Origin of the sequence: Pseudomonas sp. ok266, assembly GCF_900110195.1 — a bacterium.
Lineage (GTDB): Bacteria > Pseudomonadota > Gammaproteobacteria > Pseudomonadales > Pseudomonadaceae > Aquipseudomonas > Aquipseudomonas neuropathica.
This window is the reverse complement of sequence record NZ_FOCU01000003.1, coordinates 400,192-457,234: the sequence shown is the minus strand read 5'-3', so window position 1 is coordinate 457,234 and position 57,043 is coordinate 400,192. Positions and strand designations below refer to the sequence as shown.

The following is a 57,043-nucleotide window of genomic DNA, read 5'->3' as shown; positions in this document are numbered from 1 at the left end:
GGAGAGGGGACTGACCGAGGTGTGTTGCGCTATACATCGACCTGAGAGATTGAGGCGATTGTGGATTCGGCGCAGTACTTTCATTTCGGTGCATCTCTTGAATATCTCCCGATCGGCTCCCTCTCCCCCGGGAGAGGGCTGGGCGGGCGGCGTTCCGATGAGGGGCGAGGATTTTCGCCTCCTCACGAATCCCAAGCCGGACAACAAAAAGCCCCGCACTGAATCTCAGTGCGGGGCTTTTTCGTACAGCGGCTGCGCTATTACTGCGCGGCAATGCTGTAACCATCAAACGCAGTCTGCTGTTGCAGTGCGGTGATGATGTTCTTGCGGTTTACCGCCTGCTCGGTACCCGCGTTGTCGACGAAGACTTCGCTTTCCAGCTCCGCTTCTTCGCCTTCACCGACGAAGGTGAAACCGAGGAACTCCAGCGCTGCACGGTCTACGTTCAGACGCGAGCGTGGCGTGCGCAGCGGCAGGGTCACGCTGATGCCGTCCTTGCTGATGGTGAAGATTTCGACTTCTTTCTTCTTCGCAGCCTTGCTCTTGCCGCCGCTCGGGTTGCTGATCGCCTGATGGGTCTGGTTCAGCACTTTGAGGGCCAGGCCATAAACGATTTCCTGGAACGCCGGATCATCCTTGAAGCTGGACAGAATGCGGCCGATCGAGAACTTGCTGCTGAGGTCTTCGAGAGCGGCGAGGTCGGCCGCTTCGGCATCTTTCAGCGCCTTGAGTTCGCCCATCAGCTCGTAGGCCTTGTCGTCATCGAAGCTGTCGTGAGCCTGACGGATCGCCGCACGCAGCTCGCGGATCTGGTCGCTTTCGCGGGTCGACTGGAACGCGTCCAGGACCATCTCGCTGATGATTTTGGCTTGTGGCAGGTGTTGTGAAAGATTGATGGAGTTTTCGTATTCCGCTTTGGACGATTCGGTGACTACGGATTCAGCGGTGTTGAAATCGGACATTGAAATTTCACTACTTTTTAACTTGAGTGGAGATGAGAAAGCCGCGGGCTTTTTCAGGCCGACTAATTTAGGGGAGCGGGGCGGCGTTGTCACGGAGCAACGGGCCGGCGGTCTCAACTATTTGCCGGGGCAGTTCAAATTCATTGAACGCATCATCCACTGTTCGGCGGTTTGCTGATCCGTCGGTAGCGAGAAGCGGAACGTCGCGCCGCGCTCGCTGACCTCCAGCAATTGAATGTCTCGCCCATGCAATTGCAGGATGCGGTGCACGATACGCAGGCCCAATCCCCCGTCACGCCGTGCGCCACCGATATTGAACGGGCGCAGGAACAGGCCTTCGCGCAACTCGGGAGCGATGCCGGGGCCGGTGTCACTGACCGTCACGTCGACCAAAGCCCCTTGGGGTTTCAGATCGAACTCGATCTCGCCGCCCTGAGGTGTATGCCGTAAAGCATTGTCCACCAGATTGGTCAGCACTCGTTCGATCAGCCCGAGGTCGGCGCAGACCGTTGGCAGGTTCGGCACAAAGTGAGCCTTGAGTTCGACCTGCCGCGCTTCCGCCGTCAGTTCGAATTTCTGGAAGATATCCTGCACCAGATCGATAAGCGAAAAACGCTCCAGCACCGGTTGTACAAAGCCGTGTTCCAGTCGCACCAGTTCCAGCAGCGATTGCGCCAGACCGCCGACCTTGCGGCTCTGATCCAGAGCGATGCCGAGATAGCGGCGGCGTTCTTCGGCCGACAGCGTGGCGTCTTTCAATTGCAGGGTTTCCAGATAACCGTGCAACGAAGCCAGCGGCGTGCGCAAGTCATGGGAAATATTCGCTACCAACTCGCGGCGCTCCTGATCCTGTCGCGTAAGCGAGCGCCATTGTTCGCCGAGGCGATTTTGCATTTGCCGGAACGCTGCATCGAGCAGGGCGATTTCGTCCGGATCGGCGGTTTTATCCACAGGTGTCGTGAGGCGCTGAGGTGACGGCGCCCCGTCAATGTCGAAGCGGCTGACGGTTTCGGTCAACCTGCGCAGTGGCCGGGTGATCAGATTGAATGCTGTCAGGCCGGCGATCAGGCACAACAAAGCGACCAGTCCGATTGAAAGCAATGCGGTGTTGAGTGCGGCGCTGGTGGCGCCTCGCTCGGCATAGCGATCATGAGCTTCGCTCAGCAGGACTACGTACAGATAGCCGGCGGCTTTGCCATTGACCTGCAATGGCGCGGCGCTGAACACCTTGCGCCCATCAACACTGCGCGGGTCATCGCCGAGGATCGGCAACGGCCCGTCATTGAGCAGTTGGCGAATCGGCACCAGATCGATCTGCTGGCGGCGTATCCGCCCTTCGGGCGCAGCACTTCCGACAATCCGTCCCTCGGTGTCGAGCAGGTACACCTCGACACTCGGGTTGACCAACATCAACTGGCTGAACAGTTCGCGCACGGCACCGGGCATCAGACCGTTGCTGTCCATCAGCACCGTGTCGTGGGCGATGTGTTGTGCCAGATCTCGTGACAGGCCTTGTACCACTTCCAGCTCATGCATGTGACTTGAGCGCACCTGCAGCCATGCCGATGTGCCGCAGCACACCAACAGCAGCACGGCGAATACCACGGACAGGCGCTGCGTCAGGGTCAGTTTCATGGCTGCTCGGTACCGAATTTATAGCCACGACCCCACACGGTGAGGATGCGAGAGGGCTGGGCCGGGTCTTTTTCGATCTTCGCCCGCAGGCGATTGATGTGGGTGTTGACCGTGTGTTCGTAACCTTCGTGGCTGTAACCCCAGACCGCGTTGAGCAGGTCCATGCGCGAGAAAACCTTGCCCGGTTGGCGGGCGAAGAAATACAACAGGTCGAACTCCCGTGGCGTGAGGTCCATACGCTGAGCGTCGAGGCTGACTTCGCGGGTGATCGGATCGATGGTCAGGCCATCGAGGCTCAAACTGCCGGCGTCCATCTTCAGATTGCGTGCCATGGCATCGACACGACGCAGCAGGGCTTTGACCCGAGCCACCAGTTCGAGCATCGAAAACGGCTTGGCAAGGTAATCGTCGGCGCCCAGTTCCAGACCAAGGATGCGGTGCAATTCGCTGGAGCGGGCGCTGGTGATGATGATCGGTGTGTAACGCGCCATCGCCCGGGCACGGCGGCAGATTTCCAGACCGTCGACCCCCGGCAGCATCAGGTCGAGGATGAGTGCATCCCAGTGACCTTGCTGCAGCAGGCGCATGCCCTCGTCGCCGTCGGCGCTGTGTGTGACCTCGAATTGTTCGTCCCGCAGATGCAGGCAAATCAGGTCGGCGATGTGTTGGTCATCCTCGACCACAAGGATGCGTTTGGTCTGTTCCATGAAGCTCAATCCTTCGGCGCGATAAGCGCATTGTGCGGGTTTTCCTCCGGGCGAGTTATCACGAATTCGTTAACTCCCCGTGAGGATTTGGCGATCAATCCAAGCCTAGGCTGTGTTCCATGAAGGGCATCTGGAATTTTTGGAGACGGCCATGTTTTCACGGCGGCAGATTCTGTTAGCGGGCGGCGGGCTGGGCGTTGCTGTCCTGGTCGCGGGTGTATTGCCAAAATTGTCGACTGCTACTGCAGTGATCAGCGAGGCCCATGCGGACGAGGCGTTCGAAGTGACGCACAGCGACAGTGAATGGCACTCGATCCTGAGCGATGAGCAATACCAGATCCTGCGTGAGGAAGGCACCGAACGGGCCTACACCAGCGCGCTTAACAACGAACACCGCACTGGCACGTTTGCCTGCGCCGGCTGCGATCTGGCGCTGTTTTCATCCTCGACCAAATTCGACAGTCGCACCGGCTGGCCGAGTTTCTGGGCACCACTGGAACACGCGGTGGCGACACGTCAGGACCGCTCGTTCGGCATGTCCCGCGACGAAGTTCACTGTCGCCGCTGCGGCGGTCATCTGGGTCATGTTTTCGATGACGGTCCCAAGCCCACCGGCCTGCGCTACTGCATGAACGGCCTGGCGATGACCTTCCAAGCCGTGGCGGCTTGAGTCATGACCCGCTCGCGATCTTCACTTCAGACAGGACGAATTTATGTGGCTCTTGGTTCTCGCTTATCTCGGTGGTGTGCTGACGATCGTCAGCCCGTGCATCCTGCCGGTGCTGCCTTTTGTCTTCGCTCGCACCGGTCAGCCGTTTATCAAAAGTGGCTTGCCGCTGCTGGCGGGGATGGCGGTGACCTTTGCGCTCGTCGCCTCATTGGCAGCGGTGGGCGGCGGTTGGGTGGTGCAAGTCAATCAGTACGGGCGCTGGCTCGCGTTGCTGTTCGTTGCCCTGTTCGGGCTGACCTTGCTGCTGCCGCGTGTAGCCGAGCGTCTGACCCGGCCGCTGGTGTCGGCCGGCAGTCGTCTGTCGGAGGCCGCCGGGCAGGACAATCGCCCGCGTCCCGGCGCTTCGTTTCTGATCGGGGTCGCGACGGGGTTGCTGTGGGCACCTTGCGCCGGGCCGATCCTGGGGCTGATTCTGACCGGCGCCGCGTTGCAAGGGGCAAGCATCGCCACCACGCTGTTGTTGCTCGCCTACGCGGCGGGTGCCGCCACCTCGTTGGCCGCGGCGCTGCTGCTCGGCGGTAAGGTTTTTGTGCTGATGAAGCGCTCGATCGGTACCGGTGAATGGATTCGTCGTGGTCTCGGCGCCTTGATGTTGGCCGGCGTCGCGGCCATTGCACTGGGGCTCGATACCGGGGCTCTGGCACGGTTATCGACGGCGTCTACCGGAGGTCTGGAACAGGCGTTGGTCGGCAAGCTTTCGACCCGTTCTGCCCGCGCAAACGGCACGATGATGACGCAGGTTCCCGCTGAGGAAGGCGCTGCGAACGGCAGCATGATGGCCGCTGGCGGTGCGATGAAAATGGCCGCGAAGGCGCCGGGGACTTTACCGGTCGAGGGTCAGTTGCCGCCGCTTGATGGCGCCGTGCAATGGCTCAATTCACCGCCGCTGGATGTTCAGGCATTGAAAGGCAAAGTGGTACTGGTGGATTTCTGGACCTACTCCTGCATCAACTGTCTGCGCACTTTGCCGTACGTCAAAGCCTGGGCTGAGAAATATCGCGATCAAGGTCTCGTAGTAATCGGTGTACACGCACCGGAGTTCGCCTTCGAACGTGATGTGGGCAACGTCACCAAAGCCATGAAAGAACTGGGTATCAACTACCCGGTCGCCATCGATAACGACTACAGGATCTGGCGTGCTTTCAACAACGAATATTGGCCGGCACATTACTTTGCCGACGCTCAGGGACGGATTCGTTACCACCATTTTGGCGAAGGGGACTACGCCGAGTCGGAACGCGTCATACAACAGTTGCTGCGTGAAGCAGGTGCGAAAACCGTGGCCGATGGTTTGATCGACACAGATGCCAAGGGCGTGCAACTGGCGCCGGACATGAATGAAGTGCAGTCGCCGGAAACCTATGTCGGCTACCAACGTGCGGAACATTTCGTACCGGAAACCGGCCTCGTGCCTGACAAGGTCGCATCCTATAACCCGCCAGCCAATCTGACCCTGAATGACTGGAGCCTCGCCGGCCAATGGTCGGTGAGTGCTGAGCGTGCCACGGCCAGTGCGCCGGCCAGTCGCATCGTTTATCGCTTCCATGCCCGCGACTTGCATCTGGTGCTCGGCCCGGCAGCGGACGGCAAACCTGTGCGCTTCAAGGTGATGATCGATGGCCAGACTCCGGGCAAGGCCCATGGCGTCGATGTCGCTCCTGACGGCACTGGCCGTGTGACCGAACAGCGCTTGTATCAACTGGTGCGGCAAAACGACGGCGTGCAGGACCGAACCTTCACCATCGAATTTCTCGACCCGGGCGTATCAGCTTACGCCTTTACCTTCGGTTGATCAGGAGTCCTTGAAATGAAAATCACATGGCGTCGCGTGTTGTTGGGAGTTGCAGTGGCCGGAGTGATTGGCCAGGTTTCGGCGTTCTCCTTTGGAGGCGAGGATGCTGTGCTGATTCCGCCACCAACTCTTGATGAAGTGACCCAGGCACACAGCGAAACCGCAGTGTTCGCCGGTGGTTGCTTCTGGGGTGTGCAGGGTGTTTTCCAGCATGTCAAAGGCGTGCAGAAAGCCGTCTCGGGTTACGCCGGCGGCGCGGCCGGCACGGCGGAATATGAGCGTGTCAGCGAAGGCGATACCGGCCACGCAGAATCCGTGCAGGTCACCTTCGACCCGACTCAGGTGAGCTATGGCAGCCTGTTGCAGATCTACTTCTCGGTGGCCCATAACCCGACAGAACTCAATCGCCAAGGCCCGGACAGTGGCACGCAATATCGCTCGGCACTGTTCCCGGTCAACGCCGAGCAGCAGAAGGTCGCGCAGGCCTACATCGCCCAACTGGATGCAGCTCATGCCTACAGCAAACCCATCGTCACCAAACTGGAAAGCTACAACGGCTTCTATCCGGCAGAGGACTACCACCAGGATTTCCTGACCGAGCATCCGAGCTATCCCTACATCGTGATCAACGACATGCCGAAGGTGGCGAATCTGAAGCAGGTGTTCGCGCAGCGTTACCAGGAAAAACCGGTGTTGGTGAAAGACGGGTCTTGATCAAGGCTCGTTATTTGAGCCTCGGTCGCTCCATGGCAATCACTGACGTCTCGAAACCCAGGCTGGCAAAAAATGCCTCGGCTCCTTCTCGCCCGGCACGCAGTACCCAGGTGATGTCGGGGTTATCGCCCATGACATGTTTAACCAGTCTGCGGCCAATGCCTGCGCGCCGATGCTGGCCATCGACCACGACCATCGAAAGATAGCCGTTGCACAAACCATCGCTGATGCCTCGGGCGAAGCCGACGACCTGGGTGTCGTGCAGGGCAATCACCGTGCGTTGAGAGTTTTTGATGAGTTGCGCGAAATGTTTGCTGGAACCGGTTCGGTGAGCCCAGCCGTTTTGGCCGAGGAACAGTCGTAACGGCTCCACTTCGTCAGGCCGCAGGTCGCGTACGGTCAGATTGTTATTCATCTACGGTTCGACTCCTTGTCGGTTGTCGCTCGATATCATTATCTGCCCCACGTCTGCATCGCAAATTCGACGAAGCGGCGCAGCTTCGGCAAACGATAGCGATCCGGCGCATAAAGCAAATGCAGGGGGCGGCTTGGAGGTTGATAGTCGGGAACGACGGTCACCAGTTTGCCGTCGCGCAGATCCTGTTCCACCAGCGCATCGGGCAGCATCACGATGCCCATGCCGGTGCGTGCGGCCTGGTGCAACCCGGCGGAAGTGTTCATCAGCATCGGCCCGCTGACGTCGACGAGAATTTCTCCCTCCGGGCCGCTGAGGCGCCAGCGTTTTTCCACCGATTGCCAATCGTCGCCGGCAGGGTAGGCGAACGACAGGCAGTCGTGTTGTTGCAAATCTTCAGGGGTTTGCGGCATGCCGCGCCGGGCCACGTATTGCGGGGAGGCACAGACAGTCAGTGTGTAATCGATCAGAGGACGGGCGATCAGGTTTGATTCTTCGAAATGGCCCAGCCGAAAGGCTACGTCGAGGCCGCTTTCCAGCAAGTCTGGACGACTGTTGGTCAGCACCACATCCATTTTGACCTGCGGATATTGCAGGGAAAAATCACTGAGCGCCGGTGCCAGGCGTTCTACGCCAAAGGTCAGTGGCGCGGTAATGCGCAACAAGCCACGGGGCTCATCGAGTGCTTGTTCCGCCAGGCGTTCGGAGTCAGCCACCAGTCCCAAGACATCCAGACAACGCTGGTAGTAAACACTGCCGAATTCGGTAAGACGCTGGCGTCGAGTCGTGCGCTGCAACAGTTGCACACCGAGCCGCTGCTCCAGCGCGCGCAGGTGATTGCCAACCATGGTCGTCGACATGTCGCACTGCAACGCGGCCGCCGTCATGCTCCCGGCTTCGACGACTTTGACGTACACGCTCATCGACTGGAACAGGTCCATTATCAAGCTCAGCTTTTAAATGAATGAAGTTTTGCCGAGTTTATCCAGTTTCGGTGGTTAACCATACTGCCAGCACACCGACCTGCACTGGAGTTTGAAGTCATGACCGCCGCCCTGATGAACACCTACCAACCGCTGGCCCTGAGTTTCACTAAAGGCCTGGGCACTCGCCTGTGGGATCAGGCCGGTCGCGAATATCTGGATGCGGTTGCCGGTGTGGCGGTGACCAACGTCGGCCACTCGCACCCGCGGATCGTTTCGGCGATCAGCGAGCAGGCCGGGTTGCTGCTGCACACGTCGAATCTGTACAGCATCGACTGGCAGCAACAATTGGCCAAACGGCTGACCGAGCTGTCGGGGATGGAGCGTGCGTTCTTCAATAACTCTGGCGCCGAGGCTAATGAAACGGCGCTGAAACTGGCGCGTTTATACGGCTGGCGCAAAGGCATCGAACAGCCGCTGGTGGTGGTCATGGCCAACGCGTTCCATGGCCGCACACTTGGCACCTTGTCGGCCAGCGATGGCCCGGCGGTGCGCCTGGGTTTCAACGAATTGCCGGGGGATTTCGTCAAAGTGCCATTTGGTGATCTCGCAGCGCTGGAGCAGATGCAGCAAAAGCACGGCGAGCGCATCGTGGCGATTCTGGTTGAACCGATTCAGGGCGAAAGCGGTGTGCAGCTCGCGCCGCCGGGTTACCTGAAAGCGTTACGCGAGCTGTGCAATCGCCATGCGTGGCTACTGATACTTGATGAAATCCAGACTGGCATCGGCCGTACCGGCCGCTGGTTTGCGTTCCAACATGAAGGCATCGTCCCGGATGTCATGACATTGGCCAAAGGACTGGGCAACGGTGTGCCGATCGGCGCGTGCCTGGCCCGGGGCTGGGCGGCGGATCTGTTTACGCCCGGGAGCCATGGAAGCACTTTCGGCGGCAATCCGCTGGCGTGCCGGGTCGGTTGCACGGTGCTGGACATCATCGAAGAACAGGGCCTGCTGGAAAACGCCAGGATTCAGGGGGAACGGCTATTAACTCGCCTGCGCGCAGAGCTCGCGGACAATCCCAACGTGCTGGCGATTCGCGGGCAGGGCTTGATGATCGGGATCGAGCTGAAACAACCGGTGCGTGATCTAACGCTGATCGCGGCGCGGGATCACGGGCTGTTGATCAACGTCACGCGGGGCAAAACGATACGGCTGCTGCCACCGTTGACGATTGATGAGCGGGAGGTGGAGATGATTGTCCGAGGTGTGGGATGTGTCGTTCAGTCGTGACGATTTTCACTCTTCGATCAAATGTCTGACTTTGGCTTTTCCTGCGCGCATTTCGCCGATCGATTTGATCAACCGGTCGGCGTTTGCGGATGAGCTCATCAAGTAGGCTGTTTCTTCGAGTGTGCTGTTTTCGCTAAGAGGCATCATCACGACAGGCTCAGATTCTTGTCGGGATTGCGAAGTTAGGTCTCGATCCTCGCTGGATGCCAAGAACGTATGGAGGTGAGTACAGGATGACAAGGCGACACCTACTAGTGGCTGTTTCGCAGAAAGGCTTACTGCGAGCACCTTCAGTATCACTTGAGAACGCTGGAGACGTTTCTGAGAAGGTTGTAATCCTTGTCCACTGTCTCGGGCAGTGAGAAACCGCCGCGTTGTCGGCATTCGGCATTCCCGGTGTAGGAAAAAACTATGGCTAGTCCGGATAATCCGCCAGATCCGGCGCCAGCATCCGCGTCTTCGCCTTGCCATTCGAATTGTGCTGAATGATCTCGCGCGGCTGCCCCTGTTCATTGAAAAACACCTGACCGATCCCCGCCGAATTCCATAAGCGTTCACCTGCCTCAGCATGTTCCGGCGTATACGGCACGATGCGCATGCGTCGGCGTTTGGTGAACCAGTTCAGCGGTGAGCGTGGCGAGTAGAGCCAGCGGTTGAGGCGGTCGAACCATTCCAGCAGGGTTTTCGGAAACTCGTTTTTGATCCCGCTGCTGGTGATCTGCCAGATTCGCGGCCCGGCCTTGCGGTGTCGGATAAGCACTTCGTAGACGAAGGAATAATGCACATCGCCCGACAGCACCACGTAGTTACCCGGTGTGCGCGAGTGGCGGAAAATGTTCAGTATTACCTGCGCGGCACCGCGATGGGCCATCCAGTTTTCCGCGTCGACCAGCAGCGGATAACCGCACCAACTGAAAACCTTCTGCACGGTTTCAATCAGCTTCACGCCGAAGATCGGCGCCGGGGAAACGATGATCGCTGACGGGTGATCGAGCAGTTCCTGTTGCAGTTCGCTCAGCGCCTCCCAATCGAGCAGGCCCGAGGGTTGCTTGAGCGCCATCTCACTGCGCCAGCGGCGGGTACGGGTGTCGATGACTACCAGCGCCGGACTGCTCGGCAGGACGAAATGCCATTGCTGAAAGCGCAGCAAATCATCGATCAGAGTATCTTGCACCGGGCTGTCGAGATACTGGTCATCACCGCTGGCGCTCAGTCCCAGTGTTTTCTCCAAGACATCCTTGAAGGCATCGGGATTGTTGCCCCAGCCCTGACACAACATATAGGCGATCAACGCGTTGCCGATGATGCGTTTGGAGAACGGATGGCCGTAGGCCGTTTCCTCCCATTGCGCAGACAGGTTCCAGTCATCGGTGATGTCGTGATCGTCGAAAATCATCAGGCTCGGCAGATGCGCCAGCGCGCGGGCGACCTTGCCCAATCCAGCCTTGAAGGCATCGATGCGAGTCTGTTCGAGGGTATAGCGCTTGAGGCGTTCGGGCGTCAGTTCAGGCGCTTGCGGATTGATCAGCGACCAGGCCGTCGGCGACCACACCAGCAAGTACATCGCCATGACTTCGGCGAAGGTCACCAGGTGATTGTCAGCGCTGCTGCTGGTGAAAATCGGCTTACGCGCACCGCCGAAAAATCGCTCGCGCAATGTCTCGTTGCTCTCCAGCGCCGGTAACAATTCCGCACGGTGGTAGTAACTGGCCGGGTGTTCGTAGAGCTTGGCGCTGTCGCTGACTACCGCGCCTTCGAGGTGTTCGTCGAACAGGCCGAGCCTTTCGATCAGGGCATGAATCGCCCGCAGCATCGGGCCGGCCACATCGTCGGCGTAGACCTGGTCGCCGCTCATCATCAACAGGGCCGGACGTTGTTGCGCGTCGGTTTCCGTCGCCAGCAATTGGTCGACGCACAGCAAACCATCCGCCGTCGGGTGATGCGGTTTGCGGCAGGAGCCGTGTAGCAGTTGATCGATCCGTGAGCGCAGAACGAAGTTCGGGCTGGTCGCATCGCCGTACAGCAGATGCGGCGCCCAGTCGGCGATGCCCTCAGCGTTGTCGATCAGCAGGTCATAGGCGATCCGCGTGTCGCAGGGCAGGGCGCTATCGAGAGCAACATCGATGAGATGAACAAAGGCCTCGCGGCCTACGGGAATGATCGTGCATTTCCCGGCATCGAGTGGAATGTCTCCTACACCTTGCAGGCGTAAGGTCAGCGCCAGTGGCCGTGTGCCGACCAGCCACATGACCACGCGCGTTGGCTCAAGCCGTCGCAGCAGCGGGCCGGCCAGGACAGGAGGCAGCGGGATCAGGTCAGCGGGTGTCGAAGACATCGAGGGCAAAGCTCAAGGCGCACAGGCCGGCGATGATAGCGCAGGCGGCGCCTTGAACCCTTAAATCAGCCTTAAGAGTCGGCTTTTTGCAGTTTCAGCGCCAACAAACGCCATTGAGCAGGCAGCGCGTCAACTCGCGGCTGCTCTTGCACCGAGCAATCGAAACGGTAGGTGACATCGTCGCCGTTCATGTTGCGCGCGGTGACGGTGTTGTTGAAGGTGTAGACCTGATCCTTGAAGCGGTGGCTGACCAAGGCTTTGCTGTCAGCAAAACGCGCCGACGCGGGAAAGCGCAACGTGCTGGTCACAAACGGGCTGCACATGACATACGCAATCATCGACTTGTCGGCCTGGGCGTCGCCGCGCAATTTCTTGTTCAGCGCTGCCAGGGCCATGCGACCGTCATAGTCGCTTTGATCCAGCACGGTCTGTAACCCGATCGATTTCGGCGCCCGGCTGGCGTAGTTCGGCAGCAATGCGGAATCGGGAGGAGAGGGCGTGTCGTCCGGCTCGATGGCAGCAAAAGCCGGCGCATCTTTCAGTTCGGCGGCGGGTGTGACTGCCTCGGCTTCAGGCAATAAAGAGCTCGGCTCGGTGACCTGCGTGTTTTCGGCCTGCGGCGCTTCGTAGTCATGCGACGAAGGAAACAACGACAACGTGATCGACAGCACCACCATCGCCACAATGAAGCCGCCCGCAGCACCCACGATGTTGCCGTAGAAAATATTCCAGCTGCCGCGGTTCTTGACCACCCAGCGCCACATGAACCCCCACACCGCGACAAACGCCAGAAAACGCAGAAACTCCATTTGATCCTTTCCTTAAACCTTCAAAACCTGAAATCAACGCACGCCCAAGGTGAACGCTGACGATGGGCGGCAAGATAACAAAACAGACGTGTAATGCCAGTGGCGATAGCCGTGCTCAGTGAAAATTGAGCGCGAAAAACGCCAGCGTCGTCACACCCCCAGCCAAGCCACAGATACCAGCGAAAAGTTGCCGGGCCAACGGATGCTCTGGCCGAGGGCGCCTGACCAGCCACATCCAGACGCCCGCCAGCACGCCGAACGTGGTGATCATTTGCAACACGCTACTGGCAAGATTTTCCGGTGAAGGAGAAACGTGCGCCGGGAAAAGGCTCGAACAGATCACCGAAAAAATCATCGCTACGATGAAGCCGCTGGCGGCACCCGCCAGGTTGGCGAGGATCAGGTTCCAGGCACCACGAGTCTGCACGACCCAAGCCCAAACGGCTGCCCAGACGAAAAAGTACAACACGGCCATCAAGGTGTTTCTCCCTCTGAAAATTGACTCCATCGAGGCGCTGGCGACCTCGTTACTGGCAGTGGACGGCAAGATAGCAAAATAGTAGCTTCGCGCCATCGCTCTTCTCTGTAATGGACTACCTATGCCTGTCAGAACTCATTTTTTGCGCCTGTTCTGCGCAATCACAATTGCCATCGCAATAACCCCCGCATTCGCCGCCGTGCAAGAACACCCGGAAAACAGCTGGAAGTATTACGCCGGCAACTGCCAGCGCGTGCTGGAAAAAATGGCCGACGTACAAAGCGGTCGGACCACGGCCTACGACGTGATGTTTGCCCTGGAAAGCAACCTGCAGATCATGAATGAACACCGCTCCAACCTGACGCCCAATCACTTGGGCTCGCGAGAATTCGCCGAATGCGAAAACTTTGCGGGCCAGGCTGAATCAATCATTGCCCAAGGCAAAGCCGAGTTCGCCGCGAAAATGCAAGGCGCTGCGGAGGAAGGCCGAATTGCCCACCAGAACTCCCCCGCCTACCAACGCGCCCGCGCCCTCGGCTACAGCGACGTCGGCGACATCTCCTTCCTGAAACTGCACGAAGACACCGACGGCGAAGCACGCTTGAAAACCATGCTGATCACCGTCGACGAAATCTGCGGCCAGTACTTCCGCGCCACGCAATACGTGAAGCCGTATGTGATCTATACGGTTCGGCCTTCTGACGGCGGTTGTGGTGAGGTGAAACGCGTAGCGGTGGTTGGCGGCCGATCAGTGGAGAAGGGCGATTACATTGATGAGAAGGGCGAATTTCAGTATCTGGGCTGGAAAAAGCTTGTTGGCGCCGATGGCTTCCCGACGGATATCCGCGTGCTGAAAGCCCGTCGTTGAACCAAAGAAATACCGGGATGTTTTCTTGAAGATGAGGATGGACAAATGATCGACTTCAACAACAAAGGCTTCTTCAAACTCAAGCAGAACGATGAGTACGCCGAACGCGTAAGCGCGCTGCTGCTGGATGGCGAAGAAGTGATCGACTCTTACAAGGCCATGCGTGACGGCGTGGTGTTTACCAACAAACGTATCATCGCGGTCAACGTTCAGGGGATTACCGGCAGCAAGAAGGATTTCACGTCCTTGCCGTACAAGAACATCGTCGCCTACTCCGTGGAAACCTCGGGCACCTTCGATCTGGATTCGGAGCTGGAGATTTACTTCTCGTCACTGGGGAAGGTGAAGTTCGAATTCACCGGGAAGACGTCGATGGTGGAGATTTCCAAGTACATCTCGAAGCATCTGCTGTAATGGCAGGACCGATCACAAAATGTCTTTCAAATAACCCTTGAGCGCAAGGAGCGGCTGATCCAGCTGCTCCAGCGAACGCGCCTCGCTGAACTCAGCGGACAACTTGTGCAGCTCGCGCCCCAGCGGTTTCTCGACACCGCCCAAGGCATCCATCGCCAGCCCCAGGCATTCATTCATCTTGAACTGAATGGTCTCGACATCCCCACGCCGCACCAATAGTTCGAAAATGTCTTTCTGGTAATCACCCATGATCATGTCATCCCGCAGGATCGGGCTCAGGCCTTCTTCCTCATAAGCAATCTTGAGGGAGAAAAGGGCGACTGTTTCCAGTGACGTTTCCATGGGTGGGTCCTTGGGGGTTCGGTTGACCAAGAAGTGGTGGATCAAAAGATCGCAACCTTCGGCGGTTCCTACAACAGCAGCCACTTTCCGACAGACGAAAAAAAAGGCCTTGCTAAGCAAGACCTTTCTTAATTTTGGTGCCCCGAGGGAGACTCGAACTCCCACTCCTTTCGAAAACGGATTTTGAATCCGCCGCGTCTACCAATTCCGCCATCAGGGCTCAATGGCGGCGAAGTATAGAGATGAGATTACCGTCGGTCAATCAGGTACATAGAGAATTTTCGATATTTCCGCTAGACTTTCCGGCCCTGCTAGACGAACCCCATCATGCGCGTTGCTGACTTTACTTTCGAGCTCCCTGATTCGCTGATCGCCCGCCACCCTTTGGCCGAGCGTCGCGGTAGTCGCCTGCTGACCCTTGACGGGCCGAGCGGCGCCCTCGCACACCGTCAATTCACTGATTTGCTTGAGCATTTGCGCCCGGGCGATTTGATGGTGTTCAACAATACCCGGGTGATTCCGGCGCGGCTGTTCGGGCAGAAAGCGTCCGGCGGCAAGCTGGAAATCCTCGTTGAGCGGGTGCTCGATACGCACCGCGTGCTGGCCCATGTGCGTTCCAGCAAGTCGCCGAAGCCGGGTTCGAAGATCCTTATCGACGGCGGTGGCGAAGCCGAAATGCTCGCGCGTCACGATGCGTTGTTCGAGCTGGGCTTCGCTGAAGAAGTGTTGCCGCTGCTCGATCGCGTCGGGCACATGCCATTGCCTCCTTATATAGACCGCCCGGACGAAGGCTCGGATCGCGAGCGTTATCAGACCGTGTACGCCGATCGTCTGGGCGCGGTGGCGGCGCCGACCGCCGGGCTGCATTTCGATCAGTCGCTGATGGACGCGATTGCCTCCAAGGGCGTCGAGACCGCATTCGTCACGCTGCACGTGGGCGCGGGGACGTTCCAGCCGGTGCGCGTCGAGAAGCTTGAAGATCACCACATGCACACCGAGTGGCTGGAAGTCGACCAGGACGTGGTCGATGCAGTCGCGGCGTGCCGTGCGCGCGGTGGTCGAGTGATTGCGGTCGGCACCACCAGCGTGCGTTCGCTGGAGAGCGCCGCGCGCGATGGCGTGCTCAAGCCGTTCAGTGGTGACACCGATATCTTTATCTTCCCGGGCCGGCCGTTCCATGTGGTCGACGCCTTGGTGACCAATTTCCATTTGCCGGAATCGACGCTGTTGATGCTGGTTTCGGCATTTGCCGGTTATCCCGAGACCATGGCCGCCTACAAGGCCGCCGTCGACAACGGTTACCGCTTTTTCAGCTACGGTGATGCGATGTTCATCACCCGTAATCCCGCACCTACTGCCCCTAAAGAAACCGGCCCAGAGGAAACAGAATGAGTCGCGAATGTCGCATGTCCTTTGAACTTCTGGCCACCGATGGCAAGGCCCGGCGTGGTCGCCTGACCTTCCCGCGTGGCACCGTCGAGACCCCAGCGTTCATGCCGGTGGGCACCTACGGCACGGTCAAGGGCATGTTGCCGCGTGACATCGTTGCCACTGGCGCAGAAATCATTCTCGGCAACACCTTCCACCTGTGGCTGCGCCCTGGCACCCAAGTGATCAAGGAACACGGCGACCTACACGATTTCATGCAGTGGAAAGGCCCGATCCTCACCGACTCCGGTGGCTTCCAGGTGTTCAGCCTCGGCGCGATGCGCAAGATCAAGGAGGAGGGCGTTACCTTCGCCTCTCCGGTCGACGGCGCCAAGGTGTTCATGGGCCCGGAAGAGTCGATGCAGGTGCAGCGCGATCTCGGCTCCGACATCGTGATGATTTTCGACGAATGCACGCCGTACCCGGCTGACGAAGACGTCGCTCGCGTGTCGATGGAATTGTCGCTGCGCTGGGCTCAGCGTTCGAAAAATGCCCACGGTGAAAACACCGCGGCGCTGTTCGGCATCGTGCAGGGCGGCATGCACCAGGATCTACGCATGCGCTCGCTGGAAGGCCTCGACAAGATCGGCTTCGATGGTCTGGCCATCGGCGGTCTGTCGGTGGGCGAGCCGAAGCACGAGATGATCAAAGTCCTGGATTATCTGCCGGGCATGATGCCGGCTGACAAACCTCGTTACCTTATGGGCGTTGGCAAACCGGAAGATCTGGTTGAGGGTGTGCGCCGCGGTGTGGACATGTTCGATTGCGTGATGCCAACCCGTAATGCCCGCAATGGGCATCTGTTCATTGATACCGGCGTGCTGAAGATCCGTAACGCGTTCCATCGCCATGATGAAACGCCGCTGGATCCGACCTGCGATTGCTATACCTGCCAGAACTTCTCCCGCGCTTATCTGCATCACCTGGACAAGTGCGGCGAAATGCTGGGAAGCATGCTCAATACCATCCATAACTTGCGCCATTATCAGGTGCTGATGGCTGGTTTGCGCGAGGCTATTCAACAGGGTACATTGGCCGCCTTTGTCGATGCCTTCTACGCCAAACGCGGGCTCCCCGTTCCGCCTTTGGACTGAGTTTTCTGACCCCAAGATTCAACATTTGCAACTGGAGTGCTAAATGAGCTTTTTTATCTCTAACGCCATGGCTGACGCGGCTGCACCGGCTGCTGCCGGCCCAATGGGCGGCGGTTTCGAGTGGATTTTCCTGGTCGGCTTCCTGGTCATCTTCTACCTGATGATCTGGCGTCCACAGGCCAAGCGCGCCAAAGAGCAGAAGAACCTGCTGAGCAGCCTGCAGAAAGGTGACGAAGTTGTGACCACTGGCGGCATCGCCGGCAAGATCACTAAAGTTGCCGATGACTTCGTGGTTCTGGAAGTTTCCGACACCGTGGAAATGAAGTTCCAGAAAGGCGCCATCGCCGCCACGCTGCCAAAAGGCACGCTGAAAGCGATCTGAAGCAACAACTTCTACTCAATCGACGGGGCGCGCAAGGCGCCCCGCGTTCATAACGGGCGGCGTGATGCTGAACAAATATCCTCTGTGGAAATACATTCTGATCCTGGCGGTGCTGGCGGTCGGTCTGATTTATTCCGCTCCCAATCTTTATCCTGATGACCCGGCCATTCAGGTCAGCGGTGCAAGCACTGCGCTGCAAGTCAATCAGGCTGATCTGGACCGTGTGAGCACTGCGCTCAAGGAATCCGGGATCAACGTCAAGGCAGCCACGCTGGCGGCAAACGGCAAGGGCGGTCTGATCCGTCTGAGCAAAGCTGAAGATCAGCTGCCGGCCAAAGACGTTGTGCGCAAGGCATTGGGTGATGACTACGTCGTCGCGCTGAACCTGGCACAGACCACCCCGCAATGGCTGCGCAACCTGGGCGCGCACCCGATGAAACTGGGTCTGGACTTGTCCGGTGGTGTGCACTTCCTGCTGGAAGTGGACATGGATAAAGCCCTCGATGCACGCCTGAAAGTTTACGAAGGCGACGTCAAGAGCCTGCTGCGCAAAGAGAAGCTGCGCTATCGCAGCCTGCCGCAACTGGGCGGTGCCATTCAGTTGGGCTTCAGCGATGAAGACTCCCGCGAACAGGCCCGTGCACTGATCCGCAAGAACTTCAACGATTTCGACATTGTTCCGGCCGACCTCAACGGTCAACCGGTGCTGCGTCTGGCGATGACCCCGGCCAAGCTGGCGGAAATCCGTGAATACTCCATCAAGCAGAACTTGACCACGGTACGTAACCGCGTCAACGAGCTGGGTGTTGCCGAACCAATCGTTCAGCGCCAGGGCGCCAACCGCATCGTGGTTGAGCTGCCGGGCGTGCAGGACACTGCCGAAGCCAAGCGTATTCTCGGCAAGACGGCCAACCTTGAGTTCCGTCTGGCTGCAGAGCCGGGTGCTTCGAAAGCCACTTCGGAAACCTTCGAGTTCCGCGAAGGCAAGCGTCCGCCAGCACAGATCGAACGTGGTCTGATCATCACCGGTGACCAGGTTACCGATGCCAAGGCTGGTTTTGGTGAGCACGGCACACCAGAAGTGAACATCCGTCTGGATGGTCATGGTGGTGAGCTGATGAGTCGCGCCACCCGTTCGAACGTTGGTCGCAGCATGGCGGTGATCTTCATCGAACAGCGTCCGGTCACCACTTACACCAAGCAAGTGGTGAATGGCGTCGAGAAAGACGTTGCCGTTCAAACGTTCAAAGAAGAGAAGAAGATCATCAGCCTGGCGACCATTCAGTCGCCGCTGGGTGCTCAGTTCCGCATCACTGGCCTGAACGGTCAGGGCGAATCGTCCGAACTGGCGCTGTTGCTGCGTGCCGGTGGTCTGGCTGCACCGATGTACTTCGCTGAAGAGCGCACCATCGGCCCGAGCCTGGGTGCGGACAACATCACCAAAGGTATCGATGCGTCGCTGTGGGGCATGCTGTTCGTGTCGCTGTTCATCATCGCCATCTACCGCTTCTTCGGCATCATCGCCACCGTCGCACTGGCGGTGAACATGGTGCTGCTGCTGGCCTTGATGTCGCTGCTGGGTGCAACGCTGACCCTGCCGGGTATCGCCGGTATCGTGCTGACCATGGGTATGGCGGTCGACGCCAACGTGCTGATCTTCTCGCGGATCCGTGAAGAGATCGCCGCCGGCATGACCGTGCAGCGTGCAATCAACGAAGGCTTCGGCCGGGCATTCACCGCGATTCTCGACGCCAACCTGACCACGTTGCTGGTCGGCGGGATTCTCTTTGCCATGGGCACCGGCCCGGTCAAAGGCTTCGCAGTGACCATGTCCCTCGGGATCTTTACCTCGATGTTCACGGCCATCATGGTGACCCGCGCAATGGTCAACCTGATCTTTGGCGGACGTGACTTCAAGAAGTTGTGGATTTAAGGGGCTGCCATGTTACGTACAATCAACTTCATGGGCGTTCGCAACTTCGCGTTCGGCGTCACAGTGTTTCTCACGTTGCTGGCTATTTTCAGCGTCGCTACCAAGGGCATGAACTGGGGCCTGGACTTCACCGGCGGTACGCTCATCGAGCTGACCTACGAGCGTCCGGCCGATGTCACCAAGGTGCGTGAAGAGCTGGTGACTTCGGGTTACCACGAGGCCATCGTGCAGAGCTTTGGTGCAACCACCGATCTGCTGGTGCGTATGCCGGGTGAAGATCCGCAGTTGGGGCATCAGGTCGCGGAAGCGCTGCAGAAGCTCGGCGGTGACAACCCGGCGACGGTCAAGCGCGTCGAGTTCGTTGGCCCGCAGGTCGGTGAAGAGCTGCGTGACCAAGGCGGCCTCGGCATGCTGCTGGCGCTCGGCGGCATCCTGATCTACCTGGCTTTCCGCTTTCAGTGGAAATTCGCGGTCGGCGCCATCGTTTCGCTGATCCACGACGTGATCGTGACCATCGGTATCCTGTCGTTCTTCCAGATCACCTTCGACCTGACGGTGCTGGCGGCGGTACTGGCGATCATCGGTTACTCGCTGAACGACACCATCGTGGTATTCGACCGGGTTCGTGAGAACTTTCGCGTGCTGCGCAAGGCTTCGCTGATCGAGAACATCAATATCTCGACCACTCAGACCCTGCTGCGGACCATGGCGACGTCGATCTCCACCTTGCTGGCGATCGCGGCACTGCTGTTCTTCGGTGGCGACAATCTGTTCGGTTTCTCGATTGCCCTGTTCATCGGTGTTCTGGCGGGTACTTACTCGTCGATCTACATCGCTAACGTGGTGCTGATCTGGCTGAACCTGAGCACTGAGGATCTGATTCCTCCGGCCAACACTGAAAAGGAAATCGACGACCGTCCATAACGGTCATCGTTTTCCCGGCTGTCAGCCCAAGAAAGGCGCGAGTTGAACTCGCGCCTTTTTTTATGCTCCAAGGCTGGGAGAAGCGCGGGCGTGTCCCGCATGTGATGGTCAGGAGGTTCATGTGAACAAGTCGTTGCTGGTTGGTGCGGTATTGGGTGCTGTCGGTGTAACTGCCGGGGGTGCTGTTGCCACCTACAGCCTGGTTAAAAGCGGCCCTGAGTATGCGCAAGTGTTGGCCGTCGAGCCGGTTAAAACACAGATCAAGACTCCACGTGAAGTGTGCAAGGACGTGACAGTGACGCGTCAGGCACCGGTAAAAGATCAGCACCAGATTGCCGGTACCGTTGTGGGTGCGCTGGCAGGTGGTTTGCTGGGTAATCAGATTGGCGGCGGCACCGGCAAGAAAATTGCCACGGTGGCCGGTGCGGTCGGTGGCGGTTATGCGGGTAACAAGGTGCAGGAAGGCATGCAAGAGCGTGACACCTACACCACCACGCAAACCCGCTGCAACACGGTCAACGACATCAGCGACAAGGTCGTCGGTTACGACGTGCGTTACTCGCTCGATGGCAAGGAAGGTAAAGTGCGGATGGATCGCGATCCGGGCAACCAGATTCCGGTCGACAAGGAAGGCAAGCTGATTCTGTCGCAGAATGAGCCAGGTCAGTAACAGGCCGACTGTTTAGAAAGAAGCACCCTGCGGGGTGCTTTTTTTGTGCCCGCCATTTCTGGCACGCCCCGGATCTCCTGTGGGAGCGAGCTTGCTCGCGAATTCGGTCTGGCATTCAGCATCTATGCAGGCTGTTCCACCGCTTTCGCGAGCAAGCTCGCTCCCACAAGGATTTGTTTCGGCCTGAATACAGGCATAAAAAAAGCACCCCGAAGGGTGCTTTTTTCCTTTCGCGTGAAGCTTAGCGCTTCAGCGAAGTCGGCAGGTGCGGCTGGATCGCCGTCAGTACTGCCTTGAAGCATTTTGTGTTGCCGGCAACGATGTGGCCTTTTTCAAGGAAGTCGTGACCGCCGGTGAAGTCGCTCACCAGGCCGCCGGCTTCTTGAATCAGCAGGGCGCCTGCAGCCATGTCCCACTCGGACAGGCCCGACTCCCAGAATGCGTCGAAACGACCGGCAGCGACGTAAGCCAGATCCAGGCTTGCCGACCCGGCGCGGCGGATGCCGGCAGTCTGGCCAACCAGAGCGCGGAACATGCCCAGGTAGTTGTCGAGATTATCCATCTGGTCATCACGGAACGGGAAGCCGGTACCCAGCAGGGCGCCGTCAAGGCTGGTGCGACCGCTGACGCGCAGGCGACGACCGTTCAGTTGGGCGCCGCGACCACGGCTGGCGGTGAATTCTTCCTGGCGAACCGGGTCCAGAACCACTGCGTGTTCCAGGCGACCACGGTACTTACAGGCAATGCTGACAGCGAAGTGAGGAATGCCGCGCAGGAAGTTGGTGGTGCCGTCCAGTGGGTCGATGATCCACAGGTACTCTTCGCCTTCGATGCCGGTGCCGGCGTGCAGGCCGGTTTCTTCACCCTGGATCGAGTGATTCGGGTAAGCCTTGCGCAGCGCGTCGATGATTTTCTGTTCAGCGGCGCGATCGACCTCGGATACATAATCCTTGGCGTCTTTTTCGTCGACCTTGATGGTATCCAGGCGCTCGATGGAGCGGAAGATCAGTTCACTGGCGCTGCGGGCGGCGCGCAGCGCGATATTCAGCATGGGCTGCATGGATGTGTCACCTAAGGTTGTTAAAGAAAGCCGCGCATTCTATCAGAACTTTTCTTCAGGTGAAGGACGCTGTTCGCTTTCATAGCTTAACGGTAGGCTGTTCTGTAAGATTTGCACCCCTTTCCTGTGTCCGAGAGCGCCTCCCTTGCTGCAGAACATTCGTGTCGTCCTGGTCAATACCAGCCACCCCGGCAACATCGGCGGGGCCGCGCGCGCCATGAAAAACATGGGTCTGTCGCGATTGGTGCTGGTCGAACCGCGGGTCTTCCCGCACCACGAAGCCGATGCTCGTGCTTCCGGTGCCGGTGACATCCTTGAAAATGCGCAAGTCGTCGCCACCTTGGAAGATGCCTTGGTCGGCTGCAATCTGGTGCTTGGCACCAGCGCCCGTGACCGCCGGATTCCCTGGCCACTGCTGGATCCGCGCGAGTGCGGCACCAAAGTGGTTGAAGAAGCCGGGCAGGGCGCCGAAATCGCTCTGGTATTCGGTCGTGAAGATTCCGGTCTGACCAACGAAGAGCTGCAGCGATGTCACTTTCACGTGCACATCCCGTCCGACCCTGCGTTCAGCTCGCTGAACCTCGGCGCGGCGGTGCAGGTGTTGAGCTATGAGGTGCGCATGGCCTGGCTGGCCGCCCAAGGTCAGCCGAGCAAGATCGAGAAGGAAGAAGTGGCTTCGGTGAAAAGCGCCGAGCTGGCGACCATGGATGAGCTGGAGCGCTTTTATGAGCATCTGGAGCAGACGCTGGTCGCCATCGAATTCCTCGATCCGGAAAAGCCGCGGCACTTGATGGCGCGCCTGCGCCGGTTGTACGGACGCAGCTCGGTCAGCCGGGCGGAAATGAATATTTTGCGTGGCATCCTCACGGAAACCCAAAAAGCGGCCCGTGGTGAGCTTCTTAAGCGGAAGGACTAAATGATGTTTGAGCGTTTGCGTGAAGATATCCAGAGCGTATTCCATCGAGACCCGGCGGCGCGTAACGCTTTTGAAGTCCTGACCTGCTACCCCGGCATGCATGCGATCTGGATTCATCGATTGGCCGGCATGCTGTGGCGCAACGAACTGAAATGGCTGGCGCGGCTGGTGTCGAACTTCGGTCGCTGGCTGACCGGGATCGAGATTCATCCGGGGGCCAAGGTCGGTCGTCGTTTCTTTATCGACCATGGCATGGGTATCGTCATTGGTGAAACCGCCGAGATTGGCGATGACGTGACTATTTATCAGGGCGTGACCCTCGGCGGCACTAGCTGGAATAAGGGCAAACGCCACCCGACGCTGGGTGATGGTGTGGTCGTGGGCGCGGGCGCCAAGGTGCTCGGCCCGTTCACCGTCGGCGCTGGTGCCAAGGTTGGTTCCAACGCCGTGGTGACCAAAGAAGTACCGCCGGGCGCCACGGTTGTCGGTATTCCCGGGCGCATCATCGTCAAGTCCGATGAAGAGCAGGATGCCAAGCGCAAGGCCATGGCCGAGAAGATCGGTTTCGATGCCTACGGCGTCAGCGAAGACATGCCCGACCCGGTGGCGCGTGCCATTGGTCAGTTGCTCGATCACCTGCAAGCGGTGGACGGGCGGCTGGAGGGGATGTGCGGCGCGCTGAAGGATCTGGGTAGCAATTACTGTGCGAAAGATCTGCCTGAGCTGCGTGAAGAAGACTTTGCCTGTGTGAAGGGTAAGGATCAGAGTCAGGCCAGCTAAACCGCGCCGATTCCTTCGCGAGCAGGCTCGCTCCCGCAGGGAATAGCGTTCCAGTGTGGGAGCGAGCCTGCTCGCGAAGAACGATAACGCGGTACTGCTGGCTGCAAGCCGCCAGCCTTTGCTATGATGCGCGCGCTCTTTTGCGGGTAATCCTGACTAAAGTACTAGGTCTTAAAGTTGACTTAAATACTCGGGAATTGCATACTCGCCCCATTCTGAACTCCGTGGTAACTGTCCATGCGACTGACTACAAAAGGCCGATACGCCGTGACCGCCATGCTTGACCTGGCGTTGCACGCGCAGCACGGGCCCGTGTCCCTGGCCGATATCTCCGAGCGCCAAGGCATCTCCCTGTCCTACCTCGAACAGCTGTTCGCCAAGCTGCGCCGCAGTAACCTGGTTTCCAGTGTTCGCGGCCCGGGTGGTGGCTACCAGTTGTCCCGCGAGATGCAGGGCATCCAGGTCGCCCAGGTGATCGATGCAGTAAACGAATCGGTCGATGCCACCAAATGCCAGGGCCAGGGCGATTGCCATTCCGGCGACACCTGCCTGACCCATCATCTGTGGTGCGATTTGAGCCTGCAGATTCACGAATTTCTAAGTGGTATCAGCTTGGCTGATCTTGTGACTCGCCGTGAGGTGCAAGAAGTAGCCCAGCGTCAGGACCAGCGCCGTTGCAACAGCAAGGCGCCACGCCTGGACAAGATTGAAGCGTCCGCCGTCGAATGACAGCCAGAGAGCTAGCGGCACGCCAGCCCTGATTTAGGAGATAGTCCATGAAATTGCCGATTTACCTTGATTACTCTGCGACCACCCCGGTTGATCCGCGTGTTGCGCAAAAAATGAGTGAATGCCTGCTGGTCGACGGAAACTTCGGTAACCCGGCGTCCCGTTCCCATGTGTTCGGCTGGAAGGCTGAAGAGTCCGTTGAAAACGCCCGTCGTCAGGTGGCCGATCTGGTCAACGCTGATCCGCGCGAAATCGTCTGGACTTCCGGTGCTACCGAGTCCGACAACCTGGCAATCAAGGGCGCGGCACATTTCTACGGCTCCAAGGGCAAGCACCTGATCACCTCCAAGATCGAGCACAAGGCTGTCCTGGACACCATGCGCCAACTGGAGCGTGAAGGTTTCGAGGTTACTTACCTCGAGCCGACCGAAGACGGTCTGATCACCCCGGCCATGATTGAAGCTGCACTGCGCGAAGACACCATTTTGGTCTCCGTAATGCACGTGAATAACGAAATCGGCACCGTTAACGACATCGCCGCGATCGGCGAAATGCTCCGCGCCAAGGGCGTTCTGTTCCACGTCGACGCCGCTCAGTCCACTGGCAAAGTCGAGATCGACCTGCAGAAACTGAAAGTCGACATGATGTCGTTCTCCGCCCACAAAACCTACGGCCCTAAAGGCATCGGCGCGCTGTACGTCAGCCGCAAGCCGCGTGTGCGCATTGAAGCGACCATGCATGGCGGCGGTCACGAGCGCGGCATGCGTTCCGGCACCCTGGCGACCCACCAGATCGTCGGTATGGGTGAAGCGTTCCGCGTAGCCAAAGAAGACATGGCTGCTGAAAACGTCCGTATCAAAGCCTTGAGCGACCGCTTCTACAAGCAGGTCGAGCATCTGGAAGAGCTGTACGTCAACGGCAGCCTGACCGCCCGCGTTCCGCACAACCTGAACCTGAGCTTCAACTACGTTGAAGGCGAGTCGCTGATCATGGCGCTCAAGGATCTGGCGGTATCGTCTGGTTCGGCCTGCACCTCGGCGTCGCTGGAGCCTTCGTACGTGCTGCGCGCCCTGGGCCGCAACGACGAACTGGCACACAGCTCGATCCGCTTCACCTTCGGCCGTTTCACCACCGAAGAAGAAATCGACTACGCCGCGCAGAAAGTCTGCGAGGCCGTTACCAAGCTGCGCGCTCTGTCGCCGCTGTGGGACATGTACAAAGACGGCGTCGATATCTCGAAAATCGAGTGGGCGGCACACTAAATATAGAAGCCGCCAGATACAGATCCTGTAGCGACGCGGCGGTTTACGCAGCGCAGTTGCAGGGTCTCAAGAGCGGCCCTGATGAGTGAGGATTGAGAATCATGGCTTACAGCGAAAAGGTCATCGACCACTACGAAAACCCGCGCAACGTCGGCAAGATGAACGCGGAAGATCCTGATGTCGGCACCGGCATGGTCGGCGCTCCGGCGTGCGGCGACGTGATGCGTCTGCAAATCAAGGTCAACGACGCTGGCATCATCGAAGATGCCAAGTTCAAGACCTACGGCTGCGGTTCGGCCATCGCTTCCAGCTCCCTCGCCACCGAGTGGATGAAGGGCAAGACCCTGGACGAAGCCGAAACCATCAAGAACACCCAGCTGGCCGAAGAACTGGCCCTGCCGCCAGTGAAAATTCACTGCTCGGTACTGGCTGAAGACGCTATCAAAGCGGCTGTTCGCGATTACAAGCAGAAGAAAGGCTTGATCTGACTTTCTGGATTTGGCGACGAGTAAGGAGTCACCGATGGCTATCAGCATGACAGAAGCGGCTGCTCGACACGTGCGGCGCTCCCTCGACGGGCGCGGCAAAGGTGAAGGGATTCGTCTGGGTGTTCGCACCACAGGCTGTTCCGGCCTTGCCTACGTGCTGGAGTTTGTCGACGAGGTGGTTGCAGAGGATCAGGTGTTCGAGAGTCACGGCGAAAAAGTGATCATCGACCCGAAAAGCCTGGCCTACCTGGACGGCACCGAGCTCGATTTCGTCAAGGAAGGGTTGAACGAAGGCTTCAAGTTCAACAACCCCAACGTACGCGGTGAATGTGGCTGCGGCGAAAGCTTCAACATCTGAGGCTTGTCGTGGGTATTCCTTGTCATTTCGCTTTATTCGAGCTGCAACCGGGTTTCCGTCTGGATCTCGAACAGTTGGCCACGCGCTATCGTGAGTTGGCGCGCGGCGTTCATCCTGACCGTTTTGCCGACGCTTCCGAGCGTGAGCAACGGTCGGCTCTGGAGCAGTCTGCACGGCTCAACGACGCCTATCAGACGCTCAAGAGTCCGGCCCAGCGCGCACGCTACCTGCTGACCATCAGCGGGCATGAAGTGCCGATGGAAGTCACGGTCCATGATCCCGAGTTTCTTCTGCAGCAGATGCAATGGCGCGAAGAGCTCGAAGACCTCCAGGATAGTGCTGACCTCGACGGTGTCGCGGTGTTCAAGCGGCGCCTGAAAGTGGCTCAGGAAGAACTCAATGAAAGCTTCGCAGCCTGTTGGGATGATGCGGCGCAACGTGAACAGGCCGAACGCCTGATGCGGCGCATGCAGTTCCTCGACAAGCTCACCTACGAAGTGCGCCAGTTAGAAGAGCGCCTCGACGATTAACCCAGTGCCGCTCCGGTCGCACGCCTGATATACAGATAAGTCCTGATCACGATGGCCCTACTGCAGATCGCCGAACCCGGCCAAAGTCCTCAACCGCACCAGCGTCGTCTGGCTGTGGGGATCGACTTGGGCACTACCAATTCGCTGGTCGCTGCGTTGCGCAGTGGTCTTTCCGAGCCGTTGGCCGACGCAAACGGGCAGGTCATCCTGCCGTCCGCTGTGCGTTACCACGCCGATCACGTCGAAGTCGGCGAGTCGGCCAAACTGGCCGCTGCGTCCGATCCTTTGAACACCGTGCTGTCGGTCAAGCGCTTGATGGGTCGTGGTCTGTCCGACGTCAAGCAATTGGGCGAGCAACTGCCATACCGCTTTGTCGGTGGCGAATCGCACATGCCGTTCATCGATACCGTGCAAGGCCCGAAAAGCCCGGTCGAAGTCTCCGCCGATATCCTCAAGGTGCTGCGTCAGCGTGCTGAAGCGACGTTGGGTGGCGAACTGGTTGGCGCGGTGATCACCGTTCCTGCTTACTTCGATGATGCTCAGCGCCAAGCCACCAAGGATGCGGCGAAACTTGCCGGTCTGAACGTGTTGCGCCTGCTCAATGAGCCGACCGCTGCCGCTGTGGCGTACGGTCTGGATCAACACGCTGAAGGCCTGGTCGCGATTTATGACCTGGGCGGCGGTACTTTCGATATTTCGATTCTGCGTCTGACAGGCGGTGTTTTTGAAGTTCTGGCCACTGGCGGCGACAGCGCGCTGGGTGGCGATGACTTCGATCACGCGATTGCCGGCTGGATCATCGAGAGCGCGGGCCTGTCTGCCGATCTCGATCCGGGCGCACAACGCAATCTGCTGCAAACCGCTTGCGCGGCCAAAGAAGCCCTGACCGATGCGGCCAGCGTTGAAGTGGCCTATGGCGACTGGAAAGCACAGCTGACCCGTGAAGCCTTCGATGCGCTGATCGAGCCGATGGTCGCTCGCAGCCTGAAAGCCTGCCGTCGCGCCGTTCGCGATTCCGGTATCGAGCTGGAAGACGTGCACGCTGTGGTCATGGTCGGCGGTTCGACTCGCGTGCCGCGCGTTCGCGAAGCCGTTGCCGAAGCCTTCGGTCGTCAGCCTCTGACTGAAATTGACCCGGATCAAGTGGTGGCCATCGGTGCCGCGATCCAGGCCGATACATTGGCAGGCAACAAGCGCGATGGTGGCGAACTGCTGCTGCTCGACGTGATTCCGCTGTCCCTGGGTCTGGAAACCATGGGCGGTCTGATGGAGAAGGTGATTCCGCGTAACACCACCATCCCCGTCGCTCGCGCACAAGATTTCACGACTTATAAAGATGGCCAGTCGGCCATGGCGATCCACGTATTGCAGGGCGAGCGTGAGCTGATCAGTGACTGCCGCTCGCTGGCGCGCTTCGAATTGCGCGGCATTCCAGCGATGGTCGCCGGTGCGGCGAAGATTCGCGTGACCTTCCAGGTCGATGCCGACGGTCTGCTCAGCGTTTCCGCCCGTGAGTTGGGTTCAGGCGTTGAGGCAAGCATTCAGGTCAAACCGTCCTACGGTCTGACCGACGGCGAAATCGCCAAAATGCTCAAGGATTCGTTCCAGCATGCCAATGACGACAAAGTCGCCCGCGTTCTGCGTGAGCAGCAAGTCGATGCCCAGCGCCTGATCGAAGCGGTGCAGGGCGCTCTGGAGGCGGATGGCGAGCGTTTGCTCGACGCTGAAGAGCGCATGGTCATCGATCTGCAGTTGCAGGAACTGGCCGAACTGATGAAAGGTACGGATGGTTACGCCATCGAGCAGCAGACCAAGCGTCTGTCGCAAGTGACCGATGCTTTTGCTGCCCGCCGCATGGATCTGACGGTGAAAGCCGCTCTGTCGGGGCGCAATCTGAATGAAATCGAGGATATCTGATGCCGCAGGTCATTTTTCTGCCACACGAGAAGTTCTGCCCTGAAGGCATGGTGGTCGAGGCTGCGCCCGGCACATCGATTCTCGAACTGGCCCACGAACACCACATCGAGATGGAAAGCGCCTGCGGCGGCGTCTGTGCTTGCACCACCTGCCACTGCATCATCCGCGAGGGTTTCGACTCGATGGAAGAGGCCGACGAGCTGGAAGAAGACTTCCTCGATCGCGCCTGGGGCCTGGAAGCGCAATCGCGTCTGGCTTGCCAGGCGATCGTCGGTGAAGAAGACATCACCGTCGAAATTCCGAAATATTCGCTTAACCATGCGGCTGAAGCGCCGCACTGACTGGTAAGACTGTCATGAGCTACGGTTGGAATGATGTTCAACGTATTGCAGAAGAATTGGCCGAGGCCAAGCCGGGTGTAGATCCGTTTTCTGTCAATTTCGTCGACTTGCAGCAATGGATCAAAGAACTGCCGGATTTTGACAATACCTCTGGTCGCGTAGGCGAGAAGGTGTTGGAAGCGGTTCAGACGCTCTGGGCTGAAGAATTGGACTGATCGTCCTCGCAGGTTAGGCAATACCCAAGAACCCGCGTATAATTCGCGGGTTTAATTTTTCGCAAATTACCGTTTCTGGAGTTACACCATGGCTGTTCAACGCACTTTCTCCATCATCAAGCCTGACGCTGTTGCAAAAAACGTCATCGGCGAAATCACCACTCGTTTCGAAAAAGCCGGCCTGCGCGTTGTAGCTTCGAAACTGAAGCAACTGTCCAAAGCTGAAGCTGAAGGCTTCTACGCTGAGCACAGCGCTCGTGGTTTCTTCGGCGACCTGGTTGCTTTCATGATCTCCGGTCCTGTTGTTGTTCAGGTTCTGGAAGGCGAAAACGCTATCGCTCTGAACCGTGAGCTGATGGGCGCTACCAACCCTAAAGAAGCTGCTGCCGGCACCATCCGCGCTGACTTCGCTGATTCCATCGACGCCAACGCTGTTCACGGTTCGGACTCCGAAGCCGCAGCTGCTCGTGAAATCTCGTACTTCTTCGCAGCTACTGAAGTAACCACTCGCTAAGCATTGGCTTAAGAGTGAAGGTGAATCCATGACTACATCGACTGTAAAAACCAACCTGCTGGGTCTGACTCAACAGGAAATGGAAAAATTCTTCGACTCAATCGGGGAGAAGCGTTTCCGTGCCGGTCAGGTAATGAAATGGATTCACCACTTTGGCGTCGATGATTTCGACGCCATGACGAACGTCAGCAAGGCCTTGCGCGACAAGCTCAAGGCTATTGCCGAGGTCCGTGGTCCGGAAGTGGTCAGCGAGGACATCTCCAGCGACGGCACCCGTAAGTGGGTGGTGCGCGTGGCGTCCGGCAGCTGCGTCGAGACCGTATACATTCCCCAGGGCAAACGCGGCACTCTGTGCGTTTCGTCCCAGGCAGGCTGTGCCCTGGATTGCAGTTTCTGCTCCACCGGCAAGCAAGGCTTCAATAGCAACCTCACCGCCGCCGAAGTCATCGGTCAGGTGTGGATTGCCAACAAATCTTTCGGCAGTGTCCCGGCAACCGTCGACCGTGCCATCACCAACGTGGTGATGATGGGCATGGGTGAGCCGCTGCTGAACTTCGACAACGTCGTTGCCGCCATGCATCTGATGATGGATGACCTCGGCTACGGGATCTCCAAGCGCCGCGTGACCCTGTCCACCTCGGGTGTGGTGCCGATGATCGATGAGCTGGCCAAGCACATCGACGTTTCCCTGGCGTTGTCCCTGCACGCACCGAATGACGCATTGCGTAACCAATTGGTGCCGATCAACAAAAGATATCCGCTTAAGATGCTGCTCGAGTCGTGCCAGCGCTACATGTCCGCCCTTGGCGAGAAACGTGTGCTGACCATCGAGTACACCTTGCTCAAGGACATCAACGACAAGGTTGAACACGCCGTCGAGATGATCGAGCTGCTGAAGAACATTCCGTGCAAGATCAACCTGATTCCGTTCAACCCGTTCCCGCACTCCGGGTACGAGCGGCCAAGCAACAACGCGATCCGTCGTTTCCAGGATCAGTTGCATCAGGCCGGTTTCAACGTCACTGTCCGCACCACCCGTGGTGAAGACATCGACGCTGCATGTGGTCAATTGGTAGGGCAGGTGCTGGATCGCACCCGTCGCAGCGAACGTTACATCGCAGTGCGCGAGTTGAGCGCCGACAGCGATCTGGCACAGAACGCCGCGAACACAAATTAAGAGAGGATCTCTATGTCCCTGCGCTTTGCGCTGCTGTTGCTGTTGGCCAGCCTGTGTGCTGGTTGTGTCCTGTCGGGTGACTACAACCCGATGAAGACCAGCAAGGGCCGCGATGAAGCGCGGGCTGCCTACGTGCAGTTGGGGCTGGGATACTTGCAGCAAGGCATGACCGAGCGGGCCAAGGTGCCGCTGAAGAAGGCGCTGGAAATCGACGGTTCCGATCCTGACGCCAACGCTGCCCTCGGGTTGGTGTTTCAGTCCGAAATGGAGCCGGAGCTGGCCGACGAACACTTCCGCAAGGCTTTGTCCTCCCGTCCCGCCGATGCGCGCATCCTCAACAATTACGGCAGTTTTCTCTACGAACAACAGCGTTATAAAGAAGCCTACGAGCGTTTTGAACAGGCGGCCGCCGATACCCTGTATCCTGAGCGTTCGCGTGTGTTCGAGAACCTCGGCATGACGGCGGCGAAGCTCGGTCAGCGTGATCTGGCGCAGCAACAGCTGGAAAAAGCACTGCGTTTGAACCGTCAACAACCACGCGCGTTGCTGGAAATGGCTGAGTTGTCCTTCGAAGACAGGCATTATGTGCCCGCGCGAGACTATTACGACCGTTTCAGCCAGTTGACCGAACAAAATGCACGTAGTCTATTGCTCGGCGTTCGGCTGGCAAAAGTGTTTGAAGATCGCGACAAGGCCGCCAGTTATGGCCTGCAATTAAAACGACTCTATCCCGGTACGCCGGAATATCAGCAATACCTGTCGGAGCAATGATGAAAGCGGCGCATCCCGAAGTTGTAGCAGCGAATCGCGTTAACCCCGGTGAGACCCTGCGCCAGGCCCGCGAAAGCAATGGCTGGTCGCTGGCCGAAGTGGCCCTCAAGCTCAACCTCACCGTGACTTCCCTGAGCAATCTTGAAGCCGGCGCTTTCGACAAGCTGCCGGGGCATACCTTCGCTCGCGGTTACATTCGCGCTTATGCCAAATTGCTCGGCATGGACCAAACCGTTCTGGTTCAGCAGTTCGACCAGTCCACCGGTACCGATTCCCAGGGCAGCAATGTTCACGCCCTCGGCCGTATCGAAGAGCCAGTGCGGGTTTCCCACACCATTTTGCGTATTGTCAGCCTGCTGTTGCTGATCGCGGTCATCGGCGGCGGTTTCGTCTGGTGGCAGGATCAGACATCCCAGCGCACCAAGGACCTGACGTCCCTGGCCCCTGAGCACGTTGAAGTCGAAGGTGCTGACGGCACGACTCAGATTCACCCGATCGACGAGCCGGAGGACCAGGCTGTCGAGGAAAACCAGGCCGATACTTCAACGGCGTTGGCGCTGCCTCAGTCGGAAACCACGGCTGAATCGACTGGTGCAGAAGGCGCTGCTCCGGCAACTGCTCCAGCAGCACCGGCTGCAACGCCGACCGCCCCGGTTCATACACCGGCGCCGGTTGTCGCTACCCCGGCTAGCCCCGCGCCAACCACTCCAGCGCCGACCGTCACCGCTCCGGTCGTTCCTGCTACACCGGCAGCGACCGCAGAAGCAACCGCTCCGGTGGCTGGCGATGGTCAGGTACAACTGCAGTTCAGTGCCGATTGCTGGGCACAAGTGACCGATGGCCGTGGCAAAGTGATTTTCAGTGGTCTGAAGCATAAAGGCGATAGCGTCACCGTTTCCGGCAAGCCGCCGCTTAACGTACGTCTGGGCGTTGCCCGCGCCGCGCAGGTCAGCTACAACGGCCAGCCGGTCGATATCGCTCCGTTCACCAGTGGCGAGACTGCTCGCCTGAAGTTGGGTCAATAAGTCATGCACGGCGAATCTCCAATCAAACGTCGCGTTTCGCGCAAGATCTGGGTCGGCAACGTACCGGTGGGCGGCGACGCGCCGATCGCGGTGCAGAGCATGACCAACAGCGACACCAATGACGTCGCCGCCACCGTTGCACAGATCAACCGTCTGGAAGCCGCTGGCGTCGATATCGTCCGCGTCTCGGTGCCGGACATGGACGCCGCCGAGGCGTTCGGCAAGATCAAGCAACTGGTCAAGGTGCCGCTGGTTGCCGACATCCACTTCGACTACAAGATCGCTCTGCGCGTGGCCGAACTGGGCGTGGACTGCCTGCGTATCAACCCGGGCAACATCGGTCGTGAAGACCGTGTTCGGGCGGTGGTCGATGCAGCGCGTGATCGCGGCATTCCGATCCGCATCGGCGTCAACGCCGGATCATTGGAAAAAGACCTGCAAAAGAAATACGGCGAGCCGACCCCTGCTGCGCTGGTCGAATCTGCTTTGCGTCACGTTGAGCACCTCGAACGCCTGAATTTTCAGGACTTCAAAGTCAGCGTTAAGGCCTCTGACGTGTTCATGGCCGTCGAAGCCTACCGCTTGCTGGCGAAAGAAATCGTTCAGCCGCTGCACCTGGGCATCACCGAAGCCGGTGGATTGCGTTCGGGCACAGTGAAATCCGCCGTGGGCCTAGGTATGCTGCTCGCCGAGGGGATTGGCGATACTATCCGCATCTCGCTGGCGGCCGACCCGGTCGAGGAAGTGAAGGTCGGTTACGACATTCTCAAGTCTTTGCATCTGCGTTCCCGTGGCATCAACTTCATCGCCTGCCCGAGCTGCTCGCGGCAGAACTTCGATGTGGTGAAAACCATGAACGAGCTGGAAGGGCGCCTTGAAGACCTGCTGGTGCCGCTGGATGTCGCGGTGATCGGTTGTGTGGTCAACGGCCCCGGCGAAGCCAAGGAAGCCCATATCGGCTTGACCGGCGGCACGCCAAACCTGATTTACATCGACGGCAAGCCGTCGCAGAAACTGACGAATGACAATCTGGTGGACGAGCTGGAAAAGCTGATCCGCCAGAAAGCGGCCGAAAAGGTCGAAGCTGACGCTGCGGTTATTGCGCGCGGCTGAGCCTGATTGAAGCGCCGAACGAATTTAAGGATTTAAAGTGAGCAAGTCTCTGCAAGCCATTCGTGGCATGAATGACATCCTGCCCGAGCAGACCCCGTTGTGGCGTTATTTCGAGGGCACCGTTGCGCGTCTGCTGGATAACTACGGTTACAAGCAGATCCGCATGCCGATCGTTGAATTCACCGAGCTGTTCAAACGCTCGATTGGTGAAGTCACTGACATCGTCGAAAAAGAGATGTACACCTTCGAAGACCGCAACGGCGACTCCCTGACCTTGCGTCCGGAAGGTACCGCGGCGTGCGTGCGTGCCGTACTCGAGCACGGCATCACCGGCGGTGGCCAGGTGCAGAAACTCTGGTACATCGGCCCGATGTTCCGCCACGAGCGTCCGCAGAAAGGCCGTTATCGCCAGTTCCACCAGATCGGTCTGGAAGTGTTCAATCTCGACGGCCCGGACATCGACGCCGAGCTGATCACCATGACCTGGCGCCTGTGGGGCGAGCTAGGCATTCGTGATGCGGTCAAGCTTGAACTCAACAGCCTCGGCACCAGCGAGTCCCGTGGGCGTTATCGTGAAGCGCTGGTCGAGTACCTCTCGGCGCACCACGACAAGCTCGACGAAGACAGCCAGCGTCGCCTGAAAACCAACCCGCTGCGCGTGCTCGACACGAAAAATGCCGACACTCAAGCGGTGCTGGTCGATGCGCCGAAAATGGCCGATTACCTCGACGACGAATCCCGTGCGCACTTTGAAGGTTTGAAAGCGCGTCTGGATGCCGTTGGCATTCCTTACGTGCTCAACCCGAAACTGGTGCGCGGCCTCGATTACTACAGCAAAACCGTATTCGAATGGGTCACCGACAAACTCGGCGCCCAGGGCACTGTTTGCGCGGGCGGTCGTTACGACGGTCTGGTCGAGCAAATGGGTGGCAAGCCGACCACCGGCGTCGGTTTCGCCATGGGCATCGAACGTCTGGTGCTGATGCTGGAAACCCTTGAGCAGATCCCGGAAGAAATCTCCCGTCAGGTCGATGTCTATCTGTGCGCCTTCGGTGAAGAAGCCGAGCTGGCCGGTCTGGCTCTGGCTGAACGTGTTCGTGATCAACTTCCAAACCTGCGTCTGCAAGTCAATGCCGGCGCCGGCAGCTTCAAAAGCCAGTTCAAGAAGGCCGACAAGAGCGGTGCGCTGTACGCACTGATCCTCGGTGACGACGAAATGGCCCAGCAAGTGGTAGGTTTCAAACCCCTGCGTGGCCAGGGCGAACAACAAAGCATTGCCTGGGATGCGCTCGCCGCTCACCTGGCCACCTGCGTCGTGCAGGGTTGAAGCTGTCCAAACAGCCGATTTAGCGATTAAGGAGTATTGGGGTGTCGAGTACCGAAGACGAACAGTTGGCGGATTTGAAGGACTGGTGGACACGCAACGGCAAACCTCTGGTCACTGGCGGCCTGTTGGCGCTGGTCATCGTGTTCGGCTGGCAGGCATATCACAAATACCAGAGCAACCAGTCGCAAGGCGCCTCGGTGCTCTATCAGCAACTGCTGGAAACCACGCTGACGCCTGACGGCAAGCCTGATGCGGCCCGCGTTGCGGATCTGGCCGGCAAGCTCAACAGCGAATTCAGCGGTTCCGCCTACGCGCAGTACGGCAGCCTGTTCGTGGCCAAAGTGGCGGTCGACAGCGGCAAGCTGGATGACGCCGCGGCCGAACTGAAAGCCATTGTCGACAAACCGGCCAACCCGGCGCTGGGCGAAATCGCCCGTCAGCGTCTGGCGCAGGTACTCGGCGCGCAGAACAAGGCTGAAGATGCCCTGAAACTGCTCGACGGCGATGCCGACAAAGCGTTCCTGGCCACTCGCGAAGAACTCAAGGGCGACCTGCTGGTACAGCTGGGCCGTACCGATGACGCGAACAAGGCGTATCAAAAAGCCAAGGCGGCACTGTCGGATGAAGCGGCGGTCGGTGGCCTTCAAATCAAGCTCGACGACCTGGCCAAAGGGGATGCGTGACGTGATCCGTTGGAAGCATGCAGCATTGCTGGCTCTGGCCCTTCTGGCCGCGGGTTGCAGCAGCAACAGCAAAAAAGAATTGCCACCGGCTGAACTGACCGACTTCAAAGAAGAAGTGGTTCTGCACAAGCAGTGGAGTCGTTCGATCGGTGACGGTCAGGGCGAAACCTACAACATGCTGGTGCCGGCGATCGACGGTGACACCATCTACGCCGCCGATGTAACCGGCGTGGTGATGGCCATGGATCGCGGCAATGGCGACGTGAAATGGAAGCAGGATCTTGACCTGCCTGTCTCCGGCGCCGTTGGCGTGGGTTACGGGCTGGTTCTGATCGGTACGCTGCGCGGCGAAGTCGTTGCCCTGGACACCAGCAACGGTGAAGAGAAGTGGCGCGCTCGTGTGAACAGCGAAGTCCTCGCGCCGCCGGCCAACAACGGCGACGTGGTGGTGGTACAGACCCAGGACGATCGTCTGATCGGTCTGGATGCTTCCACCGGTACTCAGCGCTGGGTGTATGACAGCACCCCGGCCGTGTTGACCCTGCGTGGCACCAGCGCACCGCTGGTCACCAACCGCCTCGCGGTGGCTGGCCTGTCGACCGGTAAAGTGGTCGCTCTGGATATTTCCAACGGCGTGCCGGTCTGGGAACAACGGATCGCGATTCCACAAGGTCGTTCGGAACTGGAGCGCGTAGTCGACATCGACGGCGGTCTGCTGTTGTCCGGCGGTACGCTGTACGTTGCCAGCTACCAGGGTCGCGTTGCGGCACTGGACCTGGAAAGCGGTCGTCAACTGTGGCAGCGCGATGCGTCGAGCTACGCCGGTATCGCTCAGGGTTTCGGCAGCGTTTACGTGAGCCTGTCCTCGGGCACCGTTGAAGGCGTCGACGAACGTTCCACCACAGCATTGTGGAGCAACGATTCGCTGGCTCGTCGTCAACTGTCGGCTCCGGAAGTGTTCTCCAGCTATGTTGCAGTCGGTGACCTGGAAGGTTATCTGCACCTGCTGAGCCAGGTTGACGGTCGTTTCGTCGGCCGTGAGCGCATCGACAGCGACGGCCTGCGTGCCCGTCCGCTGGTGGTGGGTGACACGATTTATGTCTATGGCAACAGCGGCAAACTGGAAGCCCTGACCATCAAGTAACAACTATGCTTGGGGTTAAACCCCCAGGCGGCCCCGGATTCATGGGGCTTGCAGCGCTAACAGGCGTTGCCCCGAGCACCAGCCGCTGCCTCGCAGCGGCTTTTGTATTTTCTGAAATAACGAAGTGGAGAGCCGCATGGTTCCCGTAATCGCCCTGGTGGGCCGACCGAACGTCGGCAAGTCCACCTTGTTCAACCGCCTGACCAGGACTCGCGACGCCATCGTCGGCGACTTGTCCGGTCTGACCCGTGATCGCCAGTACGGTGAGGCCAAGTGGCAAGGGCGTTCCTACATTCTGGTCGACACCGGTGGTATCTCCGGTGACGAGCACGGTATGGACGAAAAAATGGCCGAGCAGTCGCTGCTGGCCATTGAAGAAGCGGATGTTGTGCTGTTCCTGGTAGATGCCAAGGCCGGTTTTACCGCCGCCGACCAGATGATCGCCGAACACCTGCGCAAACGTAACAAGCGTTCCTACGTGGTCGCCAACAAGGTCGACAACATCGACCCGGAAATGGCCCGCGCTGAATTCGCCCCTCTGGGCATGGGCCACGCGATCCCGATCGCCGGTGCTCACGGCCGTGGCATCACGCAGATGCTGGAAATCGCCTTGGGTGATTTCCCCAAAGACGAAGAAGAGCCGGAAGACGGCGAAGAAGAGATCGTTGCCGAAGGCGAGGAAGCCAAGCGCATTCCTGGCCCGAGCGAAAAAGACGGGATCAAGATCGCCATCATCGGTCGTCCGAACGTCGGCAAGTCGACGCTGGTCAACCGCATGCTCGGTGAAGACCGGGTTATCGTCTATGACCAGCCGGGCACCACCCGCGACAGTATCTACATCCCGTTCGAACGGAATGAAGAGAAGTACACGCTGATCGACACCGCCGGTGTGCGCAAGCGCGGCAAGATCCACGAAGAAGTCGAAAAATTCTCCGTGGTGAAAACCCTGCAGGCGATCAAAGACGCCAACGTGGTGATCTTCGTGATGGACGCCCGCGAAGGCGTGGTCGATCACGACCTCAACCTGCTGGGCTTCGCTATCGAATCCGGTCGTGCACTGGTGATCGCGATCAACAAGTGGGACGGCATGACGCCGAGCGAGCGCGACTTCGTCAAGGTCGAGCTGCAACGTCGCCTGTTCTTCGTTGACTACGCCGACATCCACTTCATCTCGGCCCTGCACGGCACTGGCGTGGGTAACCTCTACGCGTCCGTACAGAACTCGTTCAAGTCGGCGGTCACCCGCTGGCCGACCAACCGTCTGACCCAGATTCTGGAAGACGCGGTGGGCGAGCACGCGCCACCGATGGTCAACAACCGCCGGATCAAGCTGCGCTACGCCCACTTGGGTGGTGCGAACCCGCCGATCATCGTGATCCACGGTAACCAGATCGAGAAAGTGCCGAAGTCGTACGTGCGCTATCTGGAGAACACTTACCGCCGTGTGCTGAAGCTGGTCGGTACGCCGATCCGCATCGAGTTCAAGGGCGGCGAGAACCCGTACGAAGGCAACAAGAACACGCTGACCGACCGCCAGGTCAACAAGAAGCGTCGCTTGATGTCGCACAACAAGAAAGCCAGCAAGAAGCGCCGCGACAAGAAATAAGGTCGCGGCTCGTTGATCGTTCCCATGCTCCGCGTGGGGATGTATCCCGTGACGCTCTGCGTCACATAAGCGGTGGACGCAGAGCGTCCAAGGCTGCATTCCCACGCAGAGCGCGGGAACGATCAACATGAGAGAAGGGTGCCATCCGGCGCCCTTTTTTTATGGGCGCCGGATGGGCTATCCTCGGGCTCTCCCGCGCCGTCGTCAGAGCCGGGTGTTGAGCAGGGAACCCCGATGATCACCAGTAAGCTGCCGAATGTCGGCATCACTATTTTCACGCAGATGTCTCAGCTCGCGGCCCAGACCGGAGCGATCAATCTGTCCCAGGGTTTTCCTGACTTCGACGGCCCGCAGTCCCTGCGTGACGCGGTCGGTCGGCACATCGCCAGTGGCCACAACCAGTATTCACCGATGACTGGCCTGCCGGCGCTGCGCGAGCAGATTGCGGCGAAAATCGCTCGCAGCTATGGCGTGCAAGTCAATGCCGACAGTGAAGTGACGGTCACGCCGGGCGCGACCCAGGCGATCTTCTGTGCGATTCAGGCGGTTATCCACAGCGGCGACGAAGTCATCGTGTTCGATCCGTGCTACGACAGCTACGAACCGGCGACAGAGTTGGCGGGCGGTCGTTGCGTACATGTACAACTGAATCCGAACGACTTCTCCATCGATTTCGATCAACTCGCTGCTGCCCTGAGTCCGCGCACGAAAATGATCGTCATCAACACCCCGCACAACCCGAGCGGCGCACTGATCAGTCGTGCCGAACTCGATCAACTGGCAGAGTTGATCCGTGGTCGCGACATCTACCTGATCAGCGATGAAGTCTACGAACACTTGGTGTTCGACGGCGTGCCGCACGTCAGCGTGCTGGCCCATGAAGAGCTGTATCAGCGCGCATTCGTGGTCAGCTCGTTCGGCAAGACCTATCACGTCACTGGCTGGAAAACCGGTTACGTCGTCGCGCCGCCAGCGCTGACCACCGAACTGCGCAAGGTCCACCAGTACGTCAGTTTCTGCGGCGTCACGCCGTTGCAATATGCGCTGGCCGATTACATGGCCGAGCACCCGGAACACGTCGAAGAGTTGCCGGGCTTCTACCAAGCCAAGCGCGATCTGTTCTGCGATCTGCTGGCGCCGTCGCGTTTCAGTTTTACCCGGGTCACCGGCACCTATTTCCAACTGGTCGATTACTCGCAGATCCGTCCCGACCTCAACGACGTCGAGATGGCCATATGGATGACCCGCGAACACGGCGTGGCGAGTATTCCGGTGTCGGTGTTCTACCAGAACCCACCGCAAGGCCAGCGCCTGGTGCGCCTGTGTTTTGCCAAACGCGAGGAGACGCTGCGCGAAGCGGCGGCAAAACTATGCGTGATCTGAGTGCGTTACCCGATCTCAACCTGGCGCTGATCCAGACCAGCCTGGCCTGGCATGACCGCCAGGCCAACCTTGAACATTTCGCGGTGTTGCTGGAGCAGGCGCGCGGGGCGGATCTGATCATCCTGCCGGAAATGTTCACCACTGGATTCTCCATGGAATCTGAAACCCTTGCCGAAGCCGAGAATGGCCCGACCAGCAAATGGCTGCGGGTTCAGGCGGCAAAGCTCGATGCAGTCATTACCGGCAGCGTGATCATTCAGGCCGCCGACGGCAGCCATCGCAATCGCCTGCTGTGGGCGCGGCCTGACGGTGAAGTGCTGCATTACGACAAGCGTCACCTGTTCCGCATGGCCGGCGAGCACAATCACTACACCCCCGGCGAACGTCAGGTGCAGTTCGAACTCAAGGGCTGGCGCATCCGTCCGCTGATTTGTTATGACCTGCGCTTCCCGGTGTGGAGCCGCGATGCGCAGGACACCGATCTGTTGCTGTACACCGCCAACTGGCCGGGCGCGCGGCGTCTGCACTGGAATCGCCTGTTGCCGGCGCGTGCCATCGAAAACCTTTGCTATGTGGCGGCGGTGAATCGCGTCGGCACCGACGGCAAGGGCTTTGCCTACACCGGTGACAGTCAGGTGCTGGATTTCCAGGGGGAAACCTTGCTGGCGGCGGGGGAGGCGGACGGGGTGTTCAAGGTGGTTTTGGAGGCGGCGTCACTGGCGGCGTATCGCGAGCGCTTTCCGGCGAATCTGGATGCCGACACCTTCGAGTTCACCTGATACTCGCAGCGCCTGTCAGGACGCCTTCGCGAGCAGGCTCGCTCCCACATTTGGAATGCATTTCCCTGTGGGAGCGAGCCTGCTCGCGAAGGGGCCATAAAAGTCAGCCAAAACGTGTAGGCAAAAAAGGCCCCGGAGTTCAAACGCCGGGGCCTTTTGCATTTCAGCGATCGATTACGCCGCTTTCGCCTCAGGCTGGCTCAGCGAGCGGTTCAGCGCGCTGAACAGGGCCTTGAAGCTGGCCGTGGTGATGTTTTCATCGATGCCCACGCCGTGCACTGCACGTTCGCCGTTCACACGCAGTTCGATGTACGCCGCTGCTTTGGCGTTGGTGCCCGCGCCGATCGCGTGTTCGTTGTAGTCCATGATCTCCACCGGAATCGGCAGACCGGCGACCAGTGCTTCCAGCGCACCGTTGCCCTTGCCGCGCCAGTGCAGGTTGGTTTCGCCCTGACCTTTGCTTGCCACTTCCACTTCGACGGCGCTGTTGCCGTTTTCTTCCTGCAGGCGATGGCTGACCAGCGCATACGGGGTGTTGGCTTGCAGGTATTCGCTGATCAACAACGAGTGAATCTGTTTGGCGGTCATCTCCAGGCCCAGACGATCGGTTTCACGCTGCACAACCTGGCTGAATTCGATTTGCATGCGACGCGGCAGGCTGATGCCGTATTCCTGCTCCAGCAAGTAAGCGATGCCGCCCTTGCCCGACTGGCTGTTGACGCGAATCACCGCCTCGTAGCTGCGGCCGATGTCGGCCGGGTCGATCGGCAAGTACGGCACTTCCCACAGTGCATCCGGTTTCTGCTGGGAGAAACCTTTGCGGATCGCATCCTGGTGCGAACCGGAGAACGCGGTGTGCACCAGGTCGCCAACGTACGGGTGACGTGGGTGAACCTGAATCTGGTTGCACTCTTCGACCACTTTGCGCACGCCGTCGATGTCGGAGAAGTCCAGCTGCGGGTCAAGACCCTGGGTGTACATGTTCAGGGCGACGGTGACGAGGTCAACGTTACCGGTACGCTCGCCGTTGCCGAACAGGCAGCCTTCGACGCGATCGGCGCCGGCCATCAGGCCCAACTCGGTAGCGGCGACACCGGTGCCACGGTCGTTGTGGGTGTGCAGGCTGATGATCACGCTGTCACGACGGTTGATATTGTGGCCGAACCACTCGATCTGGTCGGCGTAGACGTTCGGGGTCGCGCACTCAACGGTAGCCGGCAGGTTGAGGATCATCTTGTGCTCAGGCGTCGGGTTCCACACCTCGATCACCGCGTCACAGACTTCCTTGGCGAATTCCAGCTCGGTGGCGCTGAAGGTTTCCGGCGAGTATTCGAAGGTCCATTCGGTGTCCGGCTGCATCGCCGCGTATTTGACGAACAGCTTGGCGGCGTTGACTGCAATGGCCTTGATACCGTCCTTGTCCTGGTTGAAGACGATGCGACGGAAAGAAGGCGAGGTGGCGTTGTACAAGTGAACGATGGCTTTTTTCGCACCGCGCAGGGATTCGAACGTACGCTCGATCAAATCTTCACGGCCCTGGGTCAGCACCTGAATGGTGGTGTCGTCCGGGATGTGGCCTTCTTCGATGAGGGTACGCACGAAGTCGAAGTCAGTTTGCGAAGCGGCCGGGAACGACGCTTCGATTTCCTTTACACCGACCTGCACCAGGGTTTTCCAGAAGCGCAGCTTTTTCACCGCGTCCATCGGCTCGATCAGCGACTGGTTGCCGTCACGCAGGTCGGAACTGCACCAGATCGGCGCGGTGTCGATGGTTTTCGACGGCCAGGTGCGATCCGGCAAGTTGATGACGGGAAACGCGCGGTATTTCGAAGACGGATCTTTGAGCATGCTCATCGGGAAATTCCTTATTGTCTGGGCCGAAAAGAGGCGGCCTGCCGGTGTTACGAATGTTCATGGAAAAGCGTGGGACGAGGTGCCGCGATTCAGCCTGGCAGTCGTGCGCTGACGAGGCACAGGCTGCGGTGCTGGCGAAGCTGAATGAGGGTGTGAGAGGTTTTCATGCCTTCAACCCTAACCGCGAGGGGAGAGGATGGCAAGCAGTCGGAAAAAATTGAGAGGAATACTCGGAAAGCGGGTTTTTGCAGGATTTTATTGCGCTGGAGGTCGCTGATCGTTGTGATATTTGCGCGAGGTTTGATTGGGGCGCAATTGGGGTTTATAGCAGTTCAGTAAGTATTGATGTGCGTTGTAGGCCGCCTTCGCGAGCAAGCTCGCTCCCACAGGGATTTGTGTTTTGAACGCAATCCAATGTGGGAGCGAGCTTGCTCGCGAAGGGGCCATCAGCCCATCGGCTGTCTTAAGGCTGAAATGCGCCAATGAAAATCGCCGGATCCACCCGCGCATCATTCAGGCTGACATTCCAGTGCATGTGCGGCCCGGTTGCCCGACCAGTCGAGCCAACCTTGCCGACCACAGCGCCTCGCGCCAGTTGATCGCCGACTTTCACATCAATCTTCGACATATGGCAGAACATGCTGATAAAGCCCTGCCCATGGTCGACAAACACGGTGTTGCCATTAAAGAAGTAGTTGCCGATCAGAATCACTTTGCCCGCCGCCGGGGTCTTGATCGGCGTGCCCGCTGGCACCGCGAAGTCGAGGCCTGCATGTGGATTGCGCTCTTCACCATTAAAGAAGCGACGCACACCAAACTTGCTCGACAACGGACCGTTCACCGGTTTGTCCAACAACAGATTGCTCGGCGTGTTCGGGCTGAAGCTGCGATACGCCTTGATCTGTTCGGCCAGTTCGCCCTCGATGCGTTTGAGGTTCGACTGATCCGGGTTGACTTGCTGTTTGTTCTTCAGGGTGATGCGTTGTTCCGGGTATTTCTTGTTGCCCACGGTGAATGGCAAGTTACGTCCGCCGCTGCTGATCTGCTGCGCACCCGGTTTAACGGTAAGTGGCACGCCGACGATCGCCAGCCAGGTGTTCTGTTCTTTTACCACCAGCACCGGTTTGCCCTGATACGTGGCTTTCGGTGCCTGCGCGGCGGTGCCCAGATCAACCACCGCCACACCGCCCGGCACCGGTTTGTTCAGTAGCCGGGTGATGTAACTGTCGGCGTGGGCATTGAAGGTCAGGCAGAGCAAAAACAGTGGAGCGAGAAAGCGCGGCATGGATCAGTCCAGTAAAGAGAGAGTGACAGGCGTCAGGTGATTGTCCTCGACGCGCACTTGCAGTTCGCCTTCGCCGAGCTTGGCTTTCAGGCGCTGACCGGTGTGGGTCTGCGCGGCGTTGCGGATCGCATGGCCACGCTCATCGAGCAAAATGCTGTAACCGCGACCGAGCGTCGCCAATGGGCTGACCACGTGCAGCGTCTGCATCTGGCTGTGCAGTTGCAGGCGACGGTTCTTCAGACCTTCGCGCATGGCGCGAGGCAAGCGTTCGGCGAGGCTGTCGAGTCGCTGGCGCAACATCGCCAATTGCCGCCCCGGATGCTGGCCGGCGAGGCGGGTTTCCAGGCGGATCAGGCGCTCGCGACGGGTATTGATATGACGCTCGAACGCTCGGCGCATGCGCATGTCCAGATCGTCCAGGCGCTGGGCCTGTTGGCGCAGACGTTCGCCGGGATGGCGCAAGCGACGGGCCATGCCTTCCAGGCGCAGACGATCACGCATCAAACGGTCGCGCATGCGCATCACCAAGCGCCGATGCAGGCTTTCGACCTGACGGATCAGATGGCTGGAATCAGGAGCGAGCAGTTCAGCTGCTGCGGACGGCGTGGGTGCGCGCACGTCAGCGACAAAATCACTGATCGACACATCGGTTTCGTGACCGACGGCGCTGACGATTGGCGTTACACACGCATCAACGGCGCGGGCTACAGCTTCTTCGTTGAAGCACCAGAGGTCTTCCAGCGAGCCGCCGCCACGGGCGAGGATCAGTGCGTCGAAACCACGGGCATCGGCCATTTTCAGCGCGCGGATGATTTGCGCGGTGGCTTCGCGGCCTTGTACGGCAGTCGGAATCAGCGTCAGTTGCACCTGCGGCGCACGGCGGCGGAATACGCTGATGATGTCGCGAATCACCGCGCCGGTTGGCGAGCTGATGATGCCAATGCGCTGCGGATGCGCGGGCAACGGCACTTTGCGTTCGGCACTGAACAGACCTTCGGCGCTGAGCTTTTCCTTCAGCGCATCGAAGGCCAGACGCAGTGCACCGTCACCGGCAGGTTCGACAGTGTCGAGAATCAACTGATAGTCGCCACGGCCTTCGAACAGCGAAACCTTGCCACGCACCTTCACCGCCAGGCCATCCTTCAGCGCCTGACGCACGCGCGCCGCGTTCTGCCGGAACAACGCGCATCGAACCTGAGCGCCGCTGTCCTTGAGGGTGAAATAGATGTGGCCTGACGCCGGGCGCGCGAGGTTGGAAATTTCGCCTTCGACCCAGATGTTGCTGAACACGTCTTCGAGCAACACCCGCGCGCGGCCGTTGAGCTGGCTGACGGTCAGTACCTCACGGTCCAGGCCAAGTCTTGCAAAGGGATCTTTAATCATGGGGCGCAGTTTAAAGGCATTTGCTGATCAATCTCCATGAATGACCATAAATCCCTGTGGGAGCGAGCCTGCTCGCGAAGGCGTCTTATCCTTCGACACCTTCAGTGGCTGACGGTCCGCTTTCGCGAGCAAGCTCGCTCCCACAGGGGGGATTGGTGAAAGTCTGGAGGAAGTGTTGGATCAGCGGCGTGGGGTTCTGTGGGTAGGCGAGCGCGACGGTGCTTTGGCAATCGGGATCGGTCAGCGGCAGAAATCGTACACCGCTCGGAGCGATGTCCTGCATCGATTCCGGCAGCAGGGCGATGCCGAACCCGGCCTGAATCAGCTGGAGCTGGGTGGTCTTGCGCGACATGACCCGCGCCGCTCGCGGAAAGAAGCCCTGACGCATGCACAATTCAGCACACAGATAACTCAGACCGCCGCGTTGCGGATGCGGGATCGAGATGAATGCCTCGTCCTTCAGTTGGGCCAGATCGACACGCTCAGCCTCGGCCAATCGATGATTCATCGGAACCGCCAGCAGTAAGCGCTCGGTGAACAGCGGCACGATCTGAATACCTTCACGCTGGCGCAACACCGGCAGGCGCAGCAGGCCGACGTCGAGGCGTCCTTCGGCCAACTCTTCCAGTTGCGCCTCGGAAGACAACTTGCCGATGTCCAGCGACACACCGGGTTGTTGCTGCAGATAAGCGCCGATATCACTGAGCAGCCGGCCACTGATAGACACAGTGCTGGAGTGACTGAGGCGCAAGGTGCCGAGCTGGCCATTGCCGACTTCGGTGGCCATGGCGCTGGCCTTGCTCAGCTCGTTCAGCAGATTTCTTGCTCGCGGCAAAAAAGCTTCCCCAGCCGCAGTGAGGCGAGGCTGGCGCGCGGTGCGCTCGAAAAGCGGGGTTTGCAGGCGCGTTTCCATGTCCTTGATTTGCCGGCTCAGCGCCGATTGCGCAACGAATAAACGTTCAGCCGCAGCACTGAAACTGCCACATTCGGCAATTTCGACGAAGTAACGCAATTGACGGGTTGAAAGCACCAGTTATGCCTTTTTGAGATGGGTGATCGACTTTGAAGATATTAGTCGCAACCCTCGGCGCTGGCTAAAGTCATCTGAGGCTTATTAAGGAAGCGGATCGATGAGTGTGGCGGGGTTGTTGAGTGAATGGGCGTGGGGCGCTGGCGGCTGGGCTGTGATTGGGTTGGGCATCGCATTGGCTTACATCGTGTTCGGCATTGCCGGATTTGGCACTGCATTGGTGGCGGGGCCGATTCTGCTTCTGTTCATGCCGTTGTCAAAGATTGTGCCGCTGCTGGTGCTACTCGATTTCGTTGCAGCGTTCGGCAACCTGCTGCCGTCGCGGCGGGATGTGGCCAAGCCGGAGTTGTTGCGGCTACTGCCGTGCATGGCGCTGGGCTGCTCGCTGGGAGTGATTTTCCTGCTTAATCTGAAATCCGATCTGTTGCTGTTGTTGATGGGATTGTTTATCAGCGCTTACGCGATTTACAGCCTGTGGGTCAAAGCCCGGCCGACGCAATTGTCGGCGGCCTGGGCAGTGCCGATGGGGACAGTGGGCGGGTTGTTCGGCGCGCTGTTTGGCAGTGGCGGCTTTCTATACGCGATTTATCTCAACAGTCGGCTGCCGAAAGACGCCGCGCGGGCCACGCAAAGTGCGCTTATCAGTTGCAGCACGGTGGTGCGTTTGAGCCTGTTTGCCATCGCCGGTGTGTATGCCGAGCTACCCTTGTTGATGCTGGCGTTGTGTCTGTTGCCGGCCATGGCGCTGGGGCTGTGGATCGGGCGGCGCTTGACCATGAAGTTGTCGCGCGAGGCATTTGTACGGCTGGTGACGTGGCTGGTGCTGGCGAGCGGGCTGGCATTGATCGGGCGCTACCTCAGCACTTGACCGGATTTTGTCAGGGATTAAGCTGCCGGCCTTTAGGGCCTCTTCGCGAGCAGGTCGAATCGTCGCACCGTCGCTCCCACAGGGAACTGCATTCCATTGTGGGAGCGAGCTTGCTCGCGAAGGCGTCAGAAGTCACACCGCAGGATTTCCCATGAATTCGCAAAGCATCATCGTCCCGAAAATCTCCACCCTGCCGGTCCACGAACCCCGGGCCCGGGCGATCGTGCGCTGGCTGGTGCGCAAGAACATCATCAAAGAAGAGCTGACAACCTGTGGCCGCACCGGCAACCGCATGGCGTATGCGATTGCTGATGGCGCCCGTGCCGTGGTGCTACACCCGCAAGCGTTGCCATTTGGTGAGCCGATCAACGGGCTGGAGATCGTCACCAAACGCTGCATCTACACACCGGCCAAGGGCTTTCTCGAAGAGGCCGGTTGCGCCGAGTGTCGTCGCGAGATCGGCGAAGCGCTGTTTGAAAGCATCGAAGACTGGATGCCGGGGCGCACCGACAACTTCACCTGCCCGGAATGCGGTCACGAAGACGACATCAACGGCTTCCTGTACCTGCAGGAGTGCGGGTTTTCCAACCTCGGTTTCATCTTCAACAACTGGCTGGAGGCGGGCTTCAAGCAGAGCTTTATCGATGAGTTCGCCGATTGGCTCGATCAACCTGTCTCTTGGGTCAAGGTGGAGCTGTAACGGCGGGGATTCCCGTACATCAGCAACATTGATATTAAGCTGAGTTTTACATTGAACAGCAGGGGGTGGATGACTATAATGGCGCGCTTCCATTTTCCCGCTCGGGAGCCCCCGCGATGCTGCGTATCAGCCAAGAAGCTCTGACATTCGACGACATTCTCTTAGTGCCTGGTTATTCCGAGGTGCTTCCTAACGAAGTCAGTCTCAAGACCCGCCTTACCCGTGGCATCGAGCTGAACATTCCTCTGGTTTCTGCCGCAATGGACACCGTCACTGAAGCCCGTCTGGCAATCGCCATGGCTCAGGAAGGTGGCATCGGCATTATCCACAAGAACATGACCATCGAGCAGCAAGCTGCCGAAGTGCGTAAGGTCAAGAAGTTCGAAGCCGGCGTCGTCAAGGATCCGATCACCATCGAGGCTGATGCCACGGTACGTGACCTGTTCGAATTGACCCGCATGCACAACATTTCCGGCGTTCCGGTCCTGCACGATGGCGACCTGGTCGGTATCGTCACTTCCCGTGACGTGCGTTTCGAAACCCGTCTGGAAGCCACCGTACGTGAAGTGATGACGCCTAAAGAGCGTCTGGTCACCGTGCGTGAAGGCGCCGACAAGAACGAAGTCCGCGAGCTGCTGCACAAGCACCGTCTGGAAAAAGTTCTGATCGTCGATGACAAGTTTGCCCTCAAAGGCATGATGACCGTCAAAGACATCGAAAAAGCCAAAGCCTACCCGCTGGCCAGCAAGGACGATCAAGGTCGTCTGCGCGTTGGCGCTGCGGTCGGTACCGGTAAAGACACCGGTGACCGCGTCGCTGCTCTGGTCAATGCCGGTGTGGACGTGGTGGTGGTTGATACCGCCCACGGTCACTCCAAAGGCGTGATCGACCGCGTTCGTTGGGTCAAAGAGAATTTCCCTGAAGTGCAGGTGATCGGCGGCAACATCGCCACCGGCGCCGCAGCCAAGGCTCTGGCCGAAGCAGGCGCTGATGCGGTCAAGGTCGGTATCGGCCCTGGCTCGATCTGCACCACCCGTATCGTCGCCGGTGTCGGCGTCCCGCAAATCAGTGCCATCGCCAACGTCGCCGCTGCCCTTGAAGGCACTGGCGTACCGTTGATCGCCGACGGCGGCATCCGTTTCTCCGGTGACCTGTCCAAGGCCATCGTAGCCGGTGCTTCCTGCGTGATGATGGGCTCGATGTTCGCCGGTACTGAAGAAGCGCCGGGCGAGATCGAACTGTTCCAGGGCCGTTCGTACAAGGCGTATCGCGGCATGGGTTCGCTGGGCGCCATGTCCCAGGCTCAAGGTTCCTCCGACCGTTACTTCCAGGACTCCTCGGCAGGCGCCGAGAAACTCGTTCCGGAAGGCATCGAAGGCCGTGTGCCTTACAAAGGCACCCTGAGCGCGATCATTCACCAGTTGATGGGCGGTCTGCGTTCCTCGATGGGCTACACCGGTAGCGCCAACATCGAAGAAATGCGCACCAAGCCTGAATTCGTGCGGATCACCGGCGCCGGCATGGCCGAATCCCACGTTCACGACGTGCAGATCACCAAAGAAGCGCCAAACTACCGCGTAGGTTGAGCCTTCAAGCTACAAGCAAAGCAACCGGGGCTGTTTGATTCAGCCCCGAGTTGTTTCTGAATCACGACTGTTTCTGAACGACTTAGACGAGACTGAATCATGGCCCTCGATATTCACGCTCACCGCATCCTGATCCTCGACTTCGGCTCGCAATACACCCAACTGATCGCCCGCCGCGTGCGCGAAATCGGTGTGTACTGCGAACTGCACCCGTTCGACATGGACGAAGATGCGATCCGCGAATTCGCTCCTAAAGGCGTCATCCTCGCCGGCGGCCCCGAGTCCGTGCACGTCGCCGACAGCCCGCGTTGCCCACAGGCAGTGTTCGATCTGGGCGTACCGGTTTTCGGTATCTGCTACGGCATGCAGACCATGGCCGAGCAACTGGGCGGCAAGGTTGAAGGCTCCGAACTGCGTGAGTTCGGTTACGCCCGCGTTGACGTGGTCGGCAAGAGCCGCCTGCTCGACGGCATCGAAGACCACATCGACGCTGACGGCCTGTTCGGCCTCGACGTATGGATGAGCCACGGTGACAAAGTCACCAAGATGCCGGAAGACTTCCACATTCTGGCCAGCACCCCGAGCTGCCCGATCGCCGGCATGTTCAACGACGACCGTGGCTACTACGGCGTGCAGTTCCACCCGGAAGTGACCCACACCAAACAGGGCGGTCGCATCCTGTCGCGTTTTGTCCTCGACATCTGCGGCTGTGAAGCCCTGTGGACGCCGTCGAAGATCGCTGAAGACGCCATTGCCAACATCCGCGCCCAAGTCGGCACCGACAACGTATTGTTGGGTCTGTCCGGCGGCGTTGACTCTTCGGTGGTTGCCGCGCTGCTGCACAAAGCCATCGGCGACCAACTGACTTGCGTCTTCGTCGACAACGGCCTGCTGCGTCTGCACGAAGGCGAGCAAGTGATGGCCATGTTCGCCGAGAACATGGGCGTCAAGGTGATCCGCGCCAACGCTGAGGAGCAGTTCCTCAACAACCTGGCCGGCGAAGCCGATCCGGAAAAGAAGCGCAAGATCATCGGTCGCACCTTCATCGACGTATTCGATGCCCAGTCGAACAAACTGGAAAACATCAAGTACCTCGCGCAGGGCACCATCTACCCGGACGTGATCGAATCGGCTGGCGCGAAAAGCGGCAAGGCCCATGTGATCAAGTCGCACCACAACGTGGGCGGCCTGCCGGAAGAGATGAACCTGAAACTGGTCGAGCCACTGCGCGAACTGTTCAAGGACGAAGTTCGTCGTCTGGGTCTGGAGCTGGGCCTGCCGTACGACATGGTCTACCGTCACCCGTTCCCGGGCCCGGGTCTGGGCGTGCGCATCCTCGGTGAAGTGAAGAAGGAATACGCCGACCTGCTGCGTCGCGCTGACCACATCTTCATCGAAGAACTGCGCAAAGCTGACTGGTACCACAAAGTCAGCCAGGCGTTCGTCGTGTTCCAGCCAGTGAAATCGGTTGGCGTGGTCGGCGATGGCCGTCGTTACGCCTGGGTCGTGGCCCTGCGTGCCGTAGAAACCATCGACTTCATGACCGCGCGTTGGGCTCACCTGCCTTACGAACTGCTGGAAACCGTTTCCGGCCGCATCATCAATGAAATCGAAGGCATCTCCCGCGTCACTTACGACGTGTCGAGCAAGCCGCCGGCGACGATTGAGTGGGAATGATCTCACTACCCGTTGATTAACGAAAAACCCTTGGCCTGAAGCCAAGGGTTTTTTCGTTTCATGCCTTGAAAACGGGTTAGTTGGGTAAGCGACTTTGCAGGGTCAAGCCGATCTCTATCAGACGCTGGGATAAAGCGCCGAGGTTACGGAACATGATGCCGCTGATCCGGGGCATCGACTGTGCCCAGATGTAAAACTGACCATGCCTGCAATTTACTATTGTTCGAACGATATTGCTGGAGCTGTCGCGACGCACGAGCATGTAGGTGTTTTGCATTTTTTTGAGTATGAACATGCCGTTGCGATTGAGGAGTGTGTTCTCTGTTGCCTCAGTCCATTGCGGCACAGGTGTTTCGATCTGCAAGCGCAGATCGGCGAATAGAATATCGGATGAGTTGCGCGTCGTTGCCCCGTTATCAAACGGGCCCCGAGTGACTTTCAGTCCCGGGTCGAGACTGACGCCGGGCACTTCGCTGGGCACCGCTTCTTCAATGCGTAAACCGATGCCGCCCCTGAGTTCGCTTATGCCTGGCAGATTTCTGAAAGCGTTGGTGTTCGTTGCCTCGACCAGGGCAACCCATTTTCCGGGTCTGTTGAGGAGCTCGTCACCCCACATGATTTGAGAGGCGAGCCGGGCGTGGATCATCTGCTCTTCGATCGAAGTCAGCGGTATTTTCAGTTTGTAACTGTGTGCGACTTCAAGACCATGGCTGCGGATGCCATTGGCCTGGGCAGCCTTGATCAGTTCGAGCATGTTGAATCGGTCATCAGGGTCGGTACTCAGGCCGGACAAGTAGCCGCGAAGATCCTCTGACATCTCTCCCGACAGGTAAAAGTCGTTGAGATCTGCCTGGGCAAAATCATTCAGCAAACCACGTACGTACAGTGTGTCGATATGCCGTGCGAACGCTGGCATGTTTTCGATCATGAACCGCATGCTGGCGATGCGATCAAGGGTTTCGCCGACGACCAGTCCATCGGTATTGGCAAAGATGCGATCAATCAACTCAGCCGTCTGCATCTCTGGATCGATTTTCGGGATGACTGGCCGTGCGGGCAGGTTGGTCCATTTCATCTCCGAGTAATACTCTTTGGCCTTGTTTAGCAGGGATGTACGTCTGTCGCGGAAATAAGCCTCATACGTTTCGGCAGTTGATGGATGACCGCGGTTTGCACTGGAGAGCTCGTCGAAAGTCTCGGGCAGGTTCATTGCCCATCTTTTCATTTTCGCAATGTCCATTCCTACGATGTCGTTCAGGGGAGTAACCAGACGCAGTGGTCGCGCAACCGGTGAAACCGGTTCAACGAGGGGAAGCTCCGCTGACGGGGTTGATGAGGCTGGAGCCGAGGATGAGGACGAGGGCAGGTCAATGCCCAGTAAACAGGCCTTGCCCAGGCATTGGCCGCCTCCCCTGAGGCGCAACGCGGGTATGCGTTCCCACTTGCCGCTACTACTCAAGCGTACTGGCAACGAGTAAGCGAACTGATTGGGTCGCTCGGGATTGACGATGGCCCAGTGGCCAGTGTCTTCGGAGTCGGCAAAGTAGCGCACGTAGTAAGCCGCACCCTCCATTTCGATGGCATAGCCCGGCTCCTTGTCCAGGCGGTAAATGCCCTCATACTTGCCTGGTGCTGCCTCTGCAGAACGCTGGGCAAGTAGCTCGTTGCATCGATATTTGGCAGGAATCTTTGGAACAGACCAACCTTGGCGCGCAGCCGGTGTGGCCAACTGCCGGGTGGATGCGATGGTGGTCCCGGTGGCGATTTCGTTTGCCAGCTCGACGGTCGCCTGTGGATCAATCGTCGCGACTGGCGGTTGATCCACAGGCGGCAAGAAGGGTGCGTCAGGCGCAGTGAACTCGACCAACCCGAGCATTTCTTGCGCTTCGGCAAACTCCACCTGCGGGCCCACTTCAAGTTGCGCGCCCGTGCTGATCAGAAACGGAATGTTGAACACAATGTCGATCGCATTGAGCACTGCTCCGGTAACACCGGCTTTGCGTTCGGTTAGCGTAGTGCCGTTGATGGCCTGATCAATGTTCAATCCCATGTTCGCGATGCTGGCGCCAATCAAAGGCAACGCCAAAGGCCAGCCCACCGCTGCCATCGGGCCGAATACTTTCAGACCGGCACTCAAATAACCGATCCAGAGTTTTTTGCGCAATTGACTGTTGGAAGTGAGCACAAGGTGCGCCTCGGCAACCATGGCCGTACGTGTCGACTCGCTCAACCAAGTGAATGCGTCACCGCTGATCGCGACGTTGCTGCGATTGATCATTTGATGATCGCTGTGACCCCAAGTGCTCACCAGGCGGTTCATCAGATCGGTGAGGTTTTCGGTCAAGTGATTGCGGTCAGCCAGCGGGAAATGCTTGAGAAAAGCCGTGCGCTTGTCCTCTGAATTCATCTGCTCCAGCATCCACCAGTGCAGATCCGCTTCATTCTCCATCAAGAGGAATGTCTGGGCTTCGCCTGGCAAGTAAAGGGTCTGGCGGCCACTGTCCTCCACCAGACGCAGTGCATTGGAGGCTACGTGGCCATCGAGATCCAGCGCCCGCACTTCAGCACCGACCGGGTGTAACGCTTGCAGCATTGGCAAGGTAACGGGCCAGGTGACGGGCCCGATTACCGAGTCGACGACGCGCTGAAAGTCAGTTCCGTCAAGGTCACCCTGTTGCAGCGCCTGCACCGCCAGGCTGAGAAAGTTGCACTTTGCCAGGGCTCGGAAGTTATCCGACGAGGTTTGCCAGAAAGTCGTCAGTTGGCCTATGTAGCGCGCGCTGAAGTCGACGTCCCAGAACGCCTTCAGCACATCACTGCCCAGCAACCGGACTTCATTGCTCTGATTGAAGTTTTCCGCCTCCGGGCCATCCGAGTAGAACCCGCAGTAAAGACCAAGCAGATCTGCGTTGTCTTGATCAGTCGCGCGAAAGCGATGGATCACCAACTGTGTGAGGGTGAGCGTTTCGTAAGGTTTTTCCAGCAAATGTTCCCAACCCGTGAAGGTCAGCGTGCTGCTCTGCGCCGTTTTGAAACGGTGGAAGTAAACACGGTCGGAATCGAGGCCGGACAGTCCGTTGTCCGCCAGTATTTCGTTGGCAACTTGATGGGCAGCGTCGAGCAGACTCGGGCAGGTCTGCACGATCGTCGCAGCAATGGCTTTGAGGGCAGTTTTGTCCTCAGCGTTTGGCTGGAGACGTCGTTCGGGGGAGGTCATGCGTTCTTCATCCTTGAGAAACAAAGACTGAGCATGACCGATTCGCTCAAGGGCAGTGCACTACCCGGCTACCGCATATTGCTCCCCTATTGATAATAGAGTGGGGTGATGGAGGAGGGCTGTTTGTCCGGCGTCCTCCAGGTACCTGTTACCGGTATCAAAGATATTGGGATCGAATCAGATCCGTATCGAACGGCGTCAGCCCTTTATCTAGCGCAAACACTGCCTCTGCCTGCTGCGGCGAATCCACTCGTTCTCCCCGCGCTCGAGCATGTAAGTCGAACAGCGTTTCCAGATCCGGCCGTGGTGTATGCACCAAGGCTCGCAGCATCAATGAAACCCCGCTTAGGTTTTTGTCGACGTTGTTCCACCGGGGAGATGAAGTAAGCCCCAGATCGGCCCAGACCACGCGTCGTTCCTGTAAGTCCATCACGAATGGCAGACAAATTACTGTGTCGGAGGCGATATCGATGCGGTCGACCACGGAGCGTGGCTCGAACACTTCACCCGACGCCGTGTCGGTGCGGGCCATCCATCCGGCGAAGCATTCCGGAAGATCGCAATACGGCTGCTGAGTAAAGGAGTGGATGGATGTGACGACATAGCGGATACCTTTCTCGACCAGAACATCAAGGTCGAGGTCGATGAACTCCGAAGCCCCATCGGGCGCGTCGACGATATCGCCGCTGTGGTAGCCGCCGTAACCCTTCAGGTTGTAGTACGCGACCGTATCTTTGAACACGAAATTGGCGTCGAAAAATGCGGCGGACAAGTCGATGTCCGTACGAGCACGACCGTTCTTCCACCACAGAAACAGTCGAATGAAACGTGTGTCGGGCATTGGCAGCCGACTGCCCCGAACGAGGGTTCGCAGCGACTTCGATGAGGCACGCTGAGCCAGCGGCACCTTGTATTCGCGTAATGCTGGATCGACGTAACAGCGGCCTAATGGCGGTAGCAGCGCAAAACGATTTACCAGAGCGTCTTCGCAGATGCGAGCAGCGCGCGCCAACAGTTCAGGTGAGAGAGGCTCTCGGTGATCCCTGATGGCATAGACTTTGGCGAATGAACCTTTCGGTGTGAACGCCCGCAGGGGCAAGGGGCGCGGGGCGCGAACCTGGGCCAACACCTGCAACAGCACAGGCGAGGACACTCGTGCTGCAACCGCCTCAAACGCGTCGAGTACCGAGTCTGCTTCCGTCGCGCGGCGCAGGGTCACATCCAGTCTTCGTGCGAACTCACCTGGACGGCTTTGTAAAAGGGGCGTAAGCGCGGTGATGTCACGCTGGGCCAGCAATGTTTCGACACGTGAGTTAAATGTGACGGGCGGATCGTTACGGCGCGCTGCCGTGATAGCGGCTAAGGCTCGAGGATACTTATCGCCGTAATCGCCGGGATGTAGTACTTCAGCCAGACGCTTCCAGCGCTCAGCATGGCGCATCACGTCTTCTGCAGCGTTGGGTATGTTATCGAGCAGGCGCAAAAATAGACGGCGCATCGAGCGCTTCATTGCTTTGAAGCGTGTCGTAGCTGTCGTCAGCGACACATCTGCGCCACTCAACGCGACTGCCAGTCGCAGCACGTCAGTTGCGGTCTCGACGTTTCGTTGCAGGAAGGCGTCCACCCTTGCATCGGTGGCGACATACCGGATCAGTGCGCCGCCAACCTGTGCACGGATCTCCCGGAACGGAATGGTCTCAGGCAGCAAGCGGAACACATCGCTTTTGTACTCTCGAATAAACCAGACTACATCGGCCGTTTCTTCTTCAGAGAGCGAAGTGCGCGATGAAACCAGCGGCTCAAGCAGTGACTCGAATTCAGAGACGCTTCCCGGTTCGATAACGCGGGATATGAAGTTGCCTTCAAGCATCGGAGGTCGAGCGTGTTCTGTTGCTGGTAAGCGCCAGAGCGTGAGGTAGTGGATGACGGCGTTAAGGTACAACTCTGCCTGGGAGGCCGTCAGAACCTGCTCCGGGAAGTCAGGATAAAACGGCCGGTGATGCACGTGAGCACCAGTCTGCCGTCGAAGCACTCTGATAATTTCGCGTAGCCAGTACTTGAGTTCTGTAGCTGACAACGTGCCGATTTGCTCAATCAGAGACTCTGACAGTACGCATCGGAACGCCGCGATTTCCTGGACAGCCGACGCGACCTGGGCGCGCGTAGCACCGCCAGAGCCCACCGGGACGTGAACTTTGCTGCGGCGACGCAGGAACAGCTCCTGATTCATACTTGAGTTTCTCCTTTGATCGCCGTCATGGACGAGCTGCGGCATCGTGTCTACAGCAGATATAAAAACGCCTGCAAGAAAGCAGGCGCAGTGTGGAGAGCGAAACCCCTAGGTCATAGGAGGTTTAGAAGGAAGGTGTTCCATAGCCACGGCGGCATTCTACGTAAGGTTGTCTCTGTTTGTCAGGTGGTTGCCTGTCTCAACGGTAACAAGCTGCTTCGGCAGAAGATTGGTTACTAACGATCAGCCT

54 protein-coding genes and 1 tRNA gene (1 of these 55 cut by a window edge) are annotated in these 57,043 nt (G+C 58.9%); 37 read left to right on the top strand and 18 right to left on the bottom strand.

Translation table 11 applies throughout. The annotated features are described in order from the left end of the window. Positions 1 to 260: 260 nt before the first annotated feature. The 3 genes from BMY54_RS07745 to BMY54_RS07735 form a co-directional block, all read right to left on the bottom strand. Positions 261 to 962: a hypothetical protein gene (locus tag BMY54_RS07745; RefSeq protein WP_007949995.1), complete on the bottom strand. Its 702-nt coding sequence runs from the start codon at positions 960 to 962 to the stop codon at positions 261 to 263. 117 nt (positions 963 to 1,079) lie between these two features. After that, positions 1,080 to 2,597 (bottom strand): sensor histidine kinase, encoded by a 1,518-nt coding sequence (locus tag BMY54_RS07740; RefSeq protein ID WP_093430670.1) that lies wholly within the window; start codon positions 2,595 to 2,597, stop codon positions 1,080 to 1,082. Then, positions 2,594 to 3,304, bottom strand: coding sequence for a response regulator transcription factor (locus tag BMY54_RS07735; RefSeq protein ID WP_093430669.1), 711 nt, complete (start codon positions 3,302 to 3,304; stop codon positions 2,594 to 2,596). The genes BMY54_RS07740 and BMY54_RS07735 overlap by 4 nt, the downstream gene beginning before the upstream one ends. Before the next feature lie 151 nt (positions 3,305 to 3,455). On the opposite strand from BMY54_RS07735, the gene msrB reads away from it, so the two are divergent. From msrB to msrA, 3 genes are read left to right on the top strand one after another with little or no spacing between them, the layout of a single operon-like run. After that, a complete protein-coding gene (msrB, locus tag BMY54_RS07730; protein WP_093430668.1) occupies positions 3,456 to 3,974 on the top strand; it encodes a peptide-methionine (R)-S-oxide reductase MsrB in 519 nt (172 codons plus the stop codon). Between the two features lie 43 nt (positions 3,975 to 4,017). Continuing rightward, positions 4,018 to 5,826, top strand: a complete 1,809-nt coding sequence (locus tag BMY54_RS07725) for a cytochrome c biogenesis protein DipZ (RefSeq protein WP_093430667.1) — start codon at positions 4,018 to 4,020, stop codon at positions 5,824 to 5,826. A 15-nt stretch (positions 5,827 to 5,841) separates the two neighbouring features. Then, positions 5,842 to 6,540: a peptide-methionine (S)-S-oxide reductase MsrA gene (gene msrA / locus BMY54_RS07720; RefSeq protein WP_093430666.1), complete on the top strand. Its 699-nt coding sequence runs from the start codon at positions 5,842 to 5,844 to the stop codon at positions 6,538 to 6,540. A 10-nt stretch (positions 6,541 to 6,550) separates the two neighbouring features. Here msrA and BMY54_RS07715 read toward each other — a convergent pair whose 3' ends face one another. Continuing rightward, positions 6,551 to 6,955 carry a GNAT family N-acetyltransferase gene (locus BMY54_RS07715; RefSeq protein WP_093430665.1) on the bottom strand — a complete coding sequence of 135 codons (405 nt, stop codon included), beginning with the start codon at positions 6,953 to 6,955 and terminating at the stop codon, positions 6,551 to 6,553. Between the two features lie 38 nt (positions 6,956 to 6,993). Next, complete coding sequence (locus tag BMY54_RS07710; RefSeq protein ID WP_093430664.1) at positions 6,994 to 7,896, bottom strand: LysR family transcriptional regulator; 903 nt, start codon at positions 7,894 to 7,896, stop codon at positions 6,994 to 6,996. Between the two features lie 102 nt (positions 7,897 to 7,998). Here BMY54_RS07710 and BMY54_RS07705 point away from each other — a divergent pair, with 102 nt between their 5' ends. Then, complete coding sequence (locus BMY54_RS07705; protein ID WP_093430663.1) at positions 7,999 to 9,168, top strand: aspartate aminotransferase family protein; 1,170 nt, start codon at positions 7,999 to 8,001, stop codon at positions 9,166 to 9,168. 415 nt (positions 9,169 to 9,583) lie between these two features. Here BMY54_RS07705 and BMY54_RS07695 read toward each other — a convergent pair whose 3' ends face one another. From BMY54_RS07695 to BMY54_RS07685, 3 genes are all read right to left on the bottom strand, one after another. Next, positions 9,584 to 11,503 (bottom strand): alkaline phosphatase D family protein, encoded by a 1,920-nt coding sequence (locus BMY54_RS07695; protein WP_093430662.1) that lies wholly within the window; start codon positions 11,501 to 11,503, stop codon positions 9,584 to 9,586. Positions 11,504 to 11,574: 71 nt separating this feature from the next. Next, positions 11,575 to 12,312 carry a hypothetical protein gene (locus BMY54_RS07690; RefSeq protein ID WP_093430661.1) on the bottom strand — a complete coding sequence of 246 codons (738 nt, stop codon included), beginning with the start codon at positions 12,310 to 12,312 and terminating at the stop codon, positions 11,575 to 11,577. 115 nt (positions 12,313 to 12,427) lie between these two features. Next, on the bottom strand, positions 12,428 to 12,886 hold the full coding sequence (locus BMY54_RS07685; protein WP_256573827.1) for a hypothetical protein: 459 nt from the start codon (positions 12,884 to 12,886) through the stop codon (positions 12,428 to 12,430). 25 nt (positions 12,887 to 12,911) lie between these two features. On the opposite strand from BMY54_RS07685, the gene BMY54_RS07680 reads away from it, so the two are divergent. Together BMY54_RS07680 and BMY54_RS07675 are read left to right on the top strand one after the other, a co-directional pair. Next, positions 12,912 to 13,658: a hypothetical protein gene (locus BMY54_RS07680; protein WP_093430660.1), complete on the top strand. Its 747-nt coding sequence runs from the start codon at positions 12,912 to 12,914 to the stop codon at positions 13,656 to 13,658. A gap of 45 nt (positions 13,659 to 13,703) precedes the next feature. Beyond that, the gene (locus tag BMY54_RS07675; protein WP_034156100.1) at positions 13,704 to 14,072 is read left to right on the top strand and encodes a PH domain-containing protein; all 369 of its coding nucleotides are present in this window, start codon (positions 13,704 to 13,706) and stop codon (positions 14,070 to 14,072) included. A 12-nt stretch (positions 14,073 to 14,084) separates the two neighbouring features. On the opposite strand, the gene BMY54_RS07670 is transcribed toward BMY54_RS07675, so the two are convergent. Together BMY54_RS07670 and BMY54_RS07665 are read right to left on the bottom strand one after the other, a co-directional pair. Beyond that, positions 14,085 to 14,414 carry a hypothetical protein gene (locus BMY54_RS07670; RefSeq protein WP_093430659.1) on the bottom strand — a complete coding sequence of 110 codons (330 nt, stop codon included), beginning with the start codon at positions 14,412 to 14,414 and terminating at the stop codon, positions 14,085 to 14,087. Positions 14,415 to 14,549: 135 nt separating this feature from the next. Further along, positions 14,550 to 14,634 (bottom strand) — tRNA-Leu (locus tag BMY54_RS07665). A gap of 107 nt (positions 14,635 to 14,741) precedes the next feature. Between BMY54_RS07665 and queA the strand changes: the two genes are divergently transcribed. From queA to BMY54_RS07635, 6 genes are all read left to right on the top strand, one after another. Beyond that, on the top strand, positions 14,742 to 15,806 hold the full coding sequence (gene queA / locus BMY54_RS07660; protein WP_093430658.1) for a tRNA preQ1(34) S-adenosylmethionine ribosyltransferase-isomerase QueA: 1,065 nt from the start codon (positions 14,742 to 14,744) through the stop codon (positions 15,804 to 15,806). A 14-nt stretch (positions 15,807 to 15,820) separates the two neighbouring features. After that, complete coding sequence (gene tgt / locus BMY54_RS07655) at positions 15,821 to 16,936, top strand: tRNA guanosine(34) transglycosylase Tgt (protein ID WP_175559566.1); 1,116 nt, start codon at positions 15,821 to 15,823, stop codon at positions 16,934 to 16,936. 43 nt (positions 16,937 to 16,979) lie between these two features. After that, positions 16,980 to 17,318 carry a preprotein translocase subunit YajC gene (gene yajC / locus BMY54_RS07650; protein WP_007916913.1) on the top strand — a complete coding sequence of 113 codons (339 nt, stop codon included), beginning with the start codon at positions 16,980 to 16,982 and terminating at the stop codon, positions 17,316 to 17,318. 64 nt (positions 17,319 to 17,382) lie between these two features. After that, positions 17,383 to 19,251: a protein translocase subunit SecD gene (gene secD, locus BMY54_RS07645; protein WP_093430656.1), complete on the top strand. Its 1,869-nt coding sequence runs from the start codon at positions 17,383 to 17,385 to the stop codon at positions 19,249 to 19,251. Positions 19,252 to 19,260: 9 nt separating this feature from the next. After that, positions 19,261 to 20,175: a protein translocase subunit SecF gene (gene secF, locus BMY54_RS07640; RefSeq protein WP_093430655.1), complete on the top strand. Its 915-nt coding sequence runs from the start codon at positions 19,261 to 19,263 to the stop codon at positions 20,173 to 20,175. 121 nt (positions 20,176 to 20,296) lie between these two features. Continuing rightward, positions 20,297 to 20,845: a glycine zipper 2TM domain-containing protein gene (locus BMY54_RS07635; protein ID WP_007956693.1), complete on the top strand. Its 549-nt coding sequence runs from the start codon at positions 20,297 to 20,299 to the stop codon at positions 20,843 to 20,845. A gap of 241 nt (positions 20,846 to 21,086) precedes the next feature. Here BMY54_RS07635 and suhB read toward each other — a convergent pair whose 3' ends face one another. Beyond that, on the bottom strand, positions 21,087 to 21,905 hold the full coding sequence (gene suhB / locus BMY54_RS07630; protein ID WP_093430654.1) for a type III secretion system regulator SuhB: 819 nt from the start codon (positions 21,903 to 21,905) through the stop codon (positions 21,087 to 21,089). 145 nt (positions 21,906 to 22,050) lie between these two features. Between suhB and trmJ the strand changes: the two genes are divergently transcribed. The 21 genes from trmJ (at position 22,051) to BMY54_RS07525 (ending at position 40,963) form a co-directional block, all read left to right on the top strand. Next, positions 22,051 to 22,821: a tRNA (cytosine(32)/uridine(32)-2'-O)-methyltransferase TrmJ gene (trmJ, locus tag BMY54_RS07625; RefSeq protein ID WP_093430653.1), complete on the top strand. Its 771-nt coding sequence runs from the start codon at positions 22,051 to 22,053 to the stop codon at positions 22,819 to 22,821. Between the two features lie 3 nt (positions 22,822 to 22,824). Further along, on the top strand, positions 22,825 to 23,601 hold the full coding sequence (gene cysE / locus BMY54_RS07620; RefSeq protein ID WP_025109222.1) for a serine O-acetyltransferase: 777 nt from the start codon (positions 22,825 to 22,827) through the stop codon (positions 23,599 to 23,601). A gap of 237 nt (positions 23,602 to 23,838) precedes the next feature. Next, on the top strand, positions 23,839 to 24,330 hold the full coding sequence (gene iscR / locus BMY54_RS07615) for a Fe-S cluster assembly transcriptional regulator IscR (protein ID WP_038362955.1): 492 nt from the start codon (positions 23,839 to 23,841) through the stop codon (positions 24,328 to 24,330). A 47-nt stretch (positions 24,331 to 24,377) separates the two neighbouring features. Next, positions 24,378 to 25,592, top strand: a complete 1,215-nt coding sequence (locus BMY54_RS07610; protein WP_007916899.1) for an IscS subfamily cysteine desulfurase — start codon at positions 24,378 to 24,380, stop codon at positions 25,590 to 25,592. 101 nt (positions 25,593 to 25,693) lie between these two features. Beyond that, entirely contained in the window at positions 25,694 to 26,080 is a 387-nt protein-coding gene (gene iscU, locus BMY54_RS07605; RefSeq protein ID WP_007916892.1) for a Fe-S cluster assembly scaffold IscU, read from the top strand. Positions 26,081 to 26,114: 34 nt separating this feature from the next. Next, a complete protein-coding gene (gene iscA / locus BMY54_RS07600; RefSeq protein WP_003227904.1) occupies positions 26,115 to 26,438 on the top strand; it encodes an iron-sulfur cluster assembly protein IscA in 324 nt (107 codons plus the stop codon). An 8-nt stretch (positions 26,439 to 26,446) separates the two neighbouring features. Beyond that, a complete protein-coding gene (gene hscB / locus BMY54_RS07595) occupies positions 26,447 to 26,968 on the top strand; it encodes a co-chaperone HscB (protein WP_007916889.1) in 522 nt (173 codons plus the stop codon). A 51-nt stretch (positions 26,969 to 27,019) separates the two neighbouring features. Then, a complete protein-coding gene (gene hscA, locus BMY54_RS07590; RefSeq protein WP_093430652.1) occupies positions 27,020 to 28,885 on the top strand; it encodes a Fe-S protein assembly chaperone HscA in 1,866 nt (621 codons plus the stop codon). Next, positions 28,885 to 29,226, top strand: a complete 342-nt coding sequence (gene fdx / locus BMY54_RS07585; RefSeq protein WP_007916885.1) for an ISC system 2Fe-2S type ferredoxin — start codon at positions 28,885 to 28,887, stop codon at positions 29,224 to 29,226. The genes hscA and fdx overlap by 1 nt, the downstream gene beginning before the upstream one ends. A gap of 14 nt (positions 29,227 to 29,240) precedes the next feature. Beyond that, complete coding sequence (gene iscX / locus BMY54_RS07580) at positions 29,241 to 29,441, top strand: Fe-S cluster assembly protein IscX (protein WP_008084655.1); 201 nt, start codon at positions 29,241 to 29,243, stop codon at positions 29,439 to 29,441. Between the two features lie 88 nt (positions 29,442 to 29,529). Next, positions 29,530 to 29,955: a nucleoside-diphosphate kinase gene (gene ndk / locus BMY54_RS07575; RefSeq protein WP_007916882.1), complete on the top strand. Its 426-nt coding sequence runs from the start codon at positions 29,530 to 29,532 to the stop codon at positions 29,953 to 29,955. A 28-nt stretch (positions 29,956 to 29,983) separates the two neighbouring features. Continuing rightward, entirely contained in the window at positions 29,984 to 31,132 is a 1,149-nt protein-coding gene (rlmN, locus tag BMY54_RS07570; protein WP_093430651.1) for a dual-specificity RNA methyltransferase RlmN, read from the top strand. Positions 31,133 to 31,144: 12 nt separating this feature from the next. Further along, positions 31,145 to 31,903, top strand: coding sequence for a type IV pilus biogenesis/stability protein PilW (pilW, locus tag BMY54_RS07565; protein ID WP_093430650.1), 759 nt, complete (start codon positions 31,145 to 31,147; stop codon positions 31,901 to 31,903). After that, positions 31,903 to 32,928, top strand: coding sequence for a RodZ domain-containing protein (locus tag BMY54_RS07560; RefSeq protein WP_093430649.1), 1,026 nt, complete (start codon positions 31,903 to 31,905; stop codon positions 32,926 to 32,928). The genes pilW and BMY54_RS07560 overlap by 1 nt, the downstream gene beginning before the upstream one ends. 3 nt (positions 32,929 to 32,931) lie before the next feature. Further along, a complete protein-coding gene (gene ispG, locus BMY54_RS07555) occupies positions 32,932 to 34,041 on the top strand; it encodes a flavodoxin-dependent (E)-4-hydroxy-3-methylbut-2-enyl-diphosphate synthase (protein WP_003227888.1) in 1,110 nt (369 codons plus the stop codon). A 37-nt stretch (positions 34,042 to 34,078) separates the two neighbouring features. Next, positions 34,079 to 35,368, top strand: a complete 1,290-nt coding sequence (gene hisS, locus BMY54_RS07550) for a histidine--tRNA ligase (RefSeq protein WP_016984369.1) — start codon at positions 34,079 to 34,081, stop codon at positions 35,366 to 35,368. A 41-nt stretch (positions 35,369 to 35,409) separates the two neighbouring features. Next, positions 35,410 to 36,051 (top strand): YfgM family protein, encoded by a 642-nt coding sequence (locus BMY54_RS07545; protein WP_093430648.1) that lies wholly within the window; start codon positions 35,410 to 35,412, stop codon positions 36,049 to 36,051. After that, the gene (gene bamB / locus BMY54_RS07540; RefSeq protein WP_034156262.1) at positions 36,044 to 37,195 is read left to right on the top strand and encodes an outer membrane protein assembly factor BamB; all 1,152 of its coding nucleotides are present in this window, start codon (positions 36,044 to 36,046) and stop codon (positions 37,193 to 37,195) included. Before BMY54_RS07545 ends, bamB begins: the two co-directional genes overlap by 8 nt. A gap of 136 nt (positions 37,196 to 37,331) precedes the next feature. Further along, complete coding sequence (gene der, locus BMY54_RS07535) at positions 37,332 to 38,801, top strand: ribosome biogenesis GTPase Der (protein ID WP_093430647.1); 1,470 nt, start codon at positions 37,332 to 37,334, stop codon at positions 38,799 to 38,801. 234 nt (positions 38,802 to 39,035) lie between these two features. Further along, positions 39,036 to 40,184, top strand: coding sequence for a pyridoxal phosphate-dependent aminotransferase (locus tag BMY54_RS07530; protein ID WP_093430646.1), 1,149 nt, complete (start codon positions 39,036 to 39,038; stop codon positions 40,182 to 40,184). After that, the gene (locus BMY54_RS07525; RefSeq protein WP_093430645.1) at positions 40,172 to 40,963 is read left to right on the top strand and encodes an amidohydrolase; all 792 of its coding nucleotides are present in this window, start codon (positions 40,172 to 40,174) and stop codon (positions 40,961 to 40,963) included. The genes BMY54_RS07530 and BMY54_RS07525 overlap by 13 nt, the downstream gene beginning before the upstream one ends. A gap of 174 nt (positions 40,964 to 41,137) precedes the next feature. On the opposite strand, the gene leuA is transcribed toward BMY54_RS07525, so the two are convergent. From leuA to BMY54_RS07500, 4 genes are all read right to left on the bottom strand, one after another. Next, positions 41,138 to 42,817 carry a 2-isopropylmalate synthase gene (gene leuA / locus BMY54_RS07520; RefSeq protein ID WP_093430644.1) on the bottom strand — a complete coding sequence of 560 codons (1,680 nt, stop codon included), beginning with the start codon at positions 42,815 to 42,817 and terminating at the stop codon, positions 41,138 to 41,140. A gap of 463 nt (positions 42,818 to 43,280) precedes the next feature. After that, positions 43,281 to 44,102 (bottom strand): peptidoglycan DD-metalloendopeptidase family protein, encoded by an 822-nt coding sequence (locus BMY54_RS07510; RefSeq protein ID WP_093430643.1) that lies wholly within the window; start codon positions 44,100 to 44,102, stop codon positions 43,281 to 43,283. A gap of 3 nt (positions 44,103 to 44,105) precedes the next feature. After that, a complete protein-coding gene (gene xseA, locus BMY54_RS07505; protein ID WP_093430642.1) occupies positions 44,106 to 45,485 on the bottom strand; it encodes an exodeoxyribonuclease VII large subunit in 1,380 nt (459 codons plus the stop codon). Between the two features lie 85 nt (positions 45,486 to 45,570). Then, positions 45,571 to 46,515 carry a LysR family transcriptional regulator gene (locus BMY54_RS07500; protein ID WP_093430641.1) on the bottom strand — a complete coding sequence of 315 codons (945 nt, stop codon included), beginning with the start codon at positions 46,513 to 46,515 and terminating at the stop codon, positions 45,571 to 45,573. Between the two features lie 100 nt (positions 46,516 to 46,615). On the opposite strand from BMY54_RS07500, the gene BMY54_RS07495 reads away from it, so the two are divergent. From BMY54_RS07495 to guaA, 4 genes are all read left to right on the top strand, one after another. Beyond that, positions 46,616 to 47,383 carry a sulfite exporter TauE/SafE family protein gene (locus BMY54_RS07495; RefSeq protein ID WP_093430640.1) on the top strand — a complete coding sequence of 256 codons (768 nt, stop codon included), beginning with the start codon at positions 46,616 to 46,618 and terminating at the stop codon, positions 47,381 to 47,383. Between the two features lie 151 nt (positions 47,384 to 47,534). Then, entirely contained in the window at positions 47,535 to 48,083 is a 549-nt protein-coding gene (locus tag BMY54_RS07490) for a sugar ABC transporter ATPase (RefSeq protein WP_093430639.1), read from the top strand. Positions 48,084 to 48,199: 116 nt separating this feature from the next. Continuing rightward, a complete protein-coding gene (guaB, locus tag BMY54_RS07485; RefSeq protein WP_034156270.1) occupies positions 48,200 to 49,669 on the top strand; it encodes an IMP dehydrogenase in 1,470 nt (489 codons plus the stop codon). A gap of 99 nt (positions 49,670 to 49,768) precedes the next feature. Next, positions 49,769 to 51,346, top strand: a complete 1,578-nt coding sequence (gene guaA, locus BMY54_RS07480) for a glutamine-hydrolyzing GMP synthase (RefSeq protein ID WP_093430638.1) — start codon at positions 49,769 to 49,771, stop codon at positions 51,344 to 51,346. A 76-nt stretch (positions 51,347 to 51,422) separates the two neighbouring features. Here the strand turns inward: guaA and BMY54_RS07475 are convergent, their stop codons facing one another. The 3 genes from BMY54_RS07475 to BMY54_RS07465 form a co-directional block, all read right to left on the bottom strand. After that, a complete protein-coding gene (locus BMY54_RS07475; protein WP_093430637.1) occupies positions 51,423 to 54,563 on the bottom strand; it encodes a membrane-targeted effector domain-containing toxin in 3,141 nt (1,046 codons plus the stop codon). Positions 54,564 to 54,720: 157 nt separating this feature from the next. After that, positions 54,721 to 56,793 (bottom strand): TerD family protein, encoded by a 2,073-nt coding sequence (locus tag BMY54_RS07470; RefSeq protein WP_093430636.1) that lies wholly within the window; start codon positions 56,791 to 56,793, stop codon positions 54,721 to 54,723. A gap of 249 nt (positions 56,794 to 57,042) precedes the next feature. Beyond that, a protein-coding gene (locus BMY54_RS07465) for a membrane-targeted effector domain-containing toxin (protein WP_093430635.1) crosses the window boundary here: on the bottom strand, position 57,043 shows a 1-nt sliver of it. The gene runs 3,086 nt beyond the window's last position; a 1-nt sliver of its 3,087-nt coding sequence is all that appears in the window; its start codon lies off the right edge, out of view; the stop codon is cut by the window's right edge — 1 of its three bases falls inside, at position 57,043.

Coding starts and splice junctions, on each gene's coding strand:
- BMY54_RS07495 (WP_093430640.1), top strand. CDS start 46,616: ATGAGTGTGGCGGGGTTGTTGAGTGAATGGGCGTGGGGCGCTGGCGGC.
- BMY54_RS07710 (WP_093430664.1), bottom strand. CDS start 7,896: ATGGACCTGTTCCAGTCGATGAGCGTGTACGTCAAAGTCGTCGAAGCC.
- BMY54_RS07690 (WP_093430661.1), bottom strand. CDS start 12,312: ATGGAGTTTCTGCGTTTTCTGGCGTTTGTCGCGGTGTGGGGGTTCATG.
- xseA (WP_093430642.1), bottom strand. CDS start 45,485: ATGATTAAAGATCCCTTTGCAAGACTTGGCCTGGACCGTGAGGTACTG.
- BMY54_RS07490 (WP_093430639.1), top strand. CDS start 47,535: ATGAATTCGCAAAGCATCATCGTCCCGAAAATCTCCACCCTGCCGGTC.
- iscU (WP_007916892.1), top strand. CDS start 25,694: ATGGCTTACAGCGAAAAGGTCATCGACCACTACGAAAACCCGCGCAAC.
- BMY54_RS07560 (WP_093430649.1), top strand. CDS start 31,903: ATGAAAGCGGCGCATCCCGAAGTTGTAGCAGCGAATCGCGTTAACCCC.
- BMY54_RS07670 (WP_093430659.1), bottom strand. CDS start 14,414: ATGGAAACGTCACTGGAAACAGTCGCCCTTTTCTCCCTCAAGATTGCT.
- der (WP_093430647.1), top strand. CDS start 37,332: ATGGTTCCCGTAATCGCCCTGGTGGGCCGACCGAACGTCGGCAAGTCC.
- leuA (WP_093430644.1), bottom strand. CDS start 42,817: ATGAGCATGCTCAAAGATCCGTCTTCGAAATACCGCGCGTTTCCCGTC.
- suhB (WP_093430654.1), bottom strand. CDS start 21,905: ATGCAGCCCATGCTGAATATCGCGCTGCGCGCCGCCCGCAGCGCCAGT.
- BMY54_RS07675 (WP_034156100.1), top strand. CDS start 13,704: ATGATCGACTTCAACAACAAAGGCTTCTTCAAACTCAAGCAGAACGAT.
- BMY54_RS07510 (WP_093430643.1), bottom strand. CDS start 44,102: ATGCCGCGCTTTCTCGCTCCACTGTTTTTGCTCTGCCTGACCTTCAAT.
- BMY54_RS07530 (WP_093430646.1), top strand. CDS start 39,036: ATGATCACCAGTAAGCTGCCGAATGTCGGCATCACTATTTTCACGCAG.
- ispG (WP_003227888.1), top strand. CDS start 32,932: ATGCACGGCGAATCTCCAATCAAACGTCGCGTTTCGCGCAAGATCTGG.
- iscR (WP_038362955.1), top strand. CDS start 23,839: ATGCGACTGACTACAAAAGGCCGATACGCCGTGACCGCCATGCTTGAC.
- ndk (WP_007916882.1), top strand. CDS start 29,530: ATGGCTGTTCAACGCACTTTCTCCATCATCAAGCCTGACGCTGTTGCA.
- BMY54_RS07680 (WP_093430660.1), top strand. CDS start 12,912: ATGCCTGTCAGAACTCATTTTTTGCGCCTGTTCTGCGCAATCACAATT.
- msrB (WP_093430668.1), top strand. CDS start 3,456: ATGTTTTCACGGCGGCAGATTCTGTTAGCGGGCGGCGGGCTGGGCGTT.
- queA (WP_093430658.1), top strand. CDS start 14,742: ATGCGCGTTGCTGACTTTACTTTCGAGCTCCCTGATTCGCTGATCGCC.
- iscX (WP_008084655.1), top strand. CDS start 29,241: ATGAGCTACGGTTGGAATGATGTTCAACGTATTGCAGAAGAATTGGCC.
- pilW (WP_093430650.1), top strand. CDS start 31,145: ATGTCCCTGCGCTTTGCGCTGCTGTTGCTGTTGGCCAGCCTGTGTGCT.
- secF (WP_093430655.1), top strand. CDS start 19,261: ATGTTACGTACAATCAACTTCATGGGCGTTCGCAACTTCGCGTTCGGC.
- guaB (WP_034156270.1), top strand. CDS start 48,200: ATGCTGCGTATCAGCCAAGAAGCTCTGACATTCGACGACATTCTCTTA.
- BMY54_RS07745 (WP_007949995.1), bottom strand. CDS start 962: ATGTCCGATTTCAACACCGCTGAATCCGTAGTCACCGAATCGTCCAAA.
- rlmN (WP_093430651.1), top strand. CDS start 29,984: ATGACTACATCGACTGTAAAAACCAACCTGCTGGGTCTGACTCAACAG.
- BMY54_RS07525 (WP_093430645.1), top strand. CDS start 40,172: ATGCGTGATCTGAGTGCGTTACCCGATCTCAACCTGGCGCTGATCCAG.
- BMY54_RS07740 (WP_093430670.1), bottom strand. CDS start 2,597: ATGAAACTGACCCTGACGCAGCGCCTGTCCGTGGTATTCGCCGTGCTG.
- guaA (WP_093430638.1), top strand. CDS start 49,769: ATGGCCCTCGATATTCACGCTCACCGCATCCTGATCCTCGACTTCGGC.
- BMY54_RS07725 (WP_093430667.1), top strand. CDS start 4,018: ATGTGGCTCTTGGTTCTCGCTTATCTCGGTGGTGTGCTGACGATCGTC.
- BMY54_RS07475 (WP_093430637.1), bottom strand. CDS start 54,563: ATGACCTCCCCCGAACGACGTCTCCAGCCAAACGCTGAGGACAAAACT.
- yajC (WP_007916913.1), top strand. CDS start 16,980: ATGAGCTTTTTTATCTCTAACGCCATGGCTGACGCGGCTGCACCGGCT.
- cysE (WP_025109222.1), top strand. CDS start 22,825: ATGTTTGAGCGTTTGCGTGAAGATATCCAGAGCGTATTCCATCGAGAC.
- BMY54_RS07735 (WP_093430669.1), bottom strand. CDS start 3,304: ATGGAACAGACCAAACGCATCCTTGTGGTCGAGGATGACCAACACATC.
- BMY54_RS07685 (WP_256573827.1), bottom strand. CDS start 12,886: ATGGCGCGAAGCTACTATTTTGCTATCTTGCCGTCCACTGCCAGTAAC.
- BMY54_RS07470 (WP_093430636.1), bottom strand. CDS start 56,793: ATGAATCAGGAGCTGTTCCTGCGTCGCCGCAGCAAAGTTCACGTCCCG.
- hscA (WP_093430652.1), top strand. CDS start 27,020: ATGGCCCTACTGCAGATCGCCGAACCCGGCCAAAGTCCTCAACCGCAC.
- secD (WP_093430656.1), top strand. CDS start 17,383: ATGCTGAACAAATATCCTCTGTGGAAATACATTCTGATCCTGGCGGTG.
- bamB (WP_034156262.1), top strand. CDS start 36,044: ATGCGTGACGTGATCCGTTGGAAGCATGCAGCATTGCTGGCTCTGGCC.
- BMY54_RS07705 (WP_093430663.1), top strand. CDS start 7,999: ATGACCGCCGCCCTGATGAACACCTACCAACCGCTGGCCCTGAGTTTC.
- tgt (WP_175559566.1), top strand. CDS start 15,821: ATGTCCTTTGAACTTCTGGCCACCGATGGCAAGGCCCGGCGTGGTCGC.
- msrA (WP_093430666.1), top strand. CDS start 5,842: ATGAAAATCACATGGCGTCGCGTGTTGTTGGGAGTTGCAGTGGCCGGA.
- BMY54_RS07695 (WP_093430662.1), bottom strand. CDS start 11,503: ATGTCTTCGACACCCGCTGACCTGATCCCGCTGCCTCCTGTCCTGGCC.
- BMY54_RS07715 (WP_093430665.1), bottom strand. CDS start 6,955: ATGAATAACAATCTGACCGTACGCGACCTGCGGCCTGACGAAGTGGAG.
- iscA (WP_003227904.1), top strand. CDS start 26,115: ATGGCTATCAGCATGACAGAAGCGGCTGCTCGACACGTGCGGCGCTCC.
- fdx (WP_007916885.1), top strand. CDS start 28,885: ATGCCGCAGGTCATTTTTCTGCCACACGAGAAGTTCTGCCCTGAAGGC.
- BMY54_RS07610 (WP_007916899.1), top strand. CDS start 24,378: ATGAAATTGCCGATTTACCTTGATTACTCTGCGACCACCCCGGTTGAT.